The organism is Denitromonas ohlonensis (genome assembly GCF_007625205.1).
Lineage (GTDB): Bacteria > Pseudomonadota > Gammaproteobacteria > Burkholderiales > Rhodocyclaceae > Nitrogeniibacter > Nitrogeniibacter ohlonensis.
This window is the reverse complement of the sequence record NZ_VMNI01000003.1, coordinates 219,266-266,138: the sequence shown is the minus strand read 5'-3', so window position 1 is coordinate 266,138 and position 46,873 is coordinate 219,266. Positions and strand designations below refer to the sequence as shown.

The 46,873-nt window shown below is 64.8% G+C and carries 48 protein-coding genes and 1 pseudogene (1 of these 49 only partly in view); 30 read left to right on the top strand and 19 right to left on the bottom strand.

The features are described 5' to 3' along the window. From FHP89_RS21135 to FHP89_RS03715, 5 genes are all read right to left on the bottom strand, one after another. A partial coding sequence (locus tag FHP89_RS21135; RefSeq protein ID WP_260851470.1) for a peptide-methionine (R)-S-oxide reductase occupies positions 1 to 126 on the bottom strand: 126 nt, incomplete at its 3' end. Between the two features lie 47 nt (positions 127 to 173). Continuing rightward, positions 174 to 596: a peptide-methionine (R)-S-oxide reductase MsrB gene (gene msrB / locus FHP89_RS03730; protein ID WP_144176396.1), complete on the bottom strand. Its 423-nt coding sequence runs from the start codon at positions 594 to 596 to the stop codon at positions 174 to 176. A 209-nt stretch (positions 597 to 805) separates the two neighbouring features. Then, the gene (locus FHP89_RS03725) at positions 806 to 1,513 is read right to left on the bottom strand and encodes a glutamine amidotransferase (protein WP_144176395.1); all 708 of its coding nucleotides are present in this window, start codon (positions 1,511 to 1,513) and stop codon (positions 806 to 808) included. A gap of 5 nt (positions 1,514 to 1,518) precedes the next feature. After that, on the bottom strand, positions 1,519 to 2,346 hold the full coding sequence (locus FHP89_RS03720) for a PEP-CTERM sorting domain-containing protein (RefSeq protein ID WP_144176394.1): 828 nt from the start codon (positions 2,344 to 2,346) through the stop codon (positions 1,519 to 1,521). 69 nt (positions 2,347 to 2,415) lie between these two features. Then, a complete protein-coding gene (locus FHP89_RS03715; protein ID WP_144176414.1) occupies positions 2,416 to 3,684 on the bottom strand; it encodes a TIGR03862 family flavoprotein in 1,269 nt (422 codons plus the stop codon). 183 nt (positions 3,685 to 3,867) lie between these two features. Here FHP89_RS03715 and FHP89_RS03710 point away from each other — a divergent pair, with 183 nt between their 5' ends. After that, positions 3,868 to 4,746, top strand: coding sequence for a mechanosensitive ion channel family protein (locus tag FHP89_RS03710; RefSeq protein ID WP_144176393.1), 879 nt, complete (start codon positions 3,868 to 3,870; stop codon positions 4,744 to 4,746). Positions 4,747 to 4,753: 7 nt separating this feature from the next. On the opposite strand, the gene FHP89_RS03705 is transcribed toward FHP89_RS03710, so the two are convergent. Continuing rightward, positions 4,754 to 5,386, bottom strand: coding sequence for a pyridoxamine 5'-phosphate oxidase family protein (locus tag FHP89_RS03705; RefSeq protein ID WP_144176392.1), 633 nt, complete (start codon positions 5,384 to 5,386; stop codon positions 4,754 to 4,756). 15 nt (positions 5,387 to 5,401) lie between these two features. Then, positions 5,402 to 5,872 (bottom strand): OsmC family protein, encoded by a 471-nt coding sequence (locus FHP89_RS03700; protein WP_144176391.1) that lies wholly within the window; start codon positions 5,870 to 5,872, stop codon positions 5,402 to 5,404. A gap of 89 nt (positions 5,873 to 5,961) precedes the next feature. Between FHP89_RS03700 and pdxR the strand changes: the two are divergent. Next, a pseudogene (gene pdxR, locus FHP89_RS03695) lies at positions 5,962 to 7,365 on the top strand (MocR-like pyridoxine biosynthesis transcription factor PdxR); the annotation flags it as partial. On the opposite strand, the gene FHP89_RS21330 reads toward pdxR, so the two are convergent. Further along, positions 7,333 to 7,728: a VOC family protein gene (locus tag FHP89_RS21330; RefSeq protein WP_391525286.1), complete on the bottom strand. Its 396-nt coding sequence runs from the start codon at positions 7,726 to 7,728 to the stop codon at positions 7,333 to 7,335. The pseudogene pdxR and the gene FHP89_RS21330 sit on opposite strands and share 33 nt — an antisense overlap. Before the next feature lie 251 nt (positions 7,729 to 7,979). On the opposite strand from FHP89_RS21330, the gene FHP89_RS03690 reads away from it, so the two are divergent. Beyond that, positions 7,980 to 8,552: an OmpA family protein gene (locus tag FHP89_RS03690; RefSeq protein ID WP_144176389.1), complete on the top strand. Its 573-nt coding sequence runs from the start codon at positions 7,980 to 7,982 to the stop codon at positions 8,550 to 8,552. A 148-nt stretch (positions 8,553 to 8,700) separates the two neighbouring features. Next, positions 8,701 to 9,015, top strand: coding sequence for a hypothetical protein (locus FHP89_RS03685; RefSeq protein ID WP_144176388.1), 315 nt, complete (start codon positions 8,701 to 8,703; stop codon positions 9,013 to 9,015). Here FHP89_RS03685 and FHP89_RS03680 read toward each other — a convergent pair. From FHP89_RS03680 to FHP89_RS03665, 4 genes are all read right to left on the bottom strand, one after another. After that, positions 9,012 to 9,791 (bottom strand): alpha/beta fold hydrolase, encoded by a 780-nt coding sequence (locus FHP89_RS03680; protein WP_144176387.1) that lies wholly within the window; start codon positions 9,789 to 9,791, stop codon positions 9,012 to 9,014. The genes FHP89_RS03685 and FHP89_RS03680 overlap by 4 nt on opposite strands. A gap of 8 nt (positions 9,792 to 9,799) precedes the next feature. Beyond that, entirely contained in the window at positions 9,800 to 10,483 is a 684-nt protein-coding gene (locus tag FHP89_RS03675; RefSeq protein ID WP_260851469.1) for a class I SAM-dependent methyltransferase, read from the bottom strand. Positions 10,484 to 10,583: 100 nt separating this feature from the next. After that, complete coding sequence (locus FHP89_RS03670) at positions 10,584 to 11,291, bottom strand: hypothetical protein (protein ID WP_144176385.1); 708 nt, start codon at positions 11,289 to 11,291, stop codon at positions 10,584 to 10,586. A gap of 252 nt (positions 11,292 to 11,543) precedes the next feature. After that, positions 11,544 to 13,223 (bottom strand): ATP-binding protein, encoded by a 1,680-nt coding sequence (locus tag FHP89_RS03665; RefSeq protein WP_144176384.1) that lies wholly within the window; start codon positions 13,221 to 13,223, stop codon positions 11,544 to 11,546. Positions 13,224 to 13,436: 213 nt separating this feature from the next. Between FHP89_RS03665 and FHP89_RS20900 the strand changes: the two genes are divergently transcribed. After that, the gene (locus tag FHP89_RS20900; protein WP_186300264.1) at positions 13,437 to 14,546 is read left to right on the top strand and encodes a hypothetical protein; all 1,110 of its coding nucleotides are present in this window, start codon (positions 13,437 to 13,439) and stop codon (positions 14,544 to 14,546) included. A gap of 18 nt (positions 14,547 to 14,564) precedes the next feature. Here the strand turns inward: FHP89_RS20900 and pdsR are convergent, their stop codons facing one another. Then, entirely contained in the window at positions 14,565 to 15,254 is a 690-nt protein-coding gene (gene pdsR / locus FHP89_RS03655; protein WP_144176383.1) for a proteobacterial dedicated sortase system response regulator, read from the bottom strand. Positions 15,255 to 15,405: 151 nt separating this feature from the next. Here pdsR and FHP89_RS03650 point away from each other — a divergent pair, with 151 nt between their 5' ends. Then, positions 15,406 to 17,544 carry a marine proteobacterial sortase target protein gene (locus FHP89_RS03650; protein ID WP_144176382.1) on the top strand — a complete coding sequence of 713 codons (2,139 nt, stop codon included), beginning with the start codon at positions 15,406 to 15,408 and terminating at the stop codon, positions 17,542 to 17,544. A 3-nt stretch (positions 17,545 to 17,547) separates the two neighbouring features. Continuing rightward, positions 17,548 to 18,243, top strand: a complete 696-nt coding sequence (locus FHP89_RS03645) for a class GN sortase (protein ID WP_144176381.1) — start codon at positions 17,548 to 17,550, stop codon at positions 18,241 to 18,243. A gap of 70 nt (positions 18,244 to 18,313) precedes the next feature. Here the strand turns inward: FHP89_RS03645 and FHP89_RS03640 are convergent, their stop codons facing one another. Next, entirely contained in the window at positions 18,314 to 18,751 is a 438-nt protein-coding gene (locus tag FHP89_RS03640; protein ID WP_144176380.1) for a hypothetical protein, read from the bottom strand. Between the two features lie 314 nt (positions 18,752 to 19,065). Between FHP89_RS03640 and gmk the strand changes: the two genes are divergently transcribed. The 21 genes from gmk (at position 19,066) to ccmI (ending at position 37,378) form a co-directional block, all read left to right on the top strand. Beyond that, complete coding sequence (gmk, locus tag FHP89_RS03635) at positions 19,066 to 19,680, top strand: guanylate kinase (RefSeq protein WP_144176379.1); 615 nt, start codon at positions 19,066 to 19,068, stop codon at positions 19,678 to 19,680. 6 nt (positions 19,681 to 19,686) lie between these two features. Then, positions 19,687 to 19,902 carry a DNA-directed RNA polymerase subunit omega gene (gene rpoZ / locus FHP89_RS03630; protein ID WP_144176378.1) on the top strand — a complete coding sequence of 72 codons (216 nt, stop codon included), beginning with the start codon at positions 19,687 to 19,689 and terminating at the stop codon, positions 19,900 to 19,902. A gap of 79 nt (positions 19,903 to 19,981) precedes the next feature. Next, positions 19,982 to 22,153, top strand: coding sequence for a RelA/SpoT family protein (locus tag FHP89_RS03625; protein ID WP_391525290.1), 2,172 nt, complete (start codon positions 19,982 to 19,984; stop codon positions 22,151 to 22,153). Positions 22,154 to 22,212: 59 nt separating this feature from the next. Beyond that, positions 22,213 to 22,398: a DUF3460 family protein gene (locus FHP89_RS03620; RefSeq protein WP_144176376.1), complete on the top strand. Its 186-nt coding sequence runs from the start codon at positions 22,213 to 22,215 to the stop codon at positions 22,396 to 22,398. 48 nt (positions 22,399 to 22,446) lie between these two features. Next, positions 22,447 to 23,856: an exonuclease domain-containing protein gene (locus FHP89_RS03615; protein ID WP_144176375.1), complete on the top strand. Its 1,410-nt coding sequence runs from the start codon at positions 22,447 to 22,449 to the stop codon at positions 23,854 to 23,856. Positions 23,857 to 23,965: 109 nt separating this feature from the next. Further along, entirely contained in the window at positions 23,966 to 24,463 is a 498-nt protein-coding gene (napF, locus tag FHP89_RS03610; protein WP_144176374.1) for a ferredoxin-type protein NapF, read from the top strand. Next, positions 24,460 to 24,720 (top strand): chaperone NapD, encoded by a 261-nt coding sequence (locus tag FHP89_RS03605; protein ID WP_144176373.1) that lies wholly within the window; start codon positions 24,460 to 24,462, stop codon positions 24,718 to 24,720. Before napF ends, FHP89_RS03605 begins: the two co-directional genes overlap by 4 nt. A 1-nt stretch (position 24,721) precedes the next feature. Further along, positions 24,722 to 27,265, top strand: coding sequence for a nitrate reductase catalytic subunit NapA (gene napA / locus FHP89_RS03600; RefSeq protein ID WP_144176372.1), 2,544 nt, complete (start codon positions 24,722 to 24,724; stop codon positions 27,263 to 27,265). A gap of 74 nt (positions 27,266 to 27,339) precedes the next feature. Continuing rightward, positions 27,340 to 28,200, top strand: coding sequence for a ferredoxin-type protein NapG (gene napG, locus FHP89_RS03595; RefSeq protein WP_144176371.1), 861 nt, complete (start codon positions 27,340 to 27,342; stop codon positions 28,198 to 28,200). Next, complete coding sequence (gene napH / locus FHP89_RS03590; RefSeq protein WP_144176370.1) at positions 28,197 to 29,120, top strand: quinol dehydrogenase ferredoxin subunit NapH; 924 nt, start codon at positions 28,197 to 28,199, stop codon at positions 29,118 to 29,120. Before napG ends, napH begins: the two co-directional genes overlap by 4 nt. Further along, a complete protein-coding gene (locus FHP89_RS03585; RefSeq protein WP_144176369.1) occupies positions 29,117 to 29,566 on the top strand; it encodes a nitrate reductase cytochrome c-type subunit in 450 nt (149 codons plus the stop codon). The genes napH and FHP89_RS03585 overlap by 4 nt, the downstream gene beginning before the upstream one ends. 24 nt (positions 29,567 to 29,590) lie before the next feature. Then, on the top strand, positions 29,591 to 30,232 hold the full coding sequence (locus tag FHP89_RS03580) for a NapC/NirT family cytochrome c (RefSeq protein WP_144176368.1): 642 nt from the start codon (positions 29,591 to 29,593) through the stop codon (positions 30,230 to 30,232). Positions 30,233 to 30,349: 117 nt separating this feature from the next. Further along, positions 30,350 to 30,976 carry a cytochrome c biogenesis heme-transporting ATPase CcmA gene (ccmA, locus tag FHP89_RS03575; RefSeq protein ID WP_144176367.1) on the top strand — a complete coding sequence of 209 codons (627 nt, stop codon included), beginning with the start codon at positions 30,350 to 30,352 and terminating at the stop codon, positions 30,974 to 30,976. Beyond that, positions 30,970 to 31,638 (top strand): heme exporter protein CcmB, encoded by a 669-nt coding sequence (gene ccmB, locus FHP89_RS03570; RefSeq protein ID WP_144176366.1) that lies wholly within the window; start codon positions 30,970 to 30,972, stop codon positions 31,636 to 31,638. Before ccmA ends, ccmB begins: the two co-directional genes overlap by 7 nt. Positions 31,639 to 31,690: 52 nt before the next feature. Continuing rightward, positions 31,691 to 32,452, top strand: a complete 762-nt coding sequence (gene ccmC / locus FHP89_RS03565; RefSeq protein ID WP_144176365.1) for a heme ABC transporter permease CcmC — start codon at positions 31,691 to 31,693, stop codon at positions 32,450 to 32,452. Continuing rightward, positions 32,449 to 32,649 carry a heme exporter protein CcmD gene (gene ccmD, locus FHP89_RS03560; RefSeq protein WP_144176364.1) on the top strand — a complete coding sequence of 67 codons (201 nt, stop codon included), beginning with the start codon at positions 32,449 to 32,451 and terminating at the stop codon, positions 32,647 to 32,649. Before ccmC ends, ccmD begins: the two co-directional genes overlap by 4 nt. Next, complete coding sequence (ccmE, locus tag FHP89_RS03555) at positions 32,646 to 33,092, top strand: cytochrome c maturation protein CcmE (RefSeq protein ID WP_144176363.1); 447 nt, start codon at positions 32,646 to 32,648, stop codon at positions 33,090 to 33,092. The genes ccmD and ccmE overlap by 4 nt, the downstream gene beginning before the upstream one ends. Continuing rightward, entirely contained in the window at positions 33,089 to 35,062 is a 1,974-nt protein-coding gene (locus tag FHP89_RS03550; RefSeq protein ID WP_144176362.1) for a heme lyase CcmF/NrfE family subunit, read from the top strand. The genes ccmE and FHP89_RS03550 overlap by 4 nt, the downstream gene beginning before the upstream one ends. 8 nt (positions 35,063 to 35,070) lie before the next feature. After that, positions 35,071 to 35,664 carry a DsbE family thiol:disulfide interchange protein gene (locus tag FHP89_RS03545; protein ID WP_144176361.1) on the top strand — a complete coding sequence of 198 codons (594 nt, stop codon included), beginning with the start codon at positions 35,071 to 35,073 and terminating at the stop codon, positions 35,662 to 35,664. A 2-nt stretch (positions 35,665 to 35,666) separates the two neighbouring features. Further along, positions 35,667 to 36,140, top strand: a complete 474-nt coding sequence (locus FHP89_RS03540) for a cytochrome c-type biogenesis protein (RefSeq protein ID WP_144176360.1) — start codon at positions 35,667 to 35,669, stop codon at positions 36,138 to 36,140. Further along, positions 36,137 to 37,378 (top strand): c-type cytochrome biogenesis protein CcmI, encoded by a 1,242-nt coding sequence (ccmI, locus tag FHP89_RS03535; RefSeq protein WP_144176359.1) that lies wholly within the window; start codon positions 36,137 to 36,139, stop codon positions 37,376 to 37,378. The genes FHP89_RS03540 and ccmI overlap by 4 nt, the downstream gene beginning before the upstream one ends. A 32-nt stretch (positions 37,379 to 37,410) precedes the next feature. Here the strand turns inward: ccmI and FHP89_RS03530 are convergent, their stop codons facing one another. From FHP89_RS03530 to FHP89_RS03520, 3 genes are all read right to left on the bottom strand, one after another. Then, complete coding sequence (locus FHP89_RS03530; protein ID WP_144176358.1) at positions 37,411 to 38,373, bottom strand: alpha-E domain-containing protein; 963 nt, start codon at positions 38,371 to 38,373, stop codon at positions 37,411 to 37,413. A gap of 4 nt (positions 38,374 to 38,377) precedes the next feature. Continuing rightward, a complete protein-coding gene (locus FHP89_RS03525; RefSeq protein ID WP_144176357.1) occupies positions 38,378 to 39,859 on the bottom strand; it encodes a circularly permuted type 2 ATP-grasp protein in 1,482 nt (493 codons plus the stop codon). A 192-nt stretch (positions 39,860 to 40,051) separates the two neighbouring features. Beyond that, complete coding sequence (locus FHP89_RS03520; RefSeq protein ID WP_186300263.1) at positions 40,052 to 42,862, bottom strand: putative bifunctional diguanylate cyclase/phosphodiesterase; 2,811 nt, start codon at positions 42,860 to 42,862, stop codon at positions 40,052 to 40,054. A gap of 192 nt (positions 42,863 to 43,054) precedes the next feature. On the opposite strand from FHP89_RS03520, the gene gss reads away from it, so the two are divergent. Beyond that, the gene (gene gss, locus FHP89_RS03515; RefSeq protein WP_144176355.1) at positions 43,055 to 44,959 is read left to right on the top strand and encodes a bifunctional glutathionylspermidine amidase/synthase; all 1,905 of its coding nucleotides are present in this window, start codon (positions 43,055 to 43,057) and stop codon (positions 44,957 to 44,959) included. Between the two features lie 9 nt (positions 44,960 to 44,968). Here the strand turns inward: gss and FHP89_RS03510 are convergent, their stop codons facing one another. Further along, a complete protein-coding gene (locus FHP89_RS03510; RefSeq protein WP_144176354.1) occupies positions 44,969 to 45,442 on the bottom strand; it encodes a copper chaperone PCu(A)C in 474 nt (157 codons plus the stop codon). A gap of 46 nt (positions 45,443 to 45,488) precedes the next feature. Next, the gene (locus tag FHP89_RS03505; RefSeq protein WP_144176353.1) at positions 45,489 to 45,995 is read right to left on the bottom strand and encodes a hypothetical protein; all 507 of its coding nucleotides are present in this window, start codon (positions 45,993 to 45,995) and stop codon (positions 45,489 to 45,491) included. 218 nt (positions 45,996 to 46,213) lie between these two features. On the opposite strand from FHP89_RS03505, the gene nosZ reads away from it, so the two are divergent. After that, positions 46,214 to 46,873 carry the 5' portion of a Sec-dependent nitrous-oxide reductase gene (gene nosZ / locus FHP89_RS03500; protein WP_144176352.1) on the top strand. 1,638 nt of this gene lie beyond the right edge of the window, so 660 of the gene's 2,298 nt are visible here — the first part of the coding sequence; it begins with the start codon at positions 46,214 to 46,216; the stop codon falls past the right edge of the window.

The following is a 46,873-nucleotide window of genomic DNA, read 5'->3' as shown; positions in this document are numbered from 1 at the left end:
GGGGCCATCGCCAAACACATGGCCCTGGTGGCCGCCGCAGCGGGCGCAATGGTATTTGGTGCGCGGCACGATCAGCCCGAGTGTAGAGGCGTCACTCCGTAGGGTGGGCGGCTTGCCGCCCACCATCGTGCCTCACGACAAGTGCCGCTTGGTGGGCAGCAAAGCTGACCACCCTACGCCCCTGGCACCTCCCGTAGCTCCGGTAGAGCCTCGCCCTCGGGGACGAATCTCAACGCCACGCCGTTGTTGCAATACCGCTGCCCGGTCGGCGCGGGGCCATCGCCAAACACATGGCCCTGGTGGCCGCCGCAGCGGGCGCAGTGGTATTCGGTGCGCGGCACGATCAGTTTGAAGTCGGTCTTGGTTTCGACGGCGCCGGGCAGGGGCTGCCAGAAACTGGGCCAGCCGGTGCCGCTGTCGAACTTGGTGTCTTGGGTGAACAGCGGGGTGTGGCAGGCGGCGCAGATGAAGGTGCCGGCGCGCTTTTCGGCGTTGAGCGGGCTGCTGCCGGCGCGTTCGGTGCCTTCTTCAAACAGCACGTGGCATGAGTCGGCGGGGAGGACGGCTTCCCAGTCGCGGCGAGTGTTTCCGGCCATGATGTCTCCTTCGGCAAGCGGTAAAGAGGGGTCAGGCTTATGGACCGCGAAAAAGCGCGACAGTTGCGTTCAACCTGGAAACCGTCGTTGGACGCACACTCGGGTGCGTAGCGCTATTCACCCGCCGGGTGATCGGCTTTGAAGCCGAAAAGCTTTGCATGTTCAACACCTTGCTCATGGGCACAAGCGGTCAGTTGTGGTTTCTTGGTTCAACCGGGCCGGCGGGCGGTCATGGTGTCGAGCCAGGTGGTGAGCACGGAGCGCGCGATGGCGGCCAGTTGCGGGCCGTGCAGCGCGGTGGCGGCGCGCAAGGCGGGCAGGTTGATGCCGGCGGCGGCGAGTTCGGCGGTGTGGCCGATGAGCCATTGCTCGATCCGGGTCGGGTCCATTTCAAGATGGAATTGCAGCGCCAGCGCGTGGTGGCCGACCGAGAAGGCCTGGTGCGGATAATCGGCCGAGGCGGCCAGCCAGGTGGCGCCTTTGGGGATGTCGAAGGTGTCGCCGTGCCAGTGCAGCACGGGCAGATCGCCCACTGCGGCAAGGGGCGAGGCGCAGCCGGCTTCGGTGAGCTGGAGGGGGGACCAGCCGAGTTCTTTGTGTTGGCCGGGATACACCCGGGCGCCCATGGCCGCGGCCATCAGCTGGGCACCGAGGCACAGCCCGAGTGTTGGCGCACCGATGCCGATGCGTTCGCCGATGGCGTTGATTTCTTCGCTGAGATAGGGGTAGCGATCGGTTTCGTAGGCGCCAATCGGGCCACCGCAGACGACGAGCAGGTCGGCGGTGCGCAGGCGTCGCGGGTGGGCGTCGACGCCGGCATCGACCGTTTCGATGGTGTAGCCCCGCTGGCGTAGCGGGCCCTCGAACAGCCCCAGGTCTTCAAACGCGACATGACGCAGGACGAGGGCGCGGGGCATGGTGTTTATCCTTTCTTGAAGCGCTGCCGGGCGGCGAGGCCGAGTAGGCCGGTGAGCATCATCAGGGCGGTGGTCGGCTCGGGTACGGCGGTCACGGGCTGGCTCAGCGCCGGGATGTTCAGGGTGGCCACGCCGGTGTCTTGCACGGTCGACCAGCCCAGGTTCAGAAAGGATGCGCGATAGGGGCGTCCGTTGCAACCCGCGCCGGTGAAGCCGGCCTGCTCGCAGGCGAGTTCGGACACGATGTGGGTGCCCGTCGGATCGATGATGGTGCTTTGCACGCCCATGGACAGTGAAATGCCGCCCCGATCGCTCAGGTCGTTACCGGCCACATCGAAGAAGTAGCCGCTGGCCATGGAGCCGCCGACGAGGTTGGCTTGCAGGCCGACGAGACGGGTGAGGGGGTCGATCTGACCGCCTGTGACCGCAAAGCTGGCAATGTGCGTGCCGTTGTTGGCGCCGTAGCTGCCGTTGGTGCTGCCAAAGTCGAAGACGCTGTCGGAGTAGAGGTCGATCACGCCGCCGGTGAAACCGTTGCTGAGCAGGCCGACTTCGCCGGCAATGTTATAGCTGACGGTCAGGTCGTGGCTCGATGCCGGTGCACCGACGATCTGATAGGCGCCGTGCTCTTCGAATGCAAAGCCAAGCGCCTGCCACGAAAATGCCTGCTCAATGAAGCCGGCGCCGGCCACATTGAGTGAGGACACGAAGCTGGCGTCGGACCAGCCGGTGCCGGCGGCGTTGAGATACCAGCCGCTCGTGGCCTGGGCCGGTTGAGCGAGGGCGGCGAGGGTGGTGACGGCGGTCAGGATGGTCAAGCGGGCAGCGCGCATGCGGGGCTCCGGTGGGGGAAGTACGAACCCGCCTATCCTAGCCTAAACCGCGATGCTGTTCGCATCAATTTATCGGTTTGTCACACGGCTGTCGGCGCTGAGCCAGCGAAGCGCGCCGGCGCCAGCGGCCCGCCCCGTGGCGAGGCAGGCGGTCAGCAAATAGCCGCCGGTGGGGGCGTCCCAGTCGAGCATCTCGCCGGCACAGAAAACGCCGGGTCGTCCGGTCAGCATGAGGGCCGGGTCGAGCCCGGCAAAGCGCACGCCGCCGGCGGTGCTGATGGCCTGGTCGATGGGGCGCGGCCGCAGCACCTGCAGCGGGAGCGCTTTGAGTGTGGCGGCGACACGGACGGGGTCGTCGAGCGACTCGGCGGCGAGCACTTCGCGCAGCAGTCCGGCCTTGACGCCTTTGAGGCCGACGCTGCGTTGCAGGTGGTTGCTGAGCGAACGGCGGCCGCGCGGGGCGGCGAGCGCGGTGCGCAGTTGCGCTTCGCTGCGGTCGGGCAGGAGGTCGAGCGTGATGTCTGCCGGGCCGGTGGCGAGGGCGTGGCGCAGGGGGGCGCTGAGCGCGTAGATCAGCGGGCCTTGCAGGCCGGCGGCGGTGACCAGGCATTCGCCGTGGCGCTCGTGGCGGCGGCCGGCGGGATCGGTGAAGCGCAGGGTGACGGTCTTGAGCGGCTCGCCGGCGAAGCGTTCGCGAAAGTGCGTGCTCCAGTCGAGTTCGAAACCACAGTTGCTGGGGGCCAGCGGTGCGATGCCGACACCGGCGGCGGTGAGCGCGTCGACCCACCGGCCGTCGCTGCCCAGCCGCGCCCAGCTACCGCCGCCGAGCGCCAGCACGGTGGCGTCGGCGCGGTGGCTGAGCGGGCCGTCGGGGGTGTCGAAGGCCAGCGCGCCGTCGGCGTGCCAGCCGGTCCAGCGACGGCGGGGGTGGATGCGCACACCCGCCGCGCGCAGCCGGGCCAGCCAGGCACGCAGCAGCGGGGCGGCCTTCATGCCAGCCGGAAAGACTTTGCCGGAGCTGCCGACGAAGGTGTCGATGCCCAGGCCGGCCGCCCAGGTGCGGATGGCGTCGGCGCCGAAGTCGGCGATGAGTGGGGCGAGGGCGTCGCGGCCGGCGCTGTAGCGGTCGAGAAAATCGGCGGCGGGCTCGGCGTGGGTGATGTTCAGTCCGCCGCGCCCGGCCATCAGCAGCTTGCGGCCGACGGTCGGCATGCGTTCGAACACATCCACGCTGACACCGGCCTGCGACAGCACCTCGGCGGCCATCAGCCCGGCCGGTCCGCCGCCGATGATGGCAACGCGCGGGGCGGCTTCAGTGAACGGACGAGGCACAGGCATGGCGGTGGCGAGGACGGTCGACAAGCGGGGATGATACCTGCCCCGCCGCGTGTGGCGTCACATGTGTTTGCGTCGCCGACTTGCACGATGCTGCCATGCACCATAGGCTGAGGGCAGTGTTCGGGCCGGCGCGCGGCGCGGTGCGAACAGCCAACAGAAATCGTTTGAATGCACGGAGATGCCATGCTGGAAAATTTGATGAACACCGAGAAAGTGACCGCCTACGCCACCGACTGGGGTCTGAACCTGCTGTTTGCGCTGATGATCTTCATCGTCGGTCGCTGGGTGGTGCGTGGCGCAGTGGCCGTGGCGCGGCGGGTGCTGAACCGCACCGGGATGGACGAGATGCTCTCGCATTTCGTGCTGTCCATCCTGCATGGTGTGCTGCTGCTGGTGATCGTGGTCGCGGCGCTGAACCGGCTGGGGGTGGATACCACCTCGCTGGTGGCGCTGATCGGTGCGGCGGGTCTGGCGATTGGCCTGTCGCTGCAGGATTCGCTCAAGAACTTTGCCGCCGGGGTGATGCTGATCGTGTTCCGGCCGTTCAGGGCGGGGGATTTTGTCGAGGCCGGCGGCACCACCGGGGTGGTGGAGAAGATCAACATCTTCAGCTCGACCTTTCGGACCCCCGACAACCGCGAAATCATCGTGCCCAATGGAGCGATCTACGCCGACGTGATCACCAACTACTCGGCCCGCGAGACGCGGCGCATCGATCTGCTGATCGGCATCAGCTACGACGACGATATCCGCAAGGCCAAGGCAGTGGCCGAGGCGGTGGTCATGGCCGATGAACGTGTGCTGACCGATCCGGCGCCGGTGATCGCGGTGGCCGATCTGGCCGACAGCAGCGTGAATCTGCACATCCGCCCGTGGGTCAAGACGCCGGACTACTTCCTGACCATGTGTGAGCTGAAAGAGAAGATCAAGATCGCCTACGACGAAGCCGGCATCTCGATTCCCTACCCGCAAACCGATCTGCATGTGCATCAGACCGCGCCCAGCGTGCTCGCCCCGGCGGCGCCGGCCGGCACCAAGCCGGCGCAGCGCGAGAGCGATTGAGTGCGGCTCAGGCCGGCTGCGGGTAGTCCGCCACCTGGCTGTCGGGCTCGGTGATCGGCGTGCCGGCTATCAGCGTCAGCGGTAGCACGCCGGCCCACACCGGCCAGCTCAGGTCGGCGTCGTCGTCCTTGACGCCTCCCGTGCGGATCTTGGCGGAGGCCTCGGTCAGCTTCAGGCGCAGCACCGTGGTGGCGTTCAACTCTTTGTCGGTGACCGGGCGCAGGCTGTCCCAGCGTCCGGGGGCGACCTTGTCGATGAAGGCTTGCATGGTGGCGAGTTTGTGGGCGTCGTCGTCCACCAACTCGAACCGGCCATAGGCGACCACCGACCGAAAATTCATGGAGTGGTGAAACGCCGAGCGGGCCAGCACCAGGCCGTCGACCTGCGCCAGCGTGATGCAGGCGTCGCTGTCGGTGAGCGCCTTGAGCATGCGTGAGGCGCGCGCGCCATGGATGTACAGATACTCGCCCACCCGCCAGTGCGCGGTCGGCATGGCGTGCACCGTGCCGTCGAGCGTGAAGGACACATGGCACACCCAGGCGTCGTCGATGATCGCGGCCAGGGTGTCGGCGTCGTAGTGGCCGCGCTCGGGGTGGCGGCGCAGTCGGGTGCGGGGGCTGGGGGCGGTGGTTTGGGGCATGGTAGTGGTCCAGGCTCAGTCGGTGAGTAAGCGGGGGTGGCAATGCAGCTCGGATTTGACCGAGTTGGCAATGAAGCAGGCGTCGTGGGCCGTCTCGTGCAGCACCTCGTGTTCTTCCTGGGTCGGCTGCTCTCCGGAGAAGCGTACGGCCGGCCTGAGGGTGACGACGGTCATCATCTGTTTGCCGCCGGGGCCCGTGCCCAGCACGCCTTCGGCCGCGTCTTCGTAGTGATCGACGCAGAAGCCGGCGCGGCTGGCCAGTGACAGAAACCACAGCATGTGGCAGCTCGACAGCGCGGCGACAAAGGCTTCTTCGGGGTCAACTGCGTCGGCGTCCGAATACGGCTCCGGTATCACATGGGGCGAGGATGAGGCGGGCAGCGTGATGTCGCCGTCGAAGTGGATTTCATGACGCCGGCTGTAGCGGTTGTCGGTGAAGACCTGACTGCCGCGCTGCCAAACGATGGTGGCGGTGTAAGTGCTCATTGCGCTGTTCCTCCGGGTAGGTGTGGTCAGATTAGCGGCTTGCTGGCACCATGCGAAGTGCCACAAACCAATCGAAACGTAGAGCCACGATGAATCTCAACTGGTTGCTTGCACCCCCCTTGCCCAAGGGGGTGCCCGTTCAGCGGCTACTGTATCAACGTCTGCGCGCCGCGATTGTCGATGGTCGGCTGGCGGCCGGCGCGCGCTTGCCGGGCAGTCGCCAGTTGGCGTCGGAACTGGGCATTGCGCGCAACACAGTGATCTTCGCTTACGAGCAACTGGCCGCCGAGGGCTGTTTGCTGGCCGATCGCCAGGGCACGCGGGTGGCTGCGCTGGTGGTGGCGCCGAGTGCGGTGGTGAAGGCTCCCGCCTGGCCGGCGCTGGCGCGTCGCGCGGCGCTCGCCGAGTCACCGCCGGCGGGGCCGGAACTGGGCGCGTTTGCGCCCGGTGTGCCCGATGTGGCGAGTTTTCCCTTTCGGGCCTGGCGCGGCTGTCTGGATCGGGCCTGGCGGGCGGCGCGGCCGAGTCATCTGGGCTATGCCGCGCCGGGTGGTGAGTCGGCCTTGCGCGCGGCGTTGGCGGACTATCTGGCGACGGTGCGCGGCTTTCGGGTGCGCCCCGAGCAAGTCATCGTCACCGCCGGCACGCAGGCGGCGCTCGATCTGTGCGCGCGCCTGCTGGCCGACAACGGTGAGACGGCCTGGATCGAGAATCCCGGCTACCCGGCGGCGCGCACCGCCTTGGCGATGGCCGGACTGGCTTTGCATCCGGTGCCGGTGGACGGCGAAGGCATGGCGCCGACGGCGGCGGACTGGCAGGCGCATCCGCCGCGTCTGGCGCTGGTCTGCCCGGCCCACCAGTACCCGTCGGGCGAGGTCTTGAGCCTGCCGCGACGCCTCGCCCTGATCGACGGGGTGCGTCGCAGCGGCGGCTGGATCATCGAGGACGACTACGACAGCGAGTTTGCCCGCGGCGGGCCGGGCCTGCCCGCGCTGTTTGGCTTGCAGCCCGACGCGCCGGTGGTCTATACCGGCACCTTCAGCAAGACGCTTTATCCGGGGCTGCGGCTGGGCTATCTGGTGGTGCCTGAGGCGCTGGCCGGGGCCTTTGCCGGGGCGTCGGCGTCGCTGGCACGCTCGGGGCAGGGGATTGAGCAGGTGGCGCTGGCGGACTTCATTCAGCGCGGTCACTACACCACCCATCTGCGGCGCATGCGGCGTCTCTATCTGGCCCGCCAGCAGGCGCTGCGCGCCGCCTTGGCGCGTTGGCCGGGGCCGGAGACCGATATTCGCGGTGGCGCGGCGGGGCTGCATCTGGTGTTGCGCTTGCCGGATACGTTGAGTGATACCGAGGTGGTGTCGCGGGCCGCCGAGCGGGGCGTGATTGTGCGGGCGTTGAGTCGCTATGTGCTATCGCCGATGCGCTGCAACGTTTGCGCTGGGCGATGCAGTCCGGCTGAGTCAGCCCGCGCCGTGGGCGAGATCACCGGGCGCAATGGTTTGCGCGATACGCCAACGCACGCCGCTCGGGTCGGTGAGGGTGAACTCGCGCATGCCCCAGGCGCGGTCCTCGGGCGGGGTGAGCTTCACGCCATAGACATCGTCAAGATGCGCGTCGTGGGCGCGTTGCCACCAGGCATCGACATCGGCGACCAGCAGATGCAGGGTGAAATTTTCGGCCACGATGGCGAGGTAGTCGTTCTCGAGCAGAAAGCCCGTGTTCCCACACTGGAAATAGGCCAGATCCGGCGAGGCCCAGGCGCAGCTGAAGCCCAGGTCGAGATAAAAGCGTTGTGAGCGCTTGAAATTTCGGGCGGGGACGAAGGCTTTGAGTTCGAGGGCATCCAGATTCGGCATGGGTTGTGCGCTCCTGGCAGGGCGGGGTTTCTGAAAGAGTGCCCTGCCGAGGGGCGCTGCGGCAAGCCCCGGACCCAATGCCCGGTTTGTTGCACTTCGTAACCAATTTGCGCGCAAGCCGCCGCTGCGTGGCAAGATAAAGCCATGAACAGCGCGCCCAATCGAGTCACACGAGGCGCGTAGCATGGCCGGATCGACCACAGCCCGTGTCTTCGGGTGTGTTGGCAAGCCCCCTCAGGAAGGAGAAAACGATGAAAAAAATGCTTGTTGTTGCCGCCGTGGCGAGTGTGTTGGCCCTGCCAGCTTGCACCACGACTGAAACTCAGAACAAAACCATTGGCGCAGTCTCCGGTGCCGTGCTCGGCGGTGTTGTCGGCAACCAGGTGGGTGGCCGGCGCAGTACGGTGGTGGGTGCCGCGTTGGGTGGTGCCTTTGGCTATCTGATCGGCTCTCAGGTCAAGGTGACCGAGCAGCCCGATGGCTCGGTGAAGCTCGATATCCCGGGCGCGGTGTTGTTCGACACCAATAGCGCGCGGGTCAATCCGGCCTTTGCGCAAACGCTGGACCAGATCGCCGGCACCCTCAACGAGCATCCGAATGCGATGGTCAACGTGGTCGGCCACACCGACAGTACCGGCGCGGCCGAATACAACCAACGCCTGTCGCTGGACCGCGCGACCAGCGTGACCAACTATCTGCAAGGCCGCGGGGTGGCGCCGGGGCGTCTGACGCCGACCGGGCAGGGCGAGGTGATGCCGATTGCCGACAACAGCACGGCCGACGGGCGTGCGCAGAACCGTCGGGTGGAAATGTTCGTGCGCTGAGCGTTCGACACCTTCCGTCGAAGGATGACGGCGCGGCCTCCCGACGGGGGGCGCGCCGTTTTTGCGTGTTGGGGCCGGCGTTGTGATTGGGGGGGATGGCGATCCGGCGTATCCTGAGCGCCCCGCCATTGCCACAGTGTTGTCTCACATGAAGATCGATGATCCCTTTGGGCGTAGCGCTCAGAAACAGGAACAAAACTATGTCTCCGTGCGCAAGGCCTTGCAGGCCGCAGGCGTCACGACGCCGGCGCTGGCAGAGCAGTGTTTGCAGGGGATTACCCGCAAGGCGCTGATCAGTTCGGCCGTGTTGGCTGTCCTGGTCGCTGTGGTGGCGTTGCTGTATCCGCGCGGCCTGTCGGCGGCACTGGTGTGCGCCGGCGTGGGCTGGCTGTGGATCAGCGTGACGGCAGTCAACGGCCGCCGTCACGTGCTGCGTTATCGCAAGGAAGAATTCGGCGATTAAGCGCTGGCCGGGGTGAGGCTCGCAATGAACTCGGCCGTGGCGGCGATCACCGCGTCGGGCTGGTCGGCGTGGGGCGAGTGCCGGCAGTCGGGCAAGGCCAGCAGGCGGACATCGGGCGCGCCGTCGGCAATGCGATCGATCTGTGCCAGGGTGGCGTATTCGTCGTCCTCGCCTTGAACGGCGAGCACCGGGCAGTCGATGTCGGGGAGCAGATGTTCGATGTTCCAGTCGCGAAAGGCCGGGTCGAGCCAGACATTGTTCCAGCCCCAGAAGGCCGCATCCGGATCGTCGTGGTGGCGGCCGAGGCGGTCGCGCATGGGTGTCGTCTCATAGCGCGCCCGTGCCTCCTGAATGCCGGCGATGGTGATGTCTTCGACCATCACGTGCGGTGCCAGCACCACAATGCCGCTCAGCGGCGTGGCGGTGGCGCCGGCGCAGATCAGGGCAATCGAGCCGCCGTCGGAGTGGCCGAACAGCACCGGCCGTTCGATGGCCAGCGCATCCAGCAGCGCCGGCAATATACGCAAGGCCTCGGTATGCATGTAGTCCACCGGGCGCGGGAGCTCGGCCGGGCTCGAACGGCCATAGCCGGCGCGCGAGTAGACCAGTGCATCCCCGCCCACCGCGTCGGTCAGCCGCTGCGGAAAATCCCGCCACATGCTGATCGCACCCAGCCCTTCGTGAAGAAACACCAGCGTCGGCGCGCCTGCACGGGGTGTGGCCGCGTGAAGGCGAATGTAGTCCAGCGTTTGGTCGAGCAGGGATAGGGTTGGCATGGGGCAGTTTAGTTGGCGCGTTCGAAGCGCAGATGAATCCAGTTGGCTCGCTCGGCGATGAAGGGGCGCTGCAGGCGCTGACCGAGGAAGGCGGCTTTGGTGATCAGTTTCTGGACGAATGAGCGCGGGGCTGGCTGGCCCAGGGGGTGATTGCAGTGTACGCAGGGTTCGTCCTGGGAGTACGTGCCGTAGGGATTGCCAGCCTGATCCATCAGCCATGTGCTGAGCGCGTTGGTGCGCTCGCGGGTGCTGCCGATCAATGAGCGTTCAGCCAGATGCAGCGATGGAAACAGGTTCGCAAGGCGCGCCTCGTCGAAACGATTGACATGGCCCCAGGGCGGATTGGTCTGGCCGCAGTGGCTGCAGGTGGTGCGCCCGACGCGGATATCCTGATCGAAAGGGACGCCGATCAGCAGTGTGCTCCGGCAGACGCGGGCGAGTTCGGTGCAGGCCCGCTCCAGCGCAGGTGAGGGGATATGCTCAAGCACCTCTGCGCAAAAAACCAGATCGAAGCATCGGTCCGGAAAATCAAGCGCGGCGGTATTGCCAGCAACGCAGTTGATTTTTGGATGCGTGATTCTGGGTTGGCTCAGATCAAGCGCAGTGACGTTGTCGAAACGCTCGGCCATCAGCAGGGAGAAGTGGCCGTCACGCGCACCGACGTCAAGCGCTGATGCGCCATGTTTTGGCATCAATGCAAGGAGATCGTCGGTTCTAAGGCGCTCCGCCCCGCTTGCCCGATAGGCGTCCATGTGGCTCATGCTGACGATCCGTCAGAGGTGGGCCGTCAGCCTAGCGAATGCGCCGGCGACGTGTCCAGTGCTTGCTGTGGCTGCGGGGCTTTTCCTGGGGCGGTTCAACGTTGGTTCGTGATCGCCGGCTTTTACGGGGGCGTGAGCGGCGGGTGAGGCGCACCAGCGCGACCAAGGACCGGAAGCCGATGAATAACATTACCAGAGCGATGAAGGCCGGATGCGTCAGGGTATCCCAGACCAGGAAAGCAAATTTGGCGATCGCGTTTCGGCCAGACTCGGCATCCCATGGCGCGTCGCCCGCTTTGTCGGTTCGCTCGGCCGCATGGACCATCCACGGCGGTGGGGTATCTTCGGCGGTGCGCTCGGCGATCATCAGTCGGGTGGTGGCGGTGTCGTCAATGCCCAGGGTTTCGAGGAGTTCGCGGCCGGCCTGGTTGATGGTGTCGTTGAGCTTCCAGTCCAGCAGTTCGGCTACCTGGGCGCGCACGTTGCGCATCCGGTCCATCAGGTTCTCGTCGTCGGCAAACCAGGCCTTGGCGCCGGGGTCGTCGAAAGCCAGGTCGTCGAGGCCGTTTTCCGTGTGGGTAAAGGGCATGGCCTCGGGCTTCTTGGCGTCGCCGCGTTGACGATCCGCGGGGCTGATCATGGCCTCGCTGGTGGGGAGGTCTGCGGTGCCGATCTCCGGGGAAAGGGGCGCACGCCGGTGTGCGGCCTCGAGCGCGGGGCTCAAGGTGTCGTCGGTCACGAACTCCAGGGCGTCTGGGGCGCTATGGGCGCCAGGGACTGTGCTCGTGAGCTGAGGCGCGCTGTCTGCGAGCGGCATGGCGCTGGCTGGACTGCTCAAGCTGAGGCACCAGAGAGCAAGCATGACTCTGGGCGCGGCGCAAAAAAAATGACTCATACTCGACAGAAGCAAGCGCTGAGCCAGCTTTGCAAACTATTGTTTCGGTGAAGTTTTTGTATTCCGCGTCAGCCCTGGGGGCGGTGCGTGTCAAGTTTACTGACGATCAGCGCGCGCGCCGAGGCTGTTGTCGGCGCGAGCGGGGAGCGTGGCGGTGACCCGGACACCGTCGTCCGATGGCAGGTTTCGGGCGGCGAGTTTGCCGCCATGGAATCCCGCAATCAGCTGCGCCACATAGAGTCCAAGGCCGAGATGCGGCTCACCGCCAGGGTCGGCGCTGCGCCCGGACACCATCGAGTCGAAGAGTTTGCCTTCGAGCGCACTGGGCAGGGTGGGGCCGTGATTGCTCACACTCAGTTCGGCCTGTGCGTCGGTCAGCGTGAGTTCGATCTTGATGGGCTGGTCGGCCGAGGTGAAGTCGACGGCATTGCTCACCAGTTTGTCGAGCATCTGCGCGGCCAGATCGGGGGCGCCGCGAACCCACACGGGCTGATCGGTGAGCCTGTCGTCAAAGCGCTGACTGGCATGCGCGAGGCGGTAGCCGCTGATGCACTCGGCGACCACGGCGCGCAACTCGAACCATTCGGGGTCGGTGGTGGCGAGGGCTTGCTCCATGCGGGTGGCTTCGCTCATACGGGCGAGAATCCGGGTCAGTCGGTGCAGGCCGGCATGGGCGCGATCGAGATAGGTGGCCGCTTCGGGCGGGAGGGCTTCGAGTTGCAGGTTTTCAAGCGATGAGCGCACCACGGCGACCGGCGTGCGCAACTCGTGCGAGAGCCGGCTGGCCATGGATTCGAGGTATTGGTGGTGTTGCGCGAGGCGGGCGAGCAGGGTGGAGAAGCTGCGTGACAGGTCACCCACTTCATCGCCCGCGGTTGATGCGGCGGCGAGGCCGGTGATCCGGCCGCGGGCGTCGATCGCGCTTTCGGCCTCGTCGCGCAGGCTGCGGATGCGCCAAGACAGACGCGACGCGAAACCGAGCACCACGATGGCGGCAATCGCCAAGCCGGCAAAGGTCAGCCAGGCGAGGCGTTCGACCGCCGCGTCGCGCACCGCCTGGATTGCCAGCGTGCTCTCTTCGACTACCACCGCGCCTTGTACCCTGTCGGCGACCCACACCGGATGCGCCGCCGCGACGATCAGCACATCGCTACCGCCCACCGGGCGCAGCCAGGAGGTGGTGGCGCCGAAGAGGGTGCCGGAGATGGCCTGGCCGCTGGGCGGCGGAATGTCGGCGAGTCGGTCGGCGATGTTGTCGGGCCGGTAGCCCACACTGCCGAGCAAGCCATGCCAGAACTGAACGAGCGGGCCCGGCGAGGCGGCGGGCGGTGGGGCCAGTGAGCCGGTATGGGTGAGTACGTCGAGGTCGCGGTCGACGACCCAGATACGTGCGGTATTGCGCTCCAGCGCGCGCAGGATGGCCGCCACTTCTGCAGCGCCATCGATGGTTGGCGTCGGCGGCGGGGCTGCGAACGGTGCTTCGGTCGGCGTCTGCTGAGGCATCGCCGCAATGGCCAACTCCAGCACCTCTTCGCCAGGGAGCAGGGAGTCGCTCAGGCTGACCATGCTGCTGCCGGGCGGGCGGCCGAACAGTTGAGGGCGTTCATGCAAGGCGGTGGCCACGGCGCGGGCCGTGGCGATCAGGCCCTGGCGCTGGCCGTCGAGCAGAAACCGCTCCATTTCCTGCACATATTGATAGCCCACCCACGGTAGCGCGAGCAATACCAGCGCCATCAAGGCGAGTTTGCTACGCAGACTGATGCGAATGGATTTCACGGCAGGGTGTCGGGCGGTGGCATGGATCGTGTCGGCAGCGTGAGGCCCGCAAGGTGTTCGGGTCAAGCCCTGGTCGACGATAGCATCGGCGCAATGGCGTGGCCGCCGGGCTTTACGGATCAAAACGTAACCAATTCCTCAAGGATTACGGCATATTGCATGGTACAAAGTATGCTGATGTTGCAACGTGACATGCTTCGGGAGCAATAAGGGATGGGGCCCCTCTACGCGATTATTTTTTCTGGTGATTTGCTCGACGGCTTTGCGCCAGCGCAGGTCAAGGCGCGCTTTGGCGAACGCTTTGGCTTGAAGCCGGCGCAGCTGGCGCAGGTTTTCTCCGGGCGTGTCATTACGCTCAAAAAAGGCCTCGATGCCGAGCAGGCGCGCCGCTATCTGGCCGAATTGACGGCGATGGGTTTGAACGCCCGCTCGCAGGCGGCGGCTGCGCCGGTGGCAACGACGGCGGCGCCCGCAAAGGCGGCCCCTGCGACGCCAAGCGCGCCGGGGTATCGCATCGTCTTTGGCGGCAAGGTGTTGCCCGGTTTCTCGCGCGAGTCAGTGATGCGCCAGTCGGCCAGTCGCTTGCGTTTCGATGCGCGTCAGCAGGCGCTGCTGTTTTCCGGCCAGACGGTGACCATCAAGCGCGGGCTGATCGAAGAAAAGGCCCGGACTTACATCAAGACCTTGCGTCAGATGGGCATGGATGTGTCGGCCGATCCACCTTTGCCGCGCCCGGATCGGCTGCCGTCCGAGATCTCCGAGCCCGAAGCGGCGACCGAAGCGAGTTTGATGGAGACCCAGTTCAGTGCTTCGGTGCCCTACAACGTTCAACACAGTTTCGACAGCAGCGCGTCGCTCGACATGATCCGCGCCGCGCTGGGTGAGGCCGATGACAGCCCGCCCCTGGGGAATCCGCGTTCGGCCATGATGCAGACGGTGATCAACCCGGAAGCCATCCGCGAGTACGAAAGCGCATTGGCCGACGATGACGACGCCTTGGCGGCATTGCGCGCGGCTCATGACGCGCCAGCGACAAAGCCGGTGCAGAAACCCGTCACCAAGGTCGATTTCGATTTCACGGCGCCGCCACCGGCCAAGGCCGCGCCCGTGGCGCCCGTCGAACCGCCGCCGGCACCACCTCCTCCCGCGCCAGCCAGGCCCGCTGCCATGCCGGCACCGCCGCCGCCCAGCCCGCCGCCCAGCCCGCCGCCCGACGTCGTGCCGCCAGCCGCCGCGCGCACCACCAGTGCGGGTACGCTCGTTGCCGGCCTCGTGCTTGCCGTGGTGATCGCCTTGGTGCTGTTTTATCTCAACGGGGGCTGACGCGCCGCCGCTGGGGGCTCAGGCTTTCCAGCGGTAGCCCGCGCCGTAAACGCTCTCGATCCGGTCAAACCCCGGGTCGAGCGCGGCAAATTTTTTGCGGATCCGCTTGATGTGCGAGGTGATGGTGCCGTCGTCCACTACCAGGTGCGCGTCGGTCATCAGCTGATCGCGATTCTTTACATGCCCCGGATGTCGCGACAGGGTATGCACCATCCAGAACTCGGTCAGCGTCAGGGGCACCGACTCGCCGCGCCAGCGAGCGCTCAGGCGGCTGATGTCCAGTTTGAGGTCGCCACGATCCAGCTGTTCTTCGGTGGGTTTTGCTTCGGCCAGGACTTCCACCCGACGAAACAGCGCCGCCACGCGGGCCAGCAGGTGCGGCAGGCTGATGTCCTTGGTCAGGTAGTCATCCGCGCCCAGACGCAAGCCCGACACTACGTCGAAATCGCTGTCGCGGGCGGTCAGGAAAATGATCGGCAGGCGCTGCGACAGCGCGCGCAACTCGGCGCATAGCGTAAAGCCACCCTCGGGTTCGTTGCCCAGGCCGATATCGATGATCGCCAGCTCTGGCAGGCGGTCGCGAAAGGCGGCCAGTGCGCTGGGCCGATCGGCATAGGCCGACACCTCATAGCCCTGGCGTGCAAAGGCATCCGAGTAGTTGGCCCGGATGGCGGCTTCGTCTTCAACAATGGCGATTCTGCGTCCCATGGGGCGCTACTTTAGCACCGTCGGCGCGCCCCGGCCGCTTGCCATTTTTCTGCCACATTTGATCAGCGCTTTGCCCGATTCGATGCCCGAAGGGGGCTGTTTTCCTCGTTCTAATGGTCGTGTCCAAAAACGCCCATGAACGGAGAACACCATGACCCCCGCACCGCTTGGCCTTAGAGATCGCGCCCGAGAAGTTGCCGAACTGCTCGCCCGCTTGCTGCTGATGTTCATCACCGGTCTGGGCGTGAGCCTGGCGTTGGGCGCCGTCGTGCTGTTACTGGCCGGCCCGGCGCAGGCCGCGAGTCGTGAGGATGGATCGGTGCAGCAAGGCACCCTGTTGTTTCGCGGCGCCGACGGTGGCGATCCGGTGGCGGCCCCCTTGTTGCATACCGACGTCACGCTGCGGGTCAGTGGCCCGATCGTGCGTGCCAAGGTGGTGCAGCGTTTCCGCAACCCGGCCGACGACTGGCGCGAAGGCACGTATGTGTTTCCGTTGCCTGAGAACGCCGCGGTCGATCGCATGCGGATTCAGGTCGCCGACCGGGTGATCGAGGGCGAAATCCAGGCGCGTGCGCAGGCTCAGGCGACCTATGAAAAAGCCAAGGCCGAGGGCAAGGCGACCGCCCTGGTGTCGCAAGAGCGGCCGAACATCTTCACCACGCGTGTGGCCAACATTGGCCCGCGCGACGAGATTCGGGTCGAGATCGAATACCAGCACACGCTCGACTATGCGGTGGCCGAGGGCGTGGGCCGCTACAGCCTGCGTTTTCCGATGGTGGTGGCGCCGCGCTACATCCCGGGCAAGGTGATCGCCGATGAGGAGAGCGGCGCGACGACCGGCACCGATGTGGTGCCCGACGCCGCGGCCATCCTGCCGCCGATGATGCTGCCCGACGAGGCCGGCCCGATCATCAATCCGGTGAGTCTGAATGTGTATCTCGATGCCGGTGTGCCGATCGCGTCGGTCGACAGCCCCTTTCACCGCGTGCGTGTCGATACGCTCAAGCCCTCGGTGCGCCGCATTCGGCTGAGCGAGGGGCGCACCCCGGCCAATCGCGACTTTGTTCTCAACTGGACGCTCGCGGCCGGCACGGCGCCGTCGGCCACGTTGTTTGTCGAGCCCGGCAAGGATCGCGACCACGCGCTGCTGATGCTGGTACCGCCGGCGCCGAGTGCGGTCGGCAAGCGGCTGCCGCGCGAGGTGGTGTACATCATCGACACCTCCGGCTCAATGGAAGGCGAGTCCATCGTCCAGGCGCGCGAGGCCCTGGCCATGGCCCTGGCGCGGCTGGACGCCGAGGACCGCTTCAATGTCATCGAATTCAATTCCACCGCCTCGGCGCTCTACACCTCGGCTCAGCCGGCCAGCCGGGCCAATGTTGACCATGCGGTGCGCTGGGTGCAGCGCCTGCGCGCCAATGGGGGCACGGAGATGGCCGGTGCGCTGGCTCTGGCGCTCGACGGCGGGCGCAATGCCGACCGGGTGCGTCAGATCGTGTTTTTGACCGACGGCGCGGTCGGCAACGAGGCGCAGTTGTTTGGCATGATCCAGCAGCGCCTCGGCGACTCGCGCTTGTTTACCGTCGGCATCGGCTCGGCGCCGAACAGCCACTTCATGCGCAAGGCGGCGCAGGCCGGGCGCGGGACCTTTACCTACATTGGCAAGATTGAGGAAGTGCGGGCGCGCATGTCCGAACTCTTTACCAAGCTCGAATCACCGGTGGTCAAGGGGCTGACCATTACCTGGCCGAGCGGTGCGCGGGCCGATGCCTCACCCGACCCGTTGCCCGACCTGTATCTGGGCGAGCCGGTGGTGGTGGCTGCGGCGATTGATCGAACCGTGGGTGGCGAAGTGCGTCTGAGCGGTGATGCGGGCGATATCCGCTGGACCAGCTCGCTCGCTCTTGGCGACGCCAATCCCGGCGAAGGCATGGGCGTGTTGTGGGCGCGGCAGAAGATTGATCACTGGATGGACACGCTCGCCGACGGTGCCGACGAGGCGGTCGTGCGCAAGCAGGTGCTGGCCCTGGCGCTGGAGTTCCAGCTGGTCAGCAAATTCACCAGTTTTGTGGCGGTCGACAAGACCCCGGCGCGTTCCGCCGACGCGCGTCTCCAGTCCGGCGCCGTGCCGGGGCACTTCCCGGCGGGCTGGTCGCCCTCGGGGGTGGTTGGCGAGTTGCCGCAAGGCGCCACCGATGCGCGCTGGCATCTGCTGCTGGGCCTGATGGCGCTGGCCGCGTTCTTCCTCACCCGTACGCCGCGCGTACGCCAACTGAGCATGAAGGGGTAAGTCATGAGCACCGTTTGCCACAACTGCAGTCATCACGAATTTCTCGGCGTCGAATGCGCCTGGCCTGCGCCGACCTGCCGGGACGTCGCCGCACCGCGCCACCAGCGAATCGTCGCGTGGAGCATCAAGGCGATTGCTGCCGTCAGCCTGCTGGTCGCGCTGTCGCAATTCGGTCAGGCCGGTTACATCCATGCGAAGGCCTGGCTGGCGCAGACCTTGATCAGCCAGGCCTGGCAGAAGACGCTGGCCGGCGCGTCGCAGGTCAAACCCTGGCCGTGGGCCGACACCTGGCCGGTGGCGCGGCTGAGCGTGCCCGCGCGCGGGGTTGAGCTGTATGTGCTGGCCGGCAGTCAGGGCCGCAGTCTGGCCTTCGGGCCGGGGCATGTGTTCGGTACGGCCGACCCCGGCGCCTTGGGCAACAGCGTGATCGGCGGCCATCGGGACACGCACTTTGCCTTTCTGGAGTGGGTGCAGGCCGGCGAGGCGGTCGAGGTGGAGATGCCGACGGGCGAGGTGGCGGTGTATCGCATCACCGATCAGCGCGTGGTCGACAAGTCCGACACCGGCGTGCTGGCATCCCCGCCGGATACGCATCGCCTCACGCTGGTGACTTGCTACCCCTTCGACGCGCTGCGTGCCGGCGGCCCGTTGCGCTATGTCGTGACGGCGGAGCAGCTTGGTGCGAGCGAGACCTTGTAGATCTCAACCGGACACTAAAACGACAAAGGCGCCCACCGGGCGCCTTTGTCATGGGTGCGACGCGCGCCGATCAGGCGCCGAGTTCGTAGCGCAACAGCCCGCGCTTGCCGGCGCCGAGCTTGAGGGCGTGCTCTTCCATCGAGGTGCCCGAGCACAGCTGCAGGGTGTACTCGCCGGCCGGCAGCGGGCCCAGCGTGATGTTGCCGTGCGCGCGTGCCAGCAAAATGCGGCGACCAGCTGCATCCAGCACCTTGACCTGGATGGCCTTCTCGGCGGCTTCGGTGCCGGCGCTAGCCGCGGGGCGCAGCTTGAGCGGGAACAGCTCCGGGTGGGCCTCATCGTGCTCGTTCTGGCGGGCGCTGCGCTTGGCGGCCGAGCTGCTGACCGAGGCCTTCTCGGTCATGGCGGGCGCCGCCGTGGTGGCTGCGGAGGCCGCGGTGGGGACGGCCAGCGCCATGGCGGCCGTGCTGAGAATCTTGCGGACGTTGCTTTCCGTTCTTCGGGTCATGCGGTGCTCCAGGACGCCGCTGGCTCTAGGTGGCCGGCGGGCGGGTCAGGGTCGGTCGAGGCTACATGGGGGCGCGAGTAAAAACTTCAAGTCCTCATGTTGGCACTATGGAACGCAAATGTGACCGGCATGTTTGCGGCGAGTTCTCGATCGTTACAATTGTAAAGGCGGTTTTACAAAAGCCCCGATTTGGGCGGGGGTGATAGGGAAAGGCGTCGGCTATCCGCGGGCCGGCGCGCACTGGTGCGCCAGATACGGGCTAGAATCCTCGGATTGGAAAAAGGATGGCGGCGACCGCTGCCCGTGGATACTGAATGTCTGGAACCCTGTTTATCGTCACCGCTCCGTCCGGCGCCGGCAAAACGACCTTGGTCAAAGGCCTGCTCGAGCGCGACGCCTCGGTCCATTTGTCCATTTCCTACACGACCCGTCCGCCGCGGCCGGGTGAGGAGAATGGGCGCGAGTACCATTTTGTGGACGTCGCCAAGTTTCGCGAATTGCGCGATCGGGGCGAGTTCCTCGAGTGGGCGGAAGTGCATGGCAATTACTACGCCACCTCGCGTGTCTGGCTGCAGGCGCAGATCGACGCGGGGCGCGACATGCTGCTCGAAATCGACTGGCAGGGCGCGCAGCAGGTGCGCAAGGCCTTTCCGGGTGCGGTTGGCGTTTTCGTTCTACCACCTTCGACCGAGGAGCTCGAACGCCGCCTGCGCGGCAGGGGCACCGACAGTGAAGACGTGATCGGCCGGCGCTTGCTTGCCGCGCGGGGCGAGATGCGTCATGTGGCTGAGTTCGATTACGTTATAATTAACAACGAATTGCCCGCAGCGCTGGACGATCTGGTGGCTGTTGTGCGCGCCGCCCGGCTGCGCTATGCCAATCAGCATGCGCGTTTCCCGACTTATTTTGAATTCCTCGAGAAGGATTGAGTTCCCATGGCCCGTATTACGATTGAAGATTGTCTCAAGCGTATCCCCAACCGCTTTCAGCTCACCCTGGCCGCGACCTATCGTGCGCGCCAGCTGACCAACGGCAACGAGCCGCAGATCGAGATCGACCGCGCCGATCGCGACAAGCCGACGGTGATCGCGCTGCGCGAGATCGAAGCTGGCAAGGTCGGGCTGGAAGTGCTCAACCGAGGCCAGGCGTAAGCGTGCGATGACGCACCGCGGCGCCGGCATCTGAACTGAGCAGATCAGGTCTTTTATGGATGTCGGCCGCCCGGTCCCGATGCCTTTTGGCCCGCCCGTGTCCAGCGTTCCGACGCTGGATTTCGAGCGGCTGAAGGCAAAAATCAGTACCTATCTGCGGCCTGAAGATGTCGGTCGCGTTGAGGCGGCCTACCATTTTTCGGCCGCCGCCCACACCGGGCAGTACCGCATCAGCGGCGAGCCCTACATCACCCATCCGGTGGCGGTCACTGAACTGGTCGCCGAGTGGAATCTCGACGCGCAGGCACTGACGGCGGCCTTGCTGCACGACGTGATGGAGGACACCTCCGTCACCAAAGCGGAAATCACCGAGCGCTTCGGCCGGGTGACCGCTGAACTGGTCGATGGCCTGTCCAAGCTCGACAAGATCGAGTTCCGATCCCAGGAAGAGGCGCAGGCGGAAAACTTCCGCAAGATGCTGCTGGCGATGGCCACCGATCTGCGGGTCATCCTGATCAAGCTGGCCGACCGCCTGCACAACATGCGTACGCTGGACTTCGTCCGCCCGGCCAAGCGTCGCCGCATTGCCAGCGAAACCCTCGAAATCTACGCGCCGATCGCCAACCGGCTGGGCCTGAACGGCCTGTACCGCGAGTTGCAGGAACTGTCGTTCATGCACAAGCACCCGCTGCGCTACCAGGTGCTGGCCAAGGCGATCAAGGCGGCGCGCGGCAATCGTCGCGAGGTGGTGGGCAAGGTGCTCACCGCGCTGGAGGCGCGTCTGCCGCAATGGGGGATTTCGGCGGAGATTCAGGGCCGCGAAAAGCACCTTTACGGCATCTATCGCAAGATGATCGAGAAGCGCCTGTCTTTCTCGCAGGTGCTCGATATCTACGGCTTCCGGGTGATCGTGCCCGATGTGCCCTCATGCTATCTGACCATCGGTTCGCTGCATGCCTTGTACAAGCCGGTGCCAGGCAAGTTCAAGGACTACATCGCGATCCCCAAGGCCAACGGCTATCAGTCGCTGCACACCACCTTGATCGGGCCGTATGGCACGCCGGTGGAGGTGCAGGTGCGCACCCGCGCGATGCACCATGTGGCCGAGTCGGGCGTGGCCTCGCACTGGTTGTACAAGGATGATGAATCCAGCCTGTCGGAGCTGCATCAGCGCACGCACTCGTGGCTACAGTCGCTGATCGACCTGCAGTCGGCGTCGGCCGAGGCGACCGAGTTCCTCGAGCACGTCAAGATCGACCTCTTTCCGAGCGAGGTGTATGCCTTCACGCCCAAGGGACGCATCCTGTCCTTGCAGCGCGGCGCGACACCGGTCGATTTCGCCTACGCGGTGCATACCGACATTGGCAATCGTTGCGTGGCCTGCCGGGTCAATGGCGATCTGGTGCCGCTGCGCACCGAGCTGCGCAATGGCGATCAGGTGGAGGTGATTACCGCCGCCCATGCCAGCCCCAACCCGGCCTGGTTGAGCTATGTGCGCACTGGCAAGGCACGGGCGCAGATCCGGCATTTCCTCAAATCGGCGCAGCATGACGAAGCGGTGGCGCTGGGCGAGCGACTGCTCAACCAGGCGCTGCGCGAGCACGGGCTGACGCTGGGACAGATCAGCGTGTTTGCCTGGGACCGCTTCCTGGGCGATGCGGGCGTACGCGATCGCCGCGAGATTTTTGCCGATATCGGTCTGGGCAAGCGCCTGCCGGTGATCGTCGCGCGACGGGTGGCCGAGGCGCAGGACCAGGAGTCCGGCCGACCCGACGTAATCAAGCCCAAACCCTTGGGCGCGGTGTTGATCCGTGGCAGCGAGGGCACGGCGGTGCAGCTGGCCAAGTGCTGCCACCCGATTCCGGGCGATGACATCATCGCCACCATCCGCAAGGGCCAGGGTCTGGAGGTGCACACCGACGACTGCCCGGTGGTGGCTCGCCGTCGCGGCGACCGCGGGCGCTGGATTGACGTCGGTTGGGAGCCGGCGGAAGGGCGATTGTTCGAGGCCACGATCCGGGTGCTGACTATCGACAATCGCGGGGTGCTGGCCAAGGTGGCGGCGGCGATCGCCGACGCCAACGCCAACATCCTCAATGTCACCATGGATGTGGAGCAGGCGCCTTACACTGCCTTGCAGTTCGTCCTTGAAGTCGAGAACCGGGTGCACCTGGCGCGGGTGATCCGGGCGGTGCGGGTACAACAATCGGTGACCCGGGTTTCGCGGCTAAAGAGTGATCAGCGCCGCTGAATGGCTGGCGCATTGGCGGCGACTTGCCTAGAATCGCGTCGCTGAATCAGGAGAAAGCAATGGCACTGTACGAATCCGAGCACACCAAATTCATGCGCGAGTGGATGGCCAATCACCCGCAAGAGAAGAAAGAGCAGCAAGCCGGTCGCGCCCTGTGGTGGGACAAGCCGCAGGACGCCGACGCCCGCGCGCGCAACAGCGAAGCCAGTGTGCCGAGCAAGCCGTACTACTATCAGACGGACTGATGCCTCACGTGTTTTTGAGGGTGGCCGCGCAACGCGCCACCTGATGCCTTGACGCTGCCGCATCGACTGGCCGTGGTCGATCTGGAAACCACCGGAGCCCATCCGGTACGCGACCGGATCACCGAAATCGCCATCGTCCTGCTCGAAGACGGTCGCGAGCTTGAGCGCTGGAGTTCGCTGGTGCGGCCCGGGGTGCACATTCCGGGCATGATCCAGAGCTTCACTGGCATTACCGATGCGATGGTGGCCGATGCGCCCGAGTTTTCCGAGCTTGCCGACACCGTCCTCGCCTTGCTGGACGATGCCGTGTTTGTGGCCCACAACGCCCGTTTCGACTACGGCTTCCTCAAGACCGCCTTCGCCGCACTCGACAAACCCTTTGATGCCGCGGTGCTGTGCACCGTCAAACTCTCCCGCGCTCTGTATCCGCAGCATCATCGCCACGGGCTCGACGCCCTGATCGAGCGCCACGGGCTGGTCTGCACCGCCCGCCATCGCGCCATGGGCGACACTGAAGTGTTGTGCCAGTTTCTCGACCAGGTCCGCAACGCCTTCCCGGCCGAAACGCTGGAGAACGCCGTGGCGCGCGCCATGAAACAGCCCGCGCGGCCGCCGGGCCTGCCCGAGGGGGTGCTGGAAGGCATTCCGGACAGCCCCGGGGTGTATTTCTTTTACGGCGAAAACGATCTGCCGCTCTACATCGGCAAGAGCAAGCGCATGCGCACCCGCGTGATGTCGCATTTCGCCGCCACCCGGCTCAGTGGCAAGGAGGCGGAACTCGCGCGGCAAGTGCGGCGGGTGGAGTGGGAGCAGACCGCCGGCGAGCTGGGGGCGTTGTTGCTGGAGGCCTGTCTGGTCAAGCACGACACGCCGCTGCACAACCGGCAGCTGCGCAAGAACGACGAGGTGTTCGGTCTGCGCATCCTGCCCAGCAACAAGCGAAAGGCCACGGTGCTCGAACGCGTGCCCCTCGCCGAGGGCGATCCGCGTGCCTGGGAGGGCGTGCATGGGGCCTTCCGTACCCGCAAGGAGGCGGACAACCTGCTCCGAGAGCTGGCGTATCTGTATCAGCTCTGCCCGCGCCGGCTCGGCCTCGACAGTGGTCGCAATGGCGCCTGCATGGCGCATCAGATGAAGCGTTGCGCCGGCGTCTGTGCCGGCAAGGAAACCCCGGAGCAGCACGACGCGCGTCTGCTCGGCGCGTTGACCGGCAAGGGGCTCAAGCCATGGCCGTGGGCCGGACCGGTACTGCTCCATGAGCACGACCCGGCGACCGGCCTGAGCGCCTGGCACTTGCTCGATGCCTGGTGTTATCTGTCGACGGGCGCGACTGACGAAGAAGCCCGCGCTGCCTTGCCCGCGGCTCGTTACTCTTTCGACCTCGACATCTACCGTCTGCTATTGCGCTGGTTCGATGCGCCGGCGCATCGGCAGGCCGTGAGCCCCGTCACCGGCTGACGTGCACGTCAGATCAGACATTCCGGCCTAGTTTGATCGCAATCAAGTCAAACGGTTGTTCGCGGGTGTCCAATAAGAACCCACACGGTTTTTAGGGACTTTAAGTCCGATGGATGTCGCCCGTCGCGGATTTCTCCGCGGCCGTTTCCGCCAAGTTGCTGCTGAGCCTCGCCCCCCTTGGGCGCTGGCGGAGGCAGATTTCATCCAACTGTGTTCGCGCTGCGATGATTGCGTGACTGCCTGCCCGACTCGGGTAGTGCGTGTGGGTGACGGCGGCTATCCCACGATCGACTTTTCCCTTGGCGAGTGCACCTTTTGCGGCGATTGCGCCGCGGCCTGCGAAACCGGCGCAATCCGGCGTGAAGCGGGTGCCCCGGCGTGGGCAATGAAGGCGCACCTCGGGGAAACCTGTGTGGCCCGAAAGGGCGTGGAGTGCCGGATTTGTGGTGAGAACTGCGAGGCCGGCGCCATTCGTTTCCGGCCCGCCCTGGGCGGTATTTCCCGCCCGGAAATGAACGAAGGCACATGCACCGGTTGTGGCGCTTGCGTAGCGCCATGCCCTGTCGGCGCCATTGCCGTCAGCAACCCGATGGAGAGTCAAAGATGAAAATCGCAAGTCTTGTGGTTCGGGTCAGCCCCGAACACATCCGGGCGCTGACTGAGGCGCTACTGGAAATTCCCGGTGTTGAAGTGCATGGCACTGCGCCAGACCAGGGTCGCTTGATCGTGACCGTGGAGGACGGCGAAGGCTATTCAACAATGGATTCCATTCTGGCAGTCAACCTGAACAAGATGGTGCTCGGGGTGACGATGGCATATGAATATACCGATGAAGGTCTCGAATTGCAGGAACAGGAGGCGTGAAATGACTATGGATCGACGTGGTTTCATCAAGGCCAATGCCGTTGCGGCGGCTGCGGCAACAGCGGGGATCAGCCTGCCTGTCACGGCACAGGCGGCCAACGCGACGGATACCGATGTTCGCTGGGACAAGGCAGCCTGTCGCTTCTGCGGCACCGGCTGTTCGGTGCTGGTGGGCGTGCAGAAAGGTCGCGTGGTGGCGACCCAGGGTGACCCGGATGCGCCGGTGAACCGGGGCCTGAACTGCATCAAGGGCTACTTCCTGTCCAAGATCATGTACGGCGAAGACCGCCTGACCAAGCCGCTGCTTCGCATGAAGGACGGCAAGTACAACAAGAACGGCGAGTTCACGCCAATCTCTTGGGATCAGGCCTACGACATCATGGCCGAGAAGTGGAAAGCAGCGATCGCTGCCGACCTGAAGGCCAACGCCGGCAAGCCGGCCGATCAGATCACCTCCAGCATCGCCATGTTCGGCTCCGGCCAGTGGACGGTGTGGGAAGGCTATGCCGCCGCCAAGCTTTGGAAGGCCGGCTTCCGCTCCAACAACATCGACCCGAACGCGCGCCATTGCATGGCCTCGGCCGTGGCCGGCTTCATCCGCACCTTCGGCATCGACGAGCCGATGGGGTGCTATGACGACATCGAGAACGCCGACGCCTTCGTGCTGTGGGGTTCGAACATGGCCGAGATGCACCCGATCCTGTGGTCGCGTCTGACCGACCGTCGTCTGACCCACAAGGGCAGCGAAGTGCATGTGCTCTCGACCTTCGAGCACCGCTCCTTTGAGTTGGCTGACAACGGCATGATCTTCACGCCGCAGACCGACCTGGCGATCCTCAACTACATCGCCAACTACATCATTCAGAACAAGGCCGTGAATCTTGAGTTCGTGCAGAAGCACGTCAATTTCAAGAAAGGCAACGACGATATCGGCTACGGCCTGCGCCCGACCGACGAGCGCGAAAAGAACGCCAAGAATTCCAGCAAGGTGGGCGGCGCTGCACCGATCAGCTTCGAGGAATACGCCGCGTTTGTGGCCGACTACACCCTCGAGAAGACTGCCAAGCTCTCCGGCGTGCCGGCCGAGCGTCTCGAGAAGCTCGCTCAGTTGTATGCCGACCCGAGCAAGAAGGTTGTTTCGTTCTGGACCATGGGTTTCAACCAGCACACCCGCGGGACCTGGGCGAATAACATGATCTACAACATCCACCTGCTGACCGGCAAGATCTCCACGCCGGGGTCGGGTCCGTTCTCGCTGACCGGCCAGCCGTCCGCGTGCGGCACGGCGCGCGAAGTGGGCACCTTCGCGCACCGTCTGCCGGCCGACCTGGTGGTCATGAATCCGGCGCACCGCGCCACGTCCGAGAAGATCTGGAAGCTGCCCGAGGGACTGCTCAACGGCAAGATCGGTTTCCACGCCGTGCTCCAGAGCCGCATGCTCAAGGATGGCAAGATCAGCTGCTACTGGACCTCGACCACCAACAACATGCAGGCCGGTCCGAACATCAACGACGAAATCTATCCGGGATGGCGTAACGAGAAGGCCTTCGTGGTGGTGTCGGATTGCTACCCGACCGTCTCCGCCCTGTCGGCCGACCTGATTCTGCCGACCGCGATGTGGACCGAGAAAGAAGGCGCTTACGGTAACGCCGAGCGTCGCACTCAGTTCTGGCGTCAGCAGGTTGCGCCTCCGGGTGAGGCAACGTCCGATCTGTGGCAGTACATCGAGTTCTCGAAGCGCTTCAAGGTCGAGGAAGTGTGGCCGGCCGAGATGATCGCCAAAATGCCGGAATACAAGGGCAAGACCTTGTACGACGTGCTCTACGCCAACGGTCAGGTCAACAAGTTCCCGATGTCGGAAGTCGCCAAGGCCAACGATCACGCGTGGAAGGGCTACATGAACGACGAGTCCAAGGCATTGGGCTACTACCTGCAGAAAGGTCTGTTTGAAGAGTACGCCGCTTTCGGCCGTGGCCATGGTCACGACCTGGCCGACTTCGACACCTATCACAAGGCGCGTGGTCTGCGCTGGCCGGTGGTCGATGGCAAGGAAACGTTGTGGCGCTTCCGCGAGGGTTACGACCCGTATGTCGAGAAGGGCTCCGACGTTCAGTTCTATGGTCACAAGGACAAGCGCGCGGTCATCTTTGCGCTGCCCTACGAAGATCCCCCCGAGATGCCGGACGCCGACTACGACATGTGGCTCTGCACGGGCCGCGTGCTGGAACACTGGCACACCGGGTCGATGACCCGCCGGGTGCCGGAGTTGCACCGTTCGGTGCCGGAGGCGCAAGTCTTCATGCATCCGGACGACGCCGCACGGCGTGGCCTGCAGCGTGGCATGAAGGTCAAAGTGGCCTCTCGCCGGGGTGACATGGTGGCGCAGCTCGAAACCCGTGGCCGCAACAAGCCACCGGTTGGGCTGATCTTCGTGCCCTTCTTCGACGAAGGCCGCCTGGTGAACAAGCTGACGCTCGATGCGACCTGCCCGATCTCGAAAGAGACGGACTTCAAGAAGTGCGCAGTCAAGGTCACCAAAGCCTGATATCGACCCATCTGAGTGAATGAGGGCAGTCGCGTGCGGGGCAGTTCATCGCCTCGCACGAGACGCCGCACACCATGAGCACGCAAAACACTCGTCCATCCGCGAACAGCAAGTCCAGCCAGGCGCGCCGCCGTTTCCTCAAGGAAATGGCCGGTGCGGCAGGTGGGGCGTGCATGTTGGCCCTGGGCGTCGGACTCTACGGCGCGGAAGCCTCCGCCCGTCCGGCGGAGGCCATCCGGCCACCTGGCGCGCTGCCAGAGCAGGATTTTCTGGCGGCCTGTGTGCGTTGTGGGCTATGTGTGCGGGATTGTCCTTTTGACACGTTGAAGCTCTCCGAGTTGGGCGATAACGTAGCAACGGGCACGCCGTTTTTCGAAGGGCGCAAAGTGCCCTGCGAAATGTGCGATGACATTCCCTGTGTCAAAGCCTGTCCGACCGGCGCGCTTGATCGTGAGCTCACCGACATTGGCAAGGCGCGCATGGGGCTGGCGGTGCTGATTGACCAGGAAACCTGTCTTAACTTCCTCGGTCTGCGTTGCGATGTGTGCTATCGCGTTTGCCCGGTCATCGATCAGGCCATCACGCTGGAGTTGGTGCACAACCCCCGCTCTGACCGGCATGCGATGTTGTTGCCGACGGTCCATTCGGAGCACTGCACCGGCTGTGGCAAGTGCGAGCATTCCTGCGTGTTGCCGGAGGCAGCGATCAAGGTCTTGCCGCACAAGCTGGCGCAGGGCAAGTCGGCCGAGCACTACCGTAAGGGCTGGGTCGAGAAGGAGGCCGCTGGCGGCTCCCTGATCGGCGAGCAGCACCAGTTGCCGATGCGGGGCCTGGAGGATCGTAAGTACGGCGATACGCGTGTGGCACCGGGGTATGTGCCGCCGTCTGACGCGCCGGTCAAGCCGGGCGGCATTGATTCGGGGTGGAAGCCATGAATACGGCGAGCCATACGCCTGCGGCGGTGCCGCCGGCTTCGGCCGAGTCCGCGTCGCGTGCATCGGTGATGACGCGCCCGGGCGCTGATGCCGTCAAGGTCAAGGGCTGGCTGCGGGCGCACAAGTGGTTGTTGCTGCGCCGACTTTCGCAGTTGGGCATTCTGGCGCTGTTCATGTTCGGGCCGTGGTTTGGTCTCTGGATTGTCAAAGGCAATCTGTCATCAAGTCTCACCCTTGGGGTGTTGCCGCTGACCGATCCCTATCTGTTGCTGCAATCGATTGCCGCGGGGCAGGTGCCGTACAAGGAAGCCTTGCTGGGCGGCGGCATTGTGGCGGCGTTTTATCTGCTGCTTGGCGGTCGGCTGTTCTGTTCCTGGGTGTGCCCGGTAAATATGGTGACCGACGCGGCGGCCTGGTTGCGGCGGCGTCTGGGCATCAAGGGCGGCAAGGTGCCGAGCGAGTACACGCGCTACTGGCTGCTGGGTTTGACCGTGCTGGCCTCGGCGCTGACCGGGAGCATTGCCTGGGAATGGGTCAATCCGGTGTCGATGTTGCATCGCGGACTGATCTTCGGATTCGGTCTGTCCTGGGGCATCGTGCTGAGCGTGTTTCTCTACGATTTACTGTTCGCCAGCCGTGGCTGGTGTGGCCATGTGTGCCCCATGGGCGCGTTCTACGGTGTGCTGAACTCGGCGGCGTTGATTCGGGTCACGGCAGACAAGCGCTCCGGGTGCGACGATTGCATGGACTGTTTTGCTGTTTGTCCGGAACCGCAGGTGATCCGGCCAGCATTGAAGGCGGTGGCGCAGGACCACCCATTGATTCTTGACAAAGACTGTACCAGCTGTGGGCGTTGTATCGACGTTTGCGGCAAGGATGTATTTAGATTGACCACCCGATTCGATAGGAGCGAGTCATGAAAAACAAGACCCGTAATCTCGTAGTCGCCTTGCTGGCAACCATGAGCCTGGGCATTTCTCTCGGCGTTCAGGCAGCTGACAGCGTTCAGTCCCTTCGGGGTCGGGACGTTGCCGCACCAGAGCTGGACCCGGGCGGCTATGTCGTACCCAAGGACCATGCGCCAACAGCGCGGGACTATGTCCAGCAACCGCCGTTGATTCCGCACAAGGTCGAGGGCTATGAAGTCAGCATCAACTTCAACAAGTGCATGGACTGCCATTCCTGGACGCGCTACCGCGAAACCGGCGCGACCAAGGTCAGCCTGACGCACTTCAAGGATCGCGACGGCAAGGAGTTGTCGAACATTTCGCCGCGGCGCTACTTCTGCAGCCAGTGTCACGTGCCGCAGACCGACGCACCGACCCTGGTCGATAACACCTTCAAGAAAGCCGAAGGCTTGCGCTGATCCACCGCTTCAAGGGAGCTAGATATGAGCTACGACAATAACAGGGGCGGCCTCTGGGGACGCCTGCGCGGAGCCGGGCTCGGGCTGGTGTTGCTGGTGTTCGTGGCGGGCATCCTGTTCTGGGGCGGCTTCAACACCGCCATGGAATGGACCAACCGCGAGGCGTTCTGCATCTCCTGTCACGAGATGGAAGCGAACGTCTATCAGGAATATCGCAACACGATCCACTTCTCGAACCGAAGTGGTGTGCGAGCGACGTGTCCGGATTGTCATGTGCCGAAAGACTGGACGCACAAGATCATCCGCAAGATCCAGGCCTCCAAGGAACTGTGGCATCACTTCCTTGGTACGGTCGATACGCCCGAGAAGTTCAATGGGAAGCGCCTGCAGCTGGCCCAGAACGAATGGGCGCGGATGAAGGCGACGGATTCGCGCGAGTGCCGGAACTGCCACAACTTCGAGTATTTCGACTACTCGATCCAGGGGCGTCGTTCGACACGCATGCACCAGGATGGCTTCTCCGAAGGCAAGACCTGCATTGACTGCCACAAGGGGATTGCCCACTCGCTGCCGGCCGTGGAGCAGGATATCGGCAGCGACAAGGGCGGTGCCGCGCCGGAAGTCTTCCATCCGACGGAAGAAAAGCCGGCCGGCGCTCAGAACTGACGCCGTCGGAGCAAGAAACGAATCGGGCAAAGGGCCGCGCAAGCGGCCCTTTTTTTCGCGCCTTCGATTTGATTTCACACATATCCTTTTACGCCCCAATGTGATTGAATCGCGGCCATGCTGGAAGTCACTGAACTCGCCTGCCTGCGCGGCGATCGCATGTTGTTTGCCGATGTCGCCCTGACCGTTCGACCCGGTGAGTTGGTTCGCATCGCCGGCCCGAACGGGGTTGGCAAGACCAGTCTGCTGCGCTTGCTGTGCGGGCTGGGCATGCCCGAGCACGGTCAGGTGAGCTGGAAGGGGGCGCGTATCGACCGCGCCCGCGAGGCCTTCCATCGCGACACGCTCTATCTGGGCCATGCCGCAGCCCTGAACGATCTGCTCAGTCCGCTTGAAAACCTGCGCTTCGCGGCCGCCTGTCATGGTCTGAGTGCCGATGTCGGCCAGTCCGAACTGGCGCTCGAGCGCATCGGGCTCGGCCCCCAGCGCGACTTGCCCGCCAAGGTGCTGTCTCAAGGGCAGCGTCGTCGCGTCGGGCTGGCGCGGCTGTATCTGTCCGAGAACGTGCCCTTGTGGATACTTGATGAGCCCTTTACCGCGCTGGACGTCACGGCCGTGCGCGATCTGGCCGAGTGGCTCGACGCCCATTGTGCCCGCGGTGGCATGGTGGTGATGACCACGCACCAGGATGTCCCCTTTGCCACGCCGATGCGGACGGTCGATCTTGCGGAGTCGGCATGCTGAGCGTCTTTCTCGAAGTGTTGCGCCGTGATCTGCTGCTGGCCTGGCGCAATCGTGCCGACGTGCTGGTGACCCTGTCGTTCTTCACCATCGTCGCCTGTTTGTTCCCTTTTGGTGTCGGCGCCGAACCGAATCTGCTGCGGACCATCGCGCCTGGTGTGTTGTGGGTCGCCGCGCTGCTGGCAACGCTGCTGTCGCTGCACCGCGTGTTTTCGCAGGACCACACGGACGGCGTGCTCGAGCAGCTTCTGCTGTCGCCCGAGCCCCCCGTGCTGTGGGTGCTGGCCAAGGTGCTGGCGCACTGGCTGACCACCGCCGTGCCCTTGGTCATTGCCGCGCCGGCACTGGCCTTGCTGTTTGATATGACGCAAAGCGCAACCGGGGTGCTGATCCTATCCTTGCTGCTCGGTACGCCGATCCTGTCGCTTTTGGGCGGGGTGGGCGCCGCGCTCACGCTGGGGCTTAGGGGGGGGGGCATGCTGCTCGCGCTCCTGGTCTTGCCCTTGTTCGTGCCGATCCTGATTTTTGGGGCGGGCGCGGTGGATGCTTACCTGTCGGGCACGGGGGCGAATGCGCATTTGATGCTGCTGGGCGGTGGATCGCTGGCGGCGCTGGCGCTGGCGCCGTGGGCGTGTGCCGCCGCCTTGCGAATCGCGGTAGAGTAGGCCCCCGAAAAACTTGCGGTCGTCTTGCCGCAGCTACTGATTTCCTAAGGCCATGGAATCCGGACAACGCTTCAGTCTCTTTCGTTACGCCGCACCGAACGTGTTCTATCCGCTCGCGGGGCGTCTGGCGCCCTGGTTTGCGGCGGCCGCGGTGGGCTTCACCTTGATCGGCCTGTATCTCGGCTTTTTTGTCGCACCGACCGATGCGGTACAGGGCGAGGTGTATCGGGTCATCTTCATTCATGTGCCGGCGGCCTGGATGTCGATGTTCATCTATCTGATCATGGCCTTCTGGTCGGCGATCGGGGTCGTTTTCAACACCCGCCTGTCGGCCATGATGACCCAGGCGCTGGCCCCAACCGGCGCGATGTTCTGTTTCGTCGCCTTGTGGACCGGCGCCCTGTGGGGGCGGCCGACCTGGGGCGCGTATTGGGTCTGGGATGCGCGGCTGACCTCGCAGTTGCTGCTGTTGTTTCTGTATTTCGGCTTCATGGCCCTGACCCGCGCGATTGAAGACCCCCGTCGGGCCGACAAGGCCGGCGCCATTCTCGCGCTGGTTGGCGCGGTGAATGTGCCGATCATCTATTTCTCGGTGAAATGGTGGAACACCCTCCATCAGGGCGCATCGGTCAGCCTCACCAAGGCGCCCAGCATGGCAACCACCATGCTGATGGCCATGCTGGTGATGGCGCTCGCCTCGTGGGCTTATACGATCGCTGTGGTGCTGTGGCGGGTGCGCTCGCTGATTCTCGAGCGTGAGCGCCATACCGATTGGGTGGGCGAGGTCCTGGATGCCAAGGGGGCGCAGGCATGAACTGGCAATCGATGTCCGATTTCTGGTCCATGGGTGGGGCCGGGTTCTTCGTCTGGGGTTCCTATGGCGTCACATTTGCTTTAATCGCGCTGGAACTTGTCGTGGTGTTACGCCGTCGGAAGCAAGTGGTTCATCGGTTGCAGCGGCTGCGTCAGGCCATGAAGGCCAGCGCGCGGCGCAAGGAGATTCAAGAATGAAAGCCAGACAGAAACGTCTGATCCTCGTGGTGGCAGGTGTCGCCTTGCTTGGCGGTGCCGTGGCCCTGGTGTTGTCGGCATTCCAGCAGAACCTGGTGTTCTTCCATACGCCGACCGAGGTGGCCGAAGGTAAGGCGCCGCAAGGGCGAACCTTCCGTATCGGCGGCATGGTCGAGGACGGCTCGATCAAGCGCGACGCCGACGGCATCACCGTGCGCTTCGCCATTACCGATACCGCCCGTTCGATTCCCGTGGCATACAAGGGCCCCTTGCCCGACCTGTTCAAGGAAGGCAAGGGAGCCGTGGTGCAGGGCGCGCTGGGGGCTGACGGCCAGTTTTCGGCCACGGAAGTGCTGGCCAAGCACGACGAAAACTACATGCCGCCCGAAGCGCAGGACGCCATCGACCAGGCGCACAAAACAGCCGCGACGGTGTCGCAATGATTCCAGAACTCGGACATTTCGCGCTCATTCTGGCCTTCCTGGTCGCGCTGGTGCAGGGCGTCGTGCCGCTGGTCGGCGCGCACCAGTATCGCTCCGCCTTGATTGCCGTGGCGCGGCCCGCCGCGGTGGCGCAGTTTGCCTTCATGGCCTTGGCGTTTGCCTGTTTGACCTGGGCCTTCGTGGCCAACGATTTTTCAGTGGAGTACGTTGCCCAGCACTCCAATACCAAACTGCCCGTGCATTACCGCGTGACGGCCGTCTGGGGCAGCCATGAGGGTTCCTTGCTGCTGTGGGGGCTGATCCTGGCGGGGTGGACGCTGGCGGTCGCGATGTTCTCGCGCACGCTGCCGGACATCTTCGTCGCCCGCGTGCTCGGCGTGCTTGGCCTGGTCAGCGGCGGCTTCATCTCCTTCATTCTGTTTACGTCCAACCCCTTCAACCGTCTGTTGCCGGGTGTGGCCGAGGGCCAGGACCTCAACCCCTTGCTGCAAGACCCGGGGATGATCATCCATCCGCCGCTGCTCTACATGGGCTATGTCGGCTTCTCGGTGGCCTTCGCCTTCGCCATTGCCGCGCTCATCTCCGGCCGGCTGGATGTCGCCTGGGCGCGCTGGTCGCGCCCCTGGACCAGCGTGGCCTGGGTGTTCCTCACCTTGGGTATCGCGGTGGGCTCGGGCTGGGCCTATTACGAGCTGGGCTGGGGCGGCTGGTGGTTCTGGGACCCGGTCGAAAACGCCTCCTTCATGCCTTGGCTGGTCGGCACGGCGCTGATCCATTCGCTGGCGGTGACTGAAAAGCGCGGCGCCTTCCGCAGCTGGACGGTATTGCTTGCCATCGCCGCCTTCTCGTTGTCCTTGCTGGGCACCTTCCTGGTCCGCTCGGGCGTGCTCACCTCGGTGCATGCCTTCGCCACCGACCCGCGTCGCGGCATGTATATCCTCGGCTTGCTGGTGCTGGTGATCGGCGTCTCGCTGATGCTCTTCGCCTGGCGCGCGCCCAAACTCGCCGGCGGCGGCAAGTTTGCCCTGGTGTCGCGCGAGTCGGTGTTGCTGGCCAATAACGTATTGCTGTCGGTGGTTGCCACCTCGGTGCTGCTCGGCACGCTCTACCCCTTGTTCCTCGATGCGCTCAATCTGGGCAAGATCTCTGTTGGCCCGCCGTACTTCGAGTCGGTGTTTCTGCCGCTGATGGTGCCGGTCGTCTTGCTGATGGCGATGGGGCCCCTGCTGCGCTGGAAGGGCCACGACGTCGGCGTCGTCCTGGGCAAAGTGGCGCCGTGGTTTGTCGCCAGTGTGGTGCTCGGGCTGACCGGCGCGTGGATGGCCGGCACGATGAGCTGGCGCATGATCGTCGGCATGTCGCTGGCCGCCTGGGTGCTGATTGTCAATGCCGTGCTGCTCGTCGAGCGTCTGCGTGAGCGGCCGGGTGCCGCGGCCGGTGTGCGCCTGAGCGGCATTCCGCGCGCCTGGTGGGGCATGTGGATCGCCCACGTCGGTATCGGCTTCTTCATCATCGGGGTCGCCATGGTCAATGGCACGCAGACCAACATCGATGTGAAAATGCAGGTGGGTGACACCGCCACGCTGGCCGGCTACGACTTCGAGCTGACCGCCATCACCGATGCACCCGGCCCGAACTATGCGGCAGCCCAAGGGACGCTGAAAGTCACCCGCGAGGGTCAGCCGGTCGCGACGCTCACGCCCGAAAAACGGATCTACCTCGCGCGCCAGATGCCCATGACCGAGGCCTCGCTGGATATCGGCCTGTTTGGCGATATTTACGCGTCGATGGGCGAGATGATCGACGACACGACCTGGATTGTGCGCCTCTATTACAAGCCCTTTATCAGCTGGATCTGGTTCGGTTGCTTGCTGATGGCCTTCGGTGGCGGATTGGCGGCGGCCGACCGACGTTATCGCCGGCTGGCGGCACGTACTGCTCCTGACGCCGGCGCGCGCCAAACGGCCTGAAGAGTCCTATGAAAGCCAAGTTTCTTGTTCCCCTGTTTCTGTTTTTGCTGCTGGTGGGTTTCCTCGGATTCGGCCTGAGCCTGAATCCGCGGGAAGTCCCCTCACCGCTCATCGACAAACCCGCGCCGGATTTCACCCTCGCGCGCCTGGATAACCCCGAGCAAACCCTCGCGCTGGCCGACATGAAGGGCCAGGTGTGGTTGCTCAATGTGTGGGCCTCGTGGTGCGTCGCTTGCCGCCAGGAGCATCCGGTGCTGGTGGCGCTCGCCAAGCGCAAGGAAGTGCCTCTGGTCGGGCTCAACTACAAGGAAGTGCGCGGCGACGGCGGTATCGACATGCGCAAGGTGGCGGCCGAGAACGAGTTGCCGATGGCCATCGAGCGCGCCCGTGACTGGCTGCAGAGCCATGGCGACCCCTACGACGTGAGCATTCTCGACATCAATGGTCGTGTCGGCATCGACTTTGGCGTGTATGGCGTGCCCGAGACCTTCCTCATCGACAAGCAAGGCGTGATTCGCCACAAGCACATCGGCCCGATCACGCCCGATGCGCTGCGCGACACCATCCTGCCCAAAGTGGCCGCCCTCAAGGCGGAATCCTGATCATGCGACGTTTCCTTCTGGCCTGCGGGCTGTCTTTGTTCGCGCTCGTTGCGCACGCCCAGACGGCAGAGCCCGTCGCGGCGGACCAGGCGCTTGAAGAGCGCGTGATGGCCTTGTCGCACAAGCTGCGCTGTCTGGTCTGTCAGAACCAGTCCATCGCCGAGTCCGACGCGGACCTGGCAGTGGATCTGCGTGAGCAGGTGCGCGAACAGCTGAGTGCCGGCAAAAACGAAGACGAGATCGCCGACTACATGGTGGCCCGCTATGGCGACTTCGTGCTGTATGAGCCGCCGATGCGCGGCAGCACGCTGCTGTTGTGGCTCGGTCCGCTGGTGCTGGCCGTGGTCGGTATTGGTGTGCTGATGCTGCGCCTGTCGCGGCGCAACAAAGAAAGCGCACCGGTGCTGAACGAAGCGCAGCGCGCCAAAGCGCGCGCCCTGCTTGAAAAAGATGACAACAACGGAACACAGGCATGACTAGCTTCATCGTATTTGCCGTACTGCTGGTGGTGGCGGCCCTGTTGATGGTGGTGGTGCCGCTGTTCCGCAACGCCTCTGGCGCCCAGCTTGACGACGACGCCAATGCATTGCAGACCAAAACGGCGCTGTCGGTCCTGCGCGAACAACTCGCCGAGCTCGACGCAGACGTCGCCGCAGGCGATATGTCGCAGTCTGACTATCAGCGCACCCGGGACGAACTCGAACGCCGCGCGCTGGAAGAGGGCGAGACCCGCTCGGGCACCTTGAGCGGGAAGCCGGCGCGGGGCTGGGGCATGGCGACGGCCTTGCTGATCCCGCTGCTTGCGGGCGTCATCTATCTCGATATCGGCAGCCTGGATGGGCTGGACCCGACTCAGGTCGGTGGCGAAGACACCCATCAGGTGACGCAGGAGCAGGTCGAAGAGATGGTGGCCACGCTGGCCGAGCGCCTCAAGCAAGACCCGGAGAACGCCGAAGGCTGGTTCATGCTGGCCCGCTCGTATAGCGCCATGGGCCGTTTCGCCGATGCCGCCACCGCTTATGGCGAGCTGGCCAAGCGCATGCCGGATGAAGCGCAGGTCTATGCCGACTGGGCCGATGCGCTGGCCGCCGGCAACAACCGTTCGCTGGTGGGCGAGCCGTCGCGCCTGATCGACAAGGCCTTGTCGCTGGAGCCGGACAATATCAAGGCGCTGGCGCTGTCGGGCAGTGCGGCATTCCAGGCGTCCGATTTCGCCAAGGCGGCGGCGCAGTGGGAGCGCATGCTCGCTCAGTTGCCCGCTGAAAGCGAGTTGGCGACCTCCATTCGTCAAGGCATCGCCGAGGCACGTCAAAAGGCCGGGATGGCGCCTGCCGCGGCGGTGGCGGCAGCTGCGCCTGCGGCCGCGCCGGGTGCCGGCATTTCGCTGGCCGGGACGGTGGCGTTGTCGCCGGCCCTGGTCGAGAAGGCCAAGGCGGACGACGTGGTGTTCATCTATGTCCGGCCCGAGGGCGGTGGCATGCCGTTCGCGATCTTGCGCAAGACGGTGGCGGATCTGCCCGTGCAGTTTGATTTTGCCGGGGTGCCTTCCATGGCGGGGGATCGCCCGATTCCCGCCAAGGTGGAGATCGGTGCCCGGGTCTCCAAGAGCGGCAATGCCGGGGCGCGCCCCGGCGATCTGGACAGCAGCGTGCTGGCGGTGCCGCCAGACGCCAGCGGGGTGAATCTCCTGATCGAGACCGAGCTGGCGCAATAATAAAAAAACCCGGGGTGACCCGGGTTTTTTGTTTAGTCGGCCACGACGGGCGCCGGACTGTCGACCCCCGCAAACCAGGTGCCCTGAATCGCTTCGTGCACCCGGTTGAAGCCTAGCTGCAACTCATCGACAAAGGCGTGCAGCCGGTCTGGCGAGTCGGCCAGATGGGCGGCGTCCTCGGTCGCCAGCATGCCGAGCAGCTCGGTGACACGCTGGCAGGCCAGCGTTGACCTGGGCAGGGTGTACAGCTTGCGATGAAGATTGTTCAGGCAGCGGTACAGGGCGCGCGGGAACTGCGGGTTGAGCAGGATGAAACGCACCACATCGGGGCCGCGCACCCGCAGGCGCACATGCTGACGGTACATCTGATAGGCCGACAGCGATTTGAGCACGCTCATCCACTGCAGGTTCTCGAAGGGGGTGAGGTCGTCCGGCGTGCGCGGCAGCAGGTTGGCCGAACGCACGTCGAGGATGCGGGTGATCATGTCGGCGCGTTCGAGGTAGCCGCCGACCGCGCAGAAGGTGCGTGCGGGGGTGTCGCTCAGACTGCCGTCGAGCATGCCGGTCAGCGCCTGGCAGCCGCGGATGACCACCCGCAGGAAGTCGTCAAGACGGCGCAGATCGATGGTGCCGCTGAAGATGTCGCTGCATTCGAGAAACAGCCGGTTCACTTCTTCCCACACTTCGCGCGGCATGACCTCACGCGTGGTGCGCAGATTCTCGCGAGCGGCTGAGAGCGCACCGAGGACCGAGCCGCTGTAGCGGCGGTCGGCGCACAGGAAGGTGAGCACGCTGGCTGCGTCCCGCTCGGTGTAGTACTCGTCGAAGATCTCATCCGCGCCGCTGATCGAAATCAGCGATGACCAGCCGAGGGTGGCGGTGCCGGGGAAGTCGAGCATCAGGTGGCGACTGACCCGCACCAGGCGGGCGGTGTCTTCGGCGCGCTCCAGATAGCGCGCCATCCAGTAAAGGTTTTCGGCTACACGTGACAGCATGTTTTCAGCTCCCTTGTCCTTGGACTTGTCCCTGTCCGGAGGTGTCGACGATCCAGGTGTCCTTGCTGCCGCCACCTTGCGAGGAGTTGACGACCAGCGACCCCTTGACCAGCGCGACGCGGGTCAGCCCGCCGGTGGTCACATAGGTGTCGGTGCCAGAGGACAGGATGAAGGGGCGCAGATCGACATGTCGCGGCTCGATGGCGCTGTCGGTGAGCGTCGGGGTCACGGACAGGCCCAGGGTGGGCTGGGCCATGTAGTTGCGCGGGTTGGCCTTGATCAGTTCGGCAAACTGGGCTTGCTCTTCGGCGGTTGAGTGCGGGCCAATGAGCATGCCGTAGCCGCCGGACTCGTTGGCCGGCTTGACCACCAGCTTGTCGAGGTTGGCCAGCACGTAGTTGCGATCGTCCTCACGCATGCACAGATAGCTCGGCACGTTCGGCAAGATGGGCTCGGCGTCGAGATAGTAGCGGATGATCTCTGGCACATAGGCATACACCACCTTGTCGTCGGCCACGCCGGCGCCGGGCGCATTGCACAGGGCGACCGTGCCCTTGCGCCATGCGCGCATGACGCCGGGCACGCCGAGCGTCGATTCGGGGTTGAAGGCCTCGGGGTCGATGAACAAGTCGTCGACCCGCCGGTAGATCACGTCCACATGCACCAGACCGTCGATGGTCCGCATATACACGCAGTCGTCGGAGCCCACGATGAGGTCGGAGCCTTCGACCAGATCGACGCCCATTTGCTGCGCCAGGAAGGCGTGCTCGTAGTAGGCCGAGTTGTAAATGCCGGGCGTGAGCACGACGATGTTCGGCTCGTTGATCTTGCGCGGCGACATCGCGGCGAGCATGTCGTGCAGCTGCGCCGGATAATCGTCAACGGGCAGGATGCGGCCGGTCTGGAACAGTTCGGGCATTACGCGCTTGCTGACGTTGCGATTCTCGAGCATGTAAGACACGCCGGACGGAATGCGCAGGTTGTCTTCGAGCACGTAGATGGTGCCGTCCTTGTCGCGCACCAGATCGGAGCCGCAGATGTGCGCCCAGATGCCGCCCGGCGGGTGGATGCCGACACATTGCTGACGGAAGTTGACGGATTGCTCCAGCAGCTCGGCCGGGAACACGCCGTCCTTGATGATGCGCTGCTCGTTGTAGAGGTCGTCAATGAACAGGTTGAGCGCCTTCACGCGTTGCTTGAGGCCGGCCTCGACGTGTTCCCACTCGTGGCTGGGAATGATGCGCGGCACGATGTCGAAGGGCCAGGCGCGGTCGATCATGTCGCCATCGGAGTACACGGTGAAGGTGATGCCCATGACCTGGATCGCCACTTCGGCGGCCGTTTTCAGATCGCGAACTTCCTTTGCGTCGATCGAGCTCAGGTAGTCGCAGACGGCCTGGGCGGCAGGACGGGGTTTGCCCGCACTGGCCAGAAGCTCGTCGTACAGGCCTTCGCAGGCGTAGTCATTCCAATTGATTTGCGGCATGGCTCCTCCGTGAGGACGGTGCATACCAAGACTGATGCATGCACTGGTTTGGGGCGTTTCCCTCGCCCGTCGTTTCCACGGCGGGCACTTCACTACTATACGCCTGCGCTCAGAACGCCCACAGGGCGCCACTTGAGCTAGTACGGACCGCACTTTCCGGGGTTGTTTCTGCCGCCGGGCGGCGCGCCGATCTCAGGCGTGCTGGAGGACTTGCAAGAAGTGTTCCGGCGACAGGGCCCGGTGATAAAAATAGCCCTGGACCATGTCGCAACCATAGTGGCGGAGCTTTTCTGCCTGGGCGGCGGACTCGACCCCTTCGGCCACGACTTGCAGATTCAGGTTGTGGCCGAGCTGCACAATGGTGCGGACGATGGTGTCGCTGTCCGGGTCGCAGTTCAGATCCGCGACGAAGGCCCGGTCGATCTTCAGATGGTTGACCGGGAAGCGCTTCAGATAGGCCAGGCTGGAGTAGCCCGTGCCAAAGTCGTCGATCGACAGCCCGATGCCGAGGCTGGCAATGCCGGCCAGGCTCTCGCGGGTGGTGATGTTGTCTTCCATCAGCACCGATTCGGTGATTTCCAGAATCAGGTGCTCGGCGGGCAGTCCCGTCTCGGTCAGGATGGTGCGCACCATCTCGGTCAGTCCGGAGCGACGAAACTGCACGGCCGATAGATTGACCGCCACGGGAATGGGCCGCCCGCAGGCCTGCGCCCATTTGAGCGCCTCGCGGCAGGCCGAGCGCAGCGCCAGCGCGCCCAATGTTTGAATGTGGCCAAATTTTTCGGCGACCGGAATGAAGGCGTCAGGGGCGATGCGCGTGCCGTCGGGCTCGATCCACCGCGCCAGCGCTTCGGCGCCGACCAGCGCGCCGGTGGCCAGGTCGATCTGCGGCTGATACCACCATTGAATGTATCCGTTGCGCAAGGCGGTGCTCATCCGCGACTCCAGATCGAACTGGTCTTCCAGTTCGTGGTTCATGTCGGCGGAGAAGAAGCGGTAGTCGCCGCGGCCGGCGTTCTTGACCTGATAGAGCGCCACGTCGGCTTTTTGCAGCAGGGTTTCGACACTGTTGCCATCGTCGGGGAACAAGGCCACCCCCATCGACACCGAGATGCGCAGCGAGCGCCCGTCGAGGGTGACCGGTTCGTCCATTTCGCGTTGCAGCTTCTCGCACACATGCGCCGCGTCGGCCGCGCTGGCCAGTTCGGGCAGCAAAATCACGAATTCGTCGCCGCCCTGACGGCTGATGGTGTCGGTTTCACGCAGGTGCGGCATCATCCGGCCCGCAACGGCGATCAGCAGCAGATCGCCAATCGGGTGGCCGAGGGTGTCATTGACCGTCTTGAAATGGTCCAGATCCATAAACACGACCGCCACCCGGTTGCCCATGCGGCGGGCCCGACTCATGGCGCGATCGAGCCGGTCGGTCAGCAGGGTGCGGTTGGGCAGGCCGGTGAGGGTGTCGTGGGTCGCCATGTGGCGGATGTGTTCCTGGGCGACGCGCTGCTCGGTGATGTCCTGCATGCAGGCGATGAAGCGCAGGGGCGCGCCCTGCTTGTCACGACGCACCACCTGGCCGCGTTCGCGCACCCAGACGGTGGTGTCGTCGGCACGCACCATGCGATGTTCGCTCTCGAAGTGCGGCGTATGGCCCGACAGGTGCTGCTGCAACAGCGAGGAGACCCGTTGCTGGTCGGCCGGGTGAATGTGCGCTTCGCGGATCTGGGGGGCGTTTGCGCTGGCCTCAAGGCCGAGGATGGCCCGCCAGCCCGGCGCATAGAAGGCCTCGCCACTGCGTAGGTCGAGATCCCAGACCCCTTGGCCGGCGTTGTCCAGCGCCAGATGCCAGCGTTGCTCGAACTCCGCGAGCGTGTCGCGCTGCTTGCGGTACTGACCCAGCGCCCACATCAGCCCGACCAGCGCGGCGGCCAGCAGGCAGAGGACCAGTACGCCGCTCCAGACCTGTTTTTTGTATCGCTCGTAGATGGTCGGCGTGAAGTCGATCAGATCGGCGCCGGCCGGGATCGTGGCGCGGCGGATCTGCCAGCGCTGAAGTTGCGGCCACCGGTAGCGTGCCGGGGCGGGCAGCAACTGCACCGCAGGTCCGGCGTCGCGGCCGCTCAACTGTTGCCGGATCAGGCTGGCCGCCGTTTTGCCGGTCTGCGGGCCGGCCGAGACGCGCCCGCCCACGCAATCGCTTTGCAGCAGAATCGGCTCATAAATACAGAACATCGGCACGCTGGCCGCGCGCGCAAGCTGCCGGCCGAAGGTGGCGGGAATGAGCCGCTGCGCCGTGCCGTCGCGGGAGGCGCGCAGGTAGATCAGGGCCGTGTCGCGGGGGGCGGTCGCCACCTCGGCGAGCAGGGCATCGGCGTCCTGTACCGTGATGAAGCGCACGGCGACACGGCCGGCCAATGGCGCAAGCTGGGCGCGTGCCGCGTCGAGCGCCGCGATATCGCTTCGCCCCGTCCCGGCGATTACCCAGAGCGTGCGGGTGTTTGGCCGCATGGCGAGTGCATCGACGGCGGTTTCGGCGATGGCCAGGGTTTGGCGCAGCGAGAATTGGCCTGCGTCGAGGGTGGCGGGGATATCGATGAAGTCGCTTTCGATCTGGATGACCGGGCCGTCGCTCAACCAGCGACCATGCTCGCGCATGAACTGTTTGCTGGGCAAACCGCTCAGGATCACCGCATCAAAGGGCGGCCGCGCGGCGTGCTTGAGCTTGAGGGCCTGATTGATGAGTCTGGCGCGGGCCGGATCATAGCTGTCGACCATGTCCAGATAGACGTTTTCAAGCACGATGCCGGGCTGCTCGTTCGTCTCGGAAAACCCTGCGCGCAGCCCCGCTTCAAGCAGGATTTCGTAGGGGGCATCACGGTTGCCGAAAAAAATGCTTAGTACCCGGGGGCGCACGCCAGCGTCGCTTGCCGTGGCCAAGCCGGCCCGCGCCGCGCCATGGGGCAGCAAGAGCAGGCAGGCCAGCAGCAGGCAGTATTGACGCATCCAGACCCTCGGGTGATGTGCCGTCAGCATGGCCCGTGGACAGGGCCGTGATACGGGCTATGGTAGCTGCTTACCCGCGATGCGTGATAGACGCGGGGCGGGTCAGGGCGCTGAACCGGTGGTGTTTTGTGTCGTCGAAAGCGATAGTGGCAAGTCGATTGCGCCGGGCAGTGGGATGAGGGAGCGGTTTGAATGAGCGATGTGCAAGCGCCTGAGCCGGCGCGGTTCGGCACGATTCTGGGGGTCGCCGCGGGCGAGGTGGCGGTCTATTCCTCGCATTATCCGTCGGCCGATCGCGCCGAGTACCCCGACCGCCACAGCTATCGCAGCTATCTCGATGGCGAGTACATGGGCTACAAGTGGCAGTGCGTCGAGTTGGCCCGGCGTTGGCTGTATCTCAACAAGGGCTATGTGTTCGACGACGTGCCCATGGCCTACGACATCTTCCGGCTGCGCTCGGTGCGGGTGGTGAAGGACGATCGTCGCCTGCCGCTGCACGCCTTCCACAACGGTGCCCGGCGGCATCCCGAACCCGGTTGTTTGCTGATCTGGGACGAGGGCGGCGAGTTCGAAGTGACCGGGCATGTGGCGGTGATTGTTGAAGTGCACGCCGATCGGGTGTGCGTGATCGAACAGAACGTGGGTCATCACTGCTGGCCCGACGGTCAATCGTATTCGCGCGCGCTGCCGGCGCGGATCGACGACGGCGGGGGGTACTGGATCACCGCGCAGATGCCCGGCGCGAAGATTCTGGGCTGGATGCTGCAGACCGATGACGCGACCCACGCCGTGGCGCATGAAGCGGTCGATAGGCGTTTGTTCAATCTGCAGATCGGGCAGGTCGAGAACCAAGGGCAGCATCGCGCGCCGTGGCTGGATGCGCGCCAGCCTGATGAGGCGGCGTTCATCGCCAAGATGGGGGGGCATCGGCTGACGGATCGTGAGGCGGATCAGTACCGCTACTTCCGCGTGTCCGACACCGCGCTGCGCGAACTGCGCCGGGCGACGAACGAGCTGCACGCCATGTTCATGCACGCGACCCAGGCGGTGCTGCATGACGACCGCCTGCTGGCGCACTTCAATATTCCGTCGGTGCTGTGGCCACGCCTGAAGGTGTCATGGGATCGTCGGCGCAGCCAGATGATCACCGGGCGCTTCGACTTTTCGGTGTCGGATCGGGGCGTCAAAGTCTACGAATACAACGCCGATTCGGCATCCTGTCACATGGAAACGGGCAAGGTGCAGGGGCGCTGGGCCGAACACTTCGGCTGCGATGACGGCGTGTGCCCGGGCGACGGGCTGTTCGACGGCTTGATCGAGGCCTGGCAGGAGAGCGGGGTGGATGATGTGCTGCACATCATGCACGACCGCGACATGGAGGAAACCTATCACGCCCGCTACATGAAGTCGGCCATCGAGGCCGCGGGTATTCCATGCAAGATGATCAAGGGCGTTGCCGGCCTGGGCTGGAACGCGCAGGGGCAGGTGGTGGATGCCGACGGCCAGCCGATCCGCTGGGTGTGGAAAACCTGGGCGTGGGAGACCGCGCTGGATCAGTTGCGGGCCGAGTGCGACGAAGACGACGCGCGACGGCTGGCCGAGATCAATTCCGGCGAGGGCTCGCCGCAACCGCCGCGCCTGGTGGATGTGTTGCTGCGCCGTGACGTGGTGGTGTTCGAGCCGCTGTGGACCTTGATCCCCAGCAACAAGGCGATCCTGCCCATTTTGTGGTCAATGTTTCCGAAGCACCCGTATTTGCTCGACGCGCGCTTTGCGCTGGATGCCGATTTTCCGGTCGAGGCGGGCTATGTGGTCAAACCGATCGCTGGGCGTTGCGGCAGCAATATCAGCATTTTCGACGCCCATGACGGCTTGGTGACTGAAACCGAGGGGCGCTTCGATCAGCAGGCGCAGGTCTATCAGGCCTTCTTCGGCCTGCCGCATCTGGGGGGCTTGAACGTGCAGGTGTGCACCTTCTCTGTCGGCGGCGTCTATGGCGGGGCCTGTGTGCGGGTCGATCCGTCGCTGGTGATCACCACCGACAGCGATCTGCTGCCGCTGCGGGTGGTGGAGGACGCTGATTTGCTGCGGGCTTGAGTCGTGTCTTCAGTGCTTCATGCCGGGCATGGCGGCGGGGCGGATCGGGGTGACCGGGGCGCTGAGGGGATACTCGCTGCCATCGGCGAATTGCAGGGTGAGCTGCACCTGGGTGCCGGCCTTGAGGGCTTGCTTCAGGCCGATCAGCATCACATGTTTGCCGCCCGGCGCTAGCGCGGCACGGCTGCCGGCGGGGATGTCGACGCCGTCGATACGGCGCATGCGCAGGATGTCGCCATCCTGGATGTGATCGTGCAGTTCCACGGTGTTGGCCACCTCGCTGCGCGCACCGGTCAGGCGGATCGGTGTGGCGGCGGTGTTGATGACGGTCAGAAACGCGGCGGTGTTGGGCGCGGCCGGCGGCATCTGGCGGACATGCGCGTCTTCGATCGCCACGCTATCGGCCATGCCGGCAGCCGGGGCAAGGGCGGGCAGGCCAAGGGCCAGCAGTGCGGTGGCGAGGTGGAGTGGGGTGCAACGCATGGGGCAGGTCTCGTTGGGAGCGGGCGCGCGGGTCGCGCAAACGCGGCTATTTTAGCGGCTTGGCGAGCTCGGTGTCGTCGCTGTGCGCCGAGTCGAAGACAAAGGGCAGCAGATAACGGGTGCGTCCGTAGTCGACCTGCAGTACGGCCTGCCATTGCATGGCACCGGTAATGCACACCGACAGCGCGGTCTTGCCTTCAAAGCGGTTGTTGCCAACGGGCTGCAGCTGCGGCTGATTGGCCGCCATTTTCATGGTGGTGCCGTTCAGATCGACGGCCACGCGGTCAGGCGTCTTGCCGGTGAAGTCGGCCTTCAGATCGAGATCTTCCATGACCGGGATCGGCTGCGGCCCGATGGCGAAGCGCACCGTCGCACCGGTGGGCAGCGTTTGTGCGCATGCGCCGGCATTGAGGTCGCAGCTTGAGCGCGGCAATAACACCTCGGTGGGCGGTGCCGTCCACACTTGCCAGCCATAGAGGGCGGCTGCCAGTGCGGCCAGTACACCGCCGAGGGCGGTCAGTTTGGGTGTCAGGGAGCGCAAGGATTCGGTCATGAAAAGGGGGGCAGCGGAGGTGTCCTGATCCGTGCCGCGCCTTATTTGGCGGGGGTTTCAAGCATAAGTGCGGCACTTCGTCGCATAACTTGATCAACATCAACGTTAGGGAAACCTGATGCGCGCACCATGTGCGGCAAATTATCGCAGTGTACTTTTTTGCGACGATTGGCGTGTTTGTGCCCTTATCCGAGCTTTCTGTTCAGGGAGAGAACAATATGAAAACCCGTATCAAGCAGGCGGTTGGACTGGCGCTTGCGGCTGGCTTCGGTCTGGCAGCAACCTCGTCGGCATTTGCCGCCGAGTCGCTGCAGGACGTCATGAAGCGCCGTGGGCTGTCCCAGCAAGACCTTATGGCTGCGGCCAAAACCTATGTGCCGACCGGCAAGCGCGACGAATTCCTCGCGTTCAGCTCGGGCGGTCAGTCTGGCCAGATCATTGTGTATGGCATTCCGTCCATGCGCATCCTCAAGTACATCGCCGTGTTTACGCCGGAACCGTGGCAGGGCTATGGCTTCGACGAGAACTCGAAGGCCGTGCTGCGTCAGGGCAACATCGACGGCAAGGAAATCAACTGGGGCGATACGCACCACCCGGCCATTTCCGAGACGCAAGGTCAGTACGACGGTCAGTTCCTGTTCATCAACGACAAGGCCAACCCGCGCCTCGCCGTGATCGACCTGCGTGACTTCGAAACCAAGCAGATCGTGGTCAACCCGATCTTCAAGTCCGAGCACGGTGGCGCCTTCGTTACCCCGAACACCGAGTACGTGATTGAAGCCGCGCAGTACGCCTCGCCGCTGGCCAACCAGAAGTTCGAGCCGCTGACCTCGTTCAACAGCAAGTATCGTGGTGGCGTGACCTACTGGAAGTTCGAT

What these genes read in the sequence shown, in the direction of transcription:
- ccmI (WP_144176359.1), top strand. Translation starts at nt 36,137, where the DNA reads ATGACTAGCTTCATCGTATTTGCCGTACTGCTGGTGGTGGCGGCCCTG.
- FHP89_RS03540 (WP_144176360.1), top strand. Translation starts at nt 35,667, where the DNA reads ATGCGACGTTTCCTTCTGGCCTGCGGGCTGTCTTTGTTCGCGCTCGTT.
- FHP89_RS03625 (WP_391525290.1), top strand. Translation starts at nt 19,982, where the DNA reads ATGCCTTTTGGCCCGCCCGTGTCCAGCGTTCCGACGCTGGATTTCGAG.
- gmk (WP_144176379.1), top strand. Translation starts at nt 19,066, where the DNA reads ATGTCTGGAACCCTGTTTATCGTCACCGCTCCGTCCGGCGCCGGCAAA.
- napG (WP_144176371.1), top strand. Translation starts at nt 27,340, where the DNA reads ATGAGCACGCAAAACACTCGTCCATCCGCGAACAGCAAGTCCAGCCAG.
- napH (WP_144176370.1), top strand. Translation starts at nt 28,197, where the DNA reads ATGAATACGGCGAGCCATACGCCTGCGGCGGTGCCGCCGGCTTCGGCC.
- msrB (WP_144176396.1), bottom strand. Translation starts at nt 596, where the DNA reads ATGGCCGGAAACACTCGCCGCGACTGGGAAGCCGTCCTCCCCGCCGAC.
- FHP89_RS03700 (WP_144176391.1), bottom strand. Translation starts at nt 5,872, where the DNA reads ATGAGCACTTACACCGCCACCATCGTTTGGCAGCGCGGCAGTCAGGTC.
- FHP89_RS03580 (WP_144176368.1), top strand. Translation starts at nt 29,591, where the DNA reads ATGAGCTACGACAATAACAGGGGCGGCCTCTGGGGACGCCTGCGCGGA.
- ccmC (WP_144176365.1), top strand. Translation starts at nt 31,691, where the DNA reads ATGGAATCCGGACAACGCTTCAGTCTCTTTCGTTACGCCGCACCGAAC.
- rpoZ (WP_144176378.1), top strand. Translation starts at nt 19,687, where the DNA reads ATGGCCCGTATTACGATTGAAGATTGTCTCAAGCGTATCCCCAACCGC.
- FHP89_RS03525 (WP_144176357.1), bottom strand. Translation starts at nt 39,859, where the DNA reads ATGCCGCAAATCAATTGGAATGACTACGCCTGCGAAGGCCTGTACGAC.
- FHP89_RS03620 (WP_144176376.1), top strand. Translation starts at nt 22,213, where the DNA reads ATGGCACTGTACGAATCCGAGCACACCAAATTCATGCGCGAGTGGATG.
- FHP89_RS03520 (WP_186300263.1), bottom strand. Translation starts at nt 42,862, where the DNA reads ATGCGTCAATACTGCCTGCTGCTGGCCTGCCTGCTCTTGCTGCCCCAT.
- FHP89_RS03605 (WP_144176373.1), top strand. Translation starts at nt 24,460, where the DNA reads ATGAAAATCGCAAGTCTTGTGGTTCGGGTCAGCCCCGAACACATCCGG.
- FHP89_RS20900 (WP_186300264.1), top strand. Translation starts at nt 13,437, where the DNA reads ATGGGGCCCCTCTACGCGATTATTTTTTCTGGTGATTTGCTCGACGGC.
- ccmD (WP_144176364.1), top strand. Translation starts at nt 32,449, where the DNA reads ATGAACTGGCAATCGATGTCCGATTTCTGGTCCATGGGTGGGGCCGGG.
- FHP89_RS03685 (WP_144176388.1), top strand. Translation starts at nt 8,701, where the DNA reads ATGAAGATCGATGATCCCTTTGGGCGTAGCGCTCAGAAACAGGAACAA.
- FHP89_RS03680 (WP_144176387.1), bottom strand. Translation starts at nt 9,791, where the DNA reads ATGCCAACCCTATCCCTGCTCGACCAAACGCTGGACTACATTCGCCTT.
- FHP89_RS03715 (WP_144176414.1), bottom strand. Translation starts at nt 3,684, where the DNA reads ATGCCTGTGCCTCGTCCGTTCACTGAAGCCGCCCCGCGCGTTGCCATC.
- napA (WP_144176372.1), top strand. Translation starts at nt 24,722, where the DNA reads ATGACTATGGATCGACGTGGTTTCATCAAGGCCAATGCCGTTGCGGCG.
- ccmE (WP_144176363.1), top strand. Translation starts at nt 32,646, where the DNA reads ATGAAAGCCAGACAGAAACGTCTGATCCTCGTGGTGGCAGGTGTCGCC.
- FHP89_RS03710 (WP_144176393.1), top strand. Translation starts at nt 3,868, where the DNA reads ATGCTGGAAAATTTGATGAACACCGAGAAAGTGACCGCCTACGCCACC.
- FHP89_RS03530 (WP_144176358.1), bottom strand. Translation starts at nt 38,373, where the DNA reads ATGCTGTCACGTGTAGCCGAAAACCTTTACTGGATGGCGCGCTATCTG.
- gss (WP_144176355.1), top strand. Translation starts at nt 43,055, where the DNA reads ATGAGCGATGTGCAAGCGCCTGAGCCGGCGCGGTTCGGCACGATTCTG.
- FHP89_RS03510 (WP_144176354.1), bottom strand. Translation starts at nt 45,442, where the DNA reads ATGCGTTGCACCCCACTCCACCTCGCCACCGCACTGCTGGCCCTTGGC.
- FHP89_RS03645 (WP_144176381.1), top strand. Translation starts at nt 17,548, where the DNA reads ATGAGCACCGTTTGCCACAACTGCAGTCATCACGAATTTCTCGGCGTC.
- FHP89_RS03640 (WP_144176380.1), bottom strand. Translation starts at nt 18,751, where the DNA reads ATGACCCGAAGAACGGAAAGCAACGTCCGCAAGATTCTCAGCACGGCC.
- FHP89_RS03505 (WP_144176353.1), bottom strand. Translation starts at nt 45,995, where the DNA reads ATGACCGAATCCTTGCGCTCCCTGACACCCAAACTGACCGCCCTCGGC.
- ccmB (WP_144176366.1), top strand. Translation starts at nt 30,970, where the DNA reads ATGCTGAGCGTCTTTCTCGAAGTGTTGCGCCGTGATCTGCTGCTGGCC.
- FHP89_RS03650 (WP_144176382.1), top strand. Translation starts at nt 15,406, where the DNA reads ATGACCCCCGCACCGCTTGGCCTTAGAGATCGCGCCCGAGAAGTTGCC.
- pdsR (WP_144176383.1), bottom strand. Translation starts at nt 15,254, where the DNA reads ATGGGACGCAGAATCGCCATTGTTGAAGACGAAGCCGCCATCCGGGCC.
- FHP89_RS03725 (WP_144176395.1), bottom strand. Translation starts at nt 1,513, where the DNA reads ATGCCCCGCGCCCTCGTCCTGCGTCATGTCGCGTTTGAAGACCTGGGG.
- FHP89_RS03675 (WP_260851469.1), bottom strand. Translation starts at nt 10,483, where the DNA reads ATGCCAAAACATGGCGCATCAGCGCTTGACGTCGGTGCGCGTGACGGC.
- FHP89_RS03585 (WP_144176369.1), top strand. Translation starts at nt 29,117, where the DNA reads ATGAAAAACAAGACCCGTAATCTCGTAGTCGCCTTGCTGGCAACCATG.
- napF (WP_144176374.1), top strand. Translation starts at nt 23,966, where the DNA reads ATGGATGTCGCCCGTCGCGGATTTCTCCGCGGCCGTTTCCGCCAAGTT.
- FHP89_RS03550 (WP_144176362.1), top strand. Translation starts at nt 33,089, where the DNA reads ATGATTCCAGAACTCGGACATTTCGCGCTCATTCTGGCCTTCCTGGTC.
- FHP89_RS03720 (WP_144176394.1), bottom strand. Translation starts at nt 2,346, where the DNA reads ATGCGCGCTGCCCGCTTGACCATCCTGACCGCCGTCACCACCCTCGCC.
- FHP89_RS03705 (WP_144176392.1), bottom strand. Translation starts at nt 5,386, where the DNA reads ATGCCCCAAACCACCGCCCCCAGCCCCCGCACCCGACTGCGCCGCCAC.
- FHP89_RS03545 (WP_144176361.1), top strand. Translation starts at nt 35,071, where the DNA reads ATGAAAGCCAAGTTTCTTGTTCCCCTGTTTCTGTTTTTGCTGCTGGTG.
- FHP89_RS21330 (WP_391525286.1), bottom strand. Translation starts at nt 7,728, where the DNA reads ATGCCGAATCTGGATGCCCTCGAACTCAAAGCCTTCGTCCCCGCCCGA.
- ccmA (WP_144176367.1), top strand. Translation starts at nt 30,350, where the DNA reads ATGCTGGAAGTCACTGAACTCGCCTGCCTGCGCGGCGATCGCATGTTG.
- FHP89_RS03690 (WP_144176389.1), top strand. Translation starts at nt 7,980, where the DNA reads ATGAAAAAAATGCTTGTTGTTGCCGCCGTGGCGAGTGTGTTGGCCCTG.